Source organism: Rhodococcus sp. WS1 (assembly GCF_003797745.1).
Taxonomy (GTDB): domain Bacteria; phylum Actinomycetota; class Actinomycetes; order Mycobacteriales; family Mycobacteriaceae; genus Rhodococcus_F; species Rhodococcus_F erythropolis.
In genome coordinates this window covers 2,304,964-2,362,446 of sequence record NZ_RKLZ01000002.1, presented here as the reverse complement: position 1 = coordinate 2,362,446, position 57,483 = coordinate 2,304,964, and the positions used below count along the sequence as shown (strand labels likewise).

The 57,483-nt window shown below is 63.0% G+C and carries 54 protein-coding genes (2 of these 54 cut by a window edge); 22 read left to right on the top strand and 32 right to left on the bottom strand.

The features are described from left to right. A protein-coding gene (locus EEB12_RS23860) for an FAD-dependent oxidoreductase (RefSeq protein WP_029255897.1) crosses the window boundary here: on the top strand, positions 1–1,364 show its 3' portion. Its footprint begins 97 nt before the window's first position; only the last 1,364 of its 1,461 coding nucleotides appear in the window; the start codon falls outside the window, past its left edge; its stop codon occupies positions 1,362–1,364. On the opposite strand, the gene EEB12_RS23855 is transcribed toward EEB12_RS23860, so the two are convergent. After that, positions 1,361–2,566 (bottom strand): GAF domain-containing protein, encoded by a 1,206-nt coding sequence (locus EEB12_RS23855; protein WP_019744666.1) that lies wholly within the window; start codon positions 2,564–2,566, stop codon positions 1,361–1,363. The genes EEB12_RS23860 and EEB12_RS23855 overlap by 4 nt on opposite strands. A gap of 290 nt (positions 2,567–2,856) precedes the next feature. Here EEB12_RS23855 and EEB12_RS23845 point away from each other — a divergent pair, with 290 nt between their 5' ends. Continuing rightward, positions 2,857–3,465 carry a 50S ribosomal protein L25/general stress protein Ctc gene (locus EEB12_RS23845; RefSeq protein ID WP_020908579.1) on the top strand — a complete coding sequence of 203 codons (609 nt, stop codon included), beginning with the start codon at positions 2,857–2,859 and terminating at the stop codon, positions 3,463–3,465. 105 nt (positions 3,466–3,570) lie between these two features. Beyond that, complete coding sequence (pth, locus tag EEB12_RS23840; RefSeq protein WP_003946229.1) at positions 3,571–4,143, top strand: aminoacyl-tRNA hydrolase; 573 nt, start codon at positions 3,571–3,573, stop codon at positions 4,141–4,143. Positions 4,144–4,146: 3 nt separating this feature from the next. Here pth and EEB12_RS23835 read toward each other — a convergent pair whose 3' ends face one another. Continuing rightward, positions 4,147–5,781 carry a fatty acyl-AMP ligase gene (locus tag EEB12_RS23835; protein WP_031331014.1) on the bottom strand — a complete coding sequence of 545 codons (1,635 nt, stop codon included), beginning with the start codon at positions 5,779–5,781 and terminating at the stop codon, positions 4,147–4,149. 353 nt (positions 5,782–6,134) lie between these two features. Between EEB12_RS23835 and EEB12_RS23830 the strand changes: the two genes are divergently transcribed. Together EEB12_RS23830 and pnuC are read left to right on the top strand one after the other, a co-directional pair. Continuing rightward, positions 6,135–7,739 (top strand): peptide chain release factor 3, encoded by a 1,605-nt coding sequence (locus EEB12_RS23830; RefSeq protein ID WP_135000451.1) that lies wholly within the window; start codon positions 6,135–6,137, stop codon positions 7,737–7,739. Next, positions 7,739–8,389 (top strand): nicotinamide riboside transporter PnuC, encoded by a 651-nt coding sequence (gene pnuC / locus EEB12_RS23825; protein ID WP_141488610.1) that lies wholly within the window; start codon positions 7,739–7,741, stop codon positions 8,387–8,389. Before EEB12_RS23830 ends, pnuC begins: the two co-directional genes overlap by 1 nt. Positions 8,390–8,481: 92 nt before the next feature. On the opposite strand, the gene EEB12_RS31075 is transcribed toward pnuC, so the two are convergent. After that, positions 8,482–8,673: a hypothetical protein gene (locus tag EEB12_RS31075; RefSeq protein WP_306294056.1), complete on the bottom strand. Its 192-nt coding sequence runs from the start codon at positions 8,671–8,673 to the stop codon at positions 8,482–8,484. Positions 8,674–8,728: 55 nt separating this feature from the next. Between EEB12_RS31075 and EEB12_RS31070 the strand changes: the two genes are divergently transcribed. After that, positions 8,729–9,037: a hypothetical protein gene (locus EEB12_RS31070; RefSeq protein ID WP_283301934.1), complete on the top strand. Its 309-nt coding sequence runs from the start codon at positions 8,729–8,731 to the stop codon at positions 9,035–9,037. Between the two features lie 15 nt (positions 9,038–9,052). On the opposite strand, the gene EEB12_RS23815 is transcribed toward EEB12_RS31070, so the two are convergent. The 7 genes from EEB12_RS23815 to EEB12_RS23785 form a co-directional block, all read right to left on the bottom strand. After that, positions 9,053–9,727, bottom strand: a complete 675-nt coding sequence (locus EEB12_RS23815) for a pyridoxal 5'-phosphate synthase (RefSeq protein WP_046378961.1) — start codon at positions 9,725–9,727, stop codon at positions 9,053–9,055. Positions 9,728–9,752: 25 nt separating this feature from the next. Continuing rightward, positions 9,753–10,253, bottom strand: a complete 501-nt coding sequence (locus tag EEB12_RS23810; RefSeq protein WP_020970307.1) for a nuclear transport factor 2 family protein — start codon at positions 10,251–10,253, stop codon at positions 9,753–9,755. Between the two features lie 97 nt (positions 10,254–10,350). Beyond that, entirely contained in the window at positions 10,351–10,992 is a 642-nt protein-coding gene (locus EEB12_RS23805) for a TetR/AcrR family transcriptional regulator (RefSeq protein WP_020908585.1), read from the bottom strand. Positions 10,993–11,013: 21 nt separating this feature from the next. Further along, a complete protein-coding gene (locus EEB12_RS23800) occupies positions 11,014–12,750 on the bottom strand; it encodes an ABC transporter ATP-binding protein (protein ID WP_141488609.1) in 1,737 nt (578 codons plus the stop codon). Next, positions 12,747–14,612 carry an ABC transporter ATP-binding protein gene (locus EEB12_RS23795; protein ID WP_258537191.1) on the bottom strand — a complete coding sequence of 622 codons (1,866 nt, stop codon included), beginning with the start codon at positions 14,610–14,612 and terminating at the stop codon, positions 12,747–12,749. Before EEB12_RS23795 ends, EEB12_RS23800 begins: the two co-directional genes overlap by 4 nt. Then, positions 14,609–15,478: an ABC transporter substrate-binding protein gene (locus EEB12_RS23790; protein ID WP_258537190.1), complete on the bottom strand. Its 870-nt coding sequence runs from the start codon at positions 15,476–15,478 to the stop codon at positions 14,609–14,611. The genes EEB12_RS23795 and EEB12_RS23790 overlap by 4 nt, the downstream gene beginning before the upstream one ends. 55 nt (positions 15,479–15,533) lie before the next feature. Next, positions 15,534–16,916, bottom strand: coding sequence for an MFS transporter (locus EEB12_RS23785; RefSeq protein ID WP_141488607.1), 1,383 nt, complete (start codon positions 16,914–16,916; stop codon positions 15,534–15,536). An 84-nt stretch (positions 16,917–17,000) separates the two neighbouring features. Between EEB12_RS23785 and EEB12_RS23780 the strand changes: the two genes are divergently transcribed. Both EEB12_RS23780 and EEB12_RS23775 read left to right on the top strand, forming a co-directional pair. Then, complete coding sequence (locus tag EEB12_RS23780) at positions 17,001–17,639, top strand: TetR/AcrR family transcriptional regulator (RefSeq protein ID WP_141488606.1); 639 nt, start codon at positions 17,001–17,003, stop codon at positions 17,637–17,639. Between the two features lie 71 nt (positions 17,640–17,710). After that, on the top strand, positions 17,711–18,685 hold the full coding sequence (locus EEB12_RS23775; RefSeq protein WP_141488605.1) for an ABC transporter substrate-binding protein: 975 nt from the start codon (positions 17,711–17,713) through the stop codon (positions 18,683–18,685). 1 nt (position 18,686) lies between these two features. Here the strand turns inward: EEB12_RS23775 and EEB12_RS23770 are convergent, their stop codons facing one another. From EEB12_RS23770 to EEB12_RS23750, 5 genes are read right to left on the bottom strand one after another with little or no spacing between them, the layout of a single operon-like run. Continuing rightward, positions 18,687–19,727, bottom strand: a complete 1,041-nt coding sequence (locus EEB12_RS23770) for an ABC transporter substrate-binding protein (protein ID WP_141488604.1) — start codon at positions 19,725–19,727, stop codon at positions 18,687–18,689. Continuing rightward, positions 19,724–20,575: an ABC transporter ATP-binding protein gene (locus tag EEB12_RS23765; RefSeq protein ID WP_044479581.1), complete on the bottom strand. Its 852-nt coding sequence runs from the start codon at positions 20,573–20,575 to the stop codon at positions 19,724–19,726. Before EEB12_RS23765 ends, EEB12_RS23770 begins: the two co-directional genes overlap by 4 nt. A 23-nt stretch (positions 20,576–20,598) precedes the next feature. Further along, positions 20,599–21,648, bottom strand: coding sequence for an iron-enterobactin ABC transporter permease (gene fepG, locus EEB12_RS23760; RefSeq protein WP_019744683.1), 1,050 nt, complete (start codon positions 21,646–21,648; stop codon positions 20,599–20,601). Continuing rightward, on the bottom strand, positions 21,645–22,772 hold the full coding sequence (locus EEB12_RS23755) for a Fe(3+)-siderophore ABC transporter permease (RefSeq protein WP_020970315.1): 1,128 nt from the start codon (positions 22,770–22,772) through the stop codon (positions 21,645–21,647). The genes fepG and EEB12_RS23755 overlap by 4 nt, the downstream gene beginning before the upstream one ends. After that, positions 22,769–23,656, bottom strand: coding sequence for a siderophore-interacting protein (locus EEB12_RS23750; protein WP_020970316.1), 888 nt, complete (start codon positions 23,654–23,656; stop codon positions 22,769–22,771). The genes EEB12_RS23755 and EEB12_RS23750 overlap by 4 nt, the downstream gene beginning before the upstream one ends. Positions 23,657–23,914: 258 nt before the next feature. On the opposite strand from EEB12_RS23750, the gene EEB12_RS23745 reads away from it, so the two are divergent. Continuing rightward, complete coding sequence (locus tag EEB12_RS23745; RefSeq protein WP_258537189.1) at positions 23,915–25,573, top strand: ABC transporter ATP-binding protein; 1,659 nt, start codon at positions 23,915–23,917, stop codon at positions 25,571–25,573. Beyond that, positions 25,570–27,327 (top strand): ABC transporter ATP-binding protein, encoded by a 1,758-nt coding sequence (locus tag EEB12_RS23740; RefSeq protein ID WP_141488602.1) that lies wholly within the window; start codon positions 25,570–25,572, stop codon positions 27,325–27,327. Before EEB12_RS23745 ends, EEB12_RS23740 begins: the two co-directional genes overlap by 4 nt. Positions 27,328–27,370: 43 nt before the next feature. On the opposite strand, the gene EEB12_RS23735 is transcribed toward EEB12_RS23740, so the two are convergent. Next, positions 27,371–28,195, bottom strand: a complete 825-nt coding sequence (locus tag EEB12_RS23735) for a helix-turn-helix domain-containing protein (RefSeq protein ID WP_181447531.1) — start codon at positions 28,193–28,195, stop codon at positions 27,371–27,373. A 139-nt stretch (positions 28,196–28,334) separates the two neighbouring features. Between EEB12_RS23735 and EEB12_RS23730 the strand changes: the two genes are divergently transcribed. Next, entirely contained in the window at positions 28,335–29,825 is a 1,491-nt protein-coding gene (locus EEB12_RS23730) for an acetyl-CoA acetyltransferase (protein WP_141488600.1), read from the top strand. 66 nt (positions 29,826–29,891) lie between these two features. Here EEB12_RS23730 and EEB12_RS23725 read toward each other — a convergent pair whose 3' ends face one another. Further along, complete coding sequence (locus EEB12_RS23725) at positions 29,892–31,130, bottom strand: HNH endonuclease signature motif containing protein (protein WP_141488599.1); 1,239 nt, start codon at positions 31,128–31,130, stop codon at positions 29,892–29,894. 218 nt (positions 31,131–31,348) lie between these two features. Here EEB12_RS23725 and EEB12_RS23720 point away from each other — a divergent pair, with 218 nt between their 5' ends. Further along, the gene (locus tag EEB12_RS23720) at positions 31,349–31,768 is read left to right on the top strand and encodes a TetR/AcrR family transcriptional regulator (protein ID WP_060939749.1); all 420 of its coding nucleotides are present in this window, start codon (positions 31,349–31,351) and stop codon (positions 31,766–31,768) included. Here EEB12_RS23720 and EEB12_RS23715 read toward each other — a convergent pair. The 4 genes from EEB12_RS23715 to EEB12_RS23700 all read right to left on the bottom strand — a co-directional run bounded on the left by EEB12_RS23715 (position 31,765) and on the right by EEB12_RS23700 (position 36,399). After that, a complete protein-coding gene (locus EEB12_RS23715; RefSeq protein ID WP_003946255.1) occupies positions 31,765–33,573 on the bottom strand; it encodes an ABC-F family ATP-binding cassette domain-containing protein in 1,809 nt (602 codons plus the stop codon). The genes EEB12_RS23720 and EEB12_RS23715 overlap by 4 nt on opposite strands. Continuing rightward, entirely contained in the window at positions 33,573–34,508 is a 936-nt protein-coding gene (locus EEB12_RS23710; protein WP_024487798.1) for a 4-(cytidine 5'-diphospho)-2-C-methyl-D-erythritol kinase, read from the bottom strand. Before EEB12_RS23710 ends, EEB12_RS23715 begins: the two co-directional genes overlap by 1 nt. Positions 34,509–34,589: 81 nt before the next feature. Next, positions 34,590–35,366 (bottom strand): ABC transporter permease, encoded by a 777-nt coding sequence (locus EEB12_RS23705; protein WP_019744694.1) that lies wholly within the window; start codon positions 35,364–35,366, stop codon positions 34,590–34,592. A gap of 37 nt (positions 35,367–35,403) precedes the next feature. Then, positions 35,404–36,399: an ABC transporter ATP-binding protein gene (locus EEB12_RS23700; RefSeq protein ID WP_081329010.1), complete on the bottom strand. Its 996-nt coding sequence runs from the start codon at positions 36,397–36,399 to the stop codon at positions 35,404–35,406. Between the two features lie 96 nt (positions 36,400–36,495). Here EEB12_RS23700 and EEB12_RS23695 point away from each other — a divergent pair, with 96 nt between their 5' ends. Further along, on the top strand, positions 36,496–37,464 hold the full coding sequence (locus EEB12_RS23695; protein WP_019744696.1) for a helix-turn-helix transcriptional regulator: 969 nt from the start codon (positions 36,496–36,498) through the stop codon (positions 37,462–37,464). Between the two features lie 97 nt (positions 37,465–37,561). Here the strand turns inward: EEB12_RS23695 and EEB12_RS23690 are convergent, their stop codons facing one another. Beyond that, on the bottom strand, positions 37,562–37,765 hold the full coding sequence (locus tag EEB12_RS23690) for a cold-shock protein (protein WP_003946232.1): 204 nt from the start codon (positions 37,763–37,765) through the stop codon (positions 37,562–37,564). A 314-nt stretch (positions 37,766–38,079) separates the two neighbouring features. On the opposite strand from EEB12_RS23690, the gene EEB12_RS23685 reads away from it, so the two are divergent. Genes EEB12_RS23685 through EEB12_RS23675 form a run of 3 tightly spaced genes read left to right on the top strand, consistent with a single transcriptional unit; the run spans position 38,080 to position 41,472 of the window. Further along, on the top strand, positions 38,080–38,289 hold the full coding sequence (locus tag EEB12_RS23685; RefSeq protein WP_003946267.1) for a heavy-metal-associated domain-containing protein: 210 nt from the start codon (positions 38,080–38,082) through the stop codon (positions 38,287–38,289). Between the two features lie 7 nt (positions 38,290–38,296). Next, the gene (locus EEB12_RS23680; RefSeq protein ID WP_019744697.1) at positions 38,297–39,211 is read left to right on the top strand and encodes a hypothetical protein; all 915 of its coding nucleotides are present in this window, start codon (positions 38,297–38,299) and stop codon (positions 39,209–39,211) included. Then, positions 39,211–41,472, top strand: a complete 2,262-nt coding sequence (locus EEB12_RS23675) for a heavy metal translocating P-type ATPase (RefSeq protein ID WP_019744698.1) — start codon at positions 39,211–39,213, stop codon at positions 41,470–41,472. The genes EEB12_RS23680 and EEB12_RS23675 overlap by 1 nt, the downstream gene beginning before the upstream one ends. 58 nt (positions 41,473–41,530) lie before the next feature. Here the strand turns inward: EEB12_RS23675 and rsmA are convergent, their stop codons facing one another. Genes rsmA through EEB12_RS23660 form a run of 3 tightly spaced genes read right to left on the bottom strand, consistent with a single transcriptional unit; the run spans position 41,531 to position 44,725 of the window. Next, positions 41,531–42,430, bottom strand: coding sequence for a 16S rRNA (adenine(1518)-N(6)/adenine(1519)-N(6))-dimethyltransferase RsmA (gene rsmA, locus EEB12_RS23670; protein ID WP_003946263.1), 900 nt, complete (start codon positions 42,428–42,430; stop codon positions 41,531–41,533). Positions 42,431–42,439: 9 nt separating this feature from the next. Next, positions 42,440–43,567 (bottom strand): resuscitation-promoting factor, encoded by a 1,128-nt coding sequence (locus tag EEB12_RS23665; RefSeq protein WP_019744699.1) that lies wholly within the window; start codon positions 43,565–43,567, stop codon positions 42,440–42,442. A 33-nt stretch (positions 43,568–43,600) separates the two neighbouring features. Then, entirely contained in the window at positions 43,601–44,725 is a 1,125-nt protein-coding gene (locus EEB12_RS23660; protein ID WP_019744700.1) for a resuscitation-promoting factor, read from the bottom strand. Positions 44,726–44,961: 236 nt separating this feature from the next. On the opposite strand from EEB12_RS23660, the gene EEB12_RS23655 reads away from it, so the two are divergent. Together EEB12_RS23655 and EEB12_RS23650 are read left to right on the top strand one after the other, a co-directional pair. After that, positions 44,962–46,410, top strand: a complete 1,449-nt coding sequence (locus EEB12_RS23655; RefSeq protein ID WP_019744701.1) for an amino acid ABC transporter substrate-binding protein/permease — start codon at positions 44,962–44,964, stop codon at positions 46,408–46,410. Beyond that, positions 46,407–47,174 (top strand): amino acid ABC transporter ATP-binding protein, encoded by a 768-nt coding sequence (locus EEB12_RS23650; protein WP_397510396.1) that lies wholly within the window; start codon positions 46,407–46,409, stop codon positions 47,172–47,174. The genes EEB12_RS23655 and EEB12_RS23650 overlap by 4 nt, the downstream gene beginning before the upstream one ends. 36 nt (positions 47,175–47,210) lie before the next feature. Here the strand turns inward: EEB12_RS23650 and EEB12_RS23645 are convergent, their stop codons facing one another. Together EEB12_RS23645 and EEB12_RS23640 are read right to left on the bottom strand one after the other, a co-directional pair. Beyond that, complete coding sequence (locus tag EEB12_RS23645; RefSeq protein WP_021345137.1) at positions 47,211–47,636, bottom strand: DUF6578 domain-containing protein; 426 nt, start codon at positions 47,634–47,636, stop codon at positions 47,211–47,213. A gap of 190 nt (positions 47,637–47,826) precedes the next feature. Next, positions 47,827–48,654 (bottom strand): TatD family hydrolase, encoded by an 828-nt coding sequence (locus tag EEB12_RS23640; RefSeq protein ID WP_141488598.1) that lies wholly within the window; start codon positions 48,652–48,654, stop codon positions 47,827–47,829. A 21-nt stretch (positions 48,655–48,675) separates the two neighbouring features. On the opposite strand from EEB12_RS23640, the gene metG reads away from it, so the two are divergent. Both metG and EEB12_RS23630 read left to right on the top strand, forming a co-directional pair. After that, a complete protein-coding gene (gene metG / locus EEB12_RS23635) occupies positions 48,676–50,274 on the top strand; it encodes a methionine--tRNA ligase (protein WP_141488597.1) in 1,599 nt (532 codons plus the stop codon). 81 nt (positions 50,275–50,355) lie between these two features. Continuing rightward, entirely contained in the window at positions 50,356–51,603 is a 1,248-nt protein-coding gene (locus EEB12_RS23630; RefSeq protein ID WP_258537188.1) for a DUF2786 domain-containing protein, read from the top strand. Here EEB12_RS23630 and rsmI read toward each other — a convergent pair. Further along, entirely contained in the window at positions 51,600–52,430 is an 831-nt protein-coding gene (gene rsmI, locus EEB12_RS23625) for a 16S rRNA (cytidine(1402)-2'-O)-methyltransferase (RefSeq protein WP_021332320.1), read from the bottom strand. The two genes, EEB12_RS23630 and rsmI, sit on opposite strands and share 4 nt — an antisense overlap. A 74-nt stretch (positions 52,431–52,504) precedes the next feature. On the opposite strand from rsmI, the gene EEB12_RS23620 reads away from it, so the two are divergent. Then, the gene (locus EEB12_RS23620) at positions 52,505–54,013 is read left to right on the top strand and encodes a dolichyl-phosphate-mannose--protein mannosyltransferase (RefSeq protein WP_020908615.1); all 1,509 of its coding nucleotides are present in this window, start codon (positions 52,505–52,507) and stop codon (positions 54,011–54,013) included. Between the two features lie 54 nt (positions 54,014–54,067). On the opposite strand, the gene EEB12_RS23615 is transcribed toward EEB12_RS23620, so the two are convergent. The 4 genes from EEB12_RS23615 to EEB12_RS23600 all read right to left on the bottom strand — a co-directional run bounded on the left by EEB12_RS23615 (position 54,068) and on the right by EEB12_RS23600 (position 57,335). Next, positions 54,068–55,702: a BCCT family transporter gene (locus EEB12_RS23615; protein WP_019744709.1), complete on the bottom strand. Its 1,635-nt coding sequence runs from the start codon at positions 55,700–55,702 to the stop codon at positions 54,068–54,070. 84 nt (positions 55,703–55,786) lie between these two features. Beyond that, a complete protein-coding gene (locus EEB12_RS23610) occupies positions 55,787–56,218 on the bottom strand; it encodes a DoxX family protein (protein ID WP_141488596.1) in 432 nt (143 codons plus the stop codon). Positions 56,219–56,266: 48 nt separating this feature from the next. Continuing rightward, the gene (locus tag EEB12_RS23605; RefSeq protein WP_020970329.1) at positions 56,267–56,626 is read right to left on the bottom strand and encodes a GntR family transcriptional regulator; all 360 of its coding nucleotides are present in this window, start codon (positions 56,624–56,626) and stop codon (positions 56,267–56,269) included. 25 nt (positions 56,627–56,651) lie between these two features. Then, complete coding sequence (locus tag EEB12_RS23600) at positions 56,652–57,335, bottom strand: SDR family oxidoreductase (protein WP_141488595.1); 684 nt, start codon at positions 57,333–57,335, stop codon at positions 56,652–56,654. Between the two features lie 94 nt (positions 57,336–57,429). On the opposite strand from EEB12_RS23600, the gene arsC reads away from it, so the two are divergent. After that, positions 57,430–57,483: the beginning of an arsenate reductase (glutaredoxin) gene (gene arsC / locus EEB12_RS23595; RefSeq protein WP_141488594.1), read on the top strand. It continues 300 nt past the right edge of the window; 54 of the gene's 354 nt are visible here — the first part of the coding sequence; its start codon is at positions 57,430–57,432; its stop codon lies beyond the right edge, outside the window.

The window sequence follows — 57,483 nt, the reverse complement described above, 5'->3', positions numbered from 1 at the left end:
TCACCGCTGCGATCGAAGCAGCGCGTGCGGGCGCCGAGGTGCTCGTCCTGGAGCGGACGGGCGGTTGGGGCGGAGCCGCGTCACTGGCTGGTGGATTCATCTACCTGGGCGGTGGAACGCCGTTGCAGAAGGCGTGCGGGTTCGAGGACTCGGTCGAGAACATGAAGACGTTCATGAAGGCAGCGCTCGGCCCCGGAACCGACGACACGAAGATCGACGCGTACTGCGAGGGCAGCGTCGATCACTACAACTGGCTCGTCGACGCCGGGGTCCCGTTCAAGGAATCGTTCTGGGGTCAGCCCGGCTGGGAACCGCCGTACGACGACGGCCTCATGTACTCGGGCGGCGAAAACGCCGCACCGTTCAACGCGCTCGTCGATCCCGCGCCTCGCGGACACGTCCCGCAGATGAGCGAGAAGAAGACCGGCGAGCAGGGCGGCGGCTACATGCTGATGAAGCCACTCGTCGAGACGGCCGAAAAGCTCGGTGTCCGTGCAGAATACGATCTGCGTGTCCAGACTTTGGTGGTCGACGGCGATCGGGTCGTGGGAGTTGTCGCCAAGCGCTACGGCAAGGACGTCGCGATTCGTGCCCGCAAAGGCGTCGTGCTTGCGATGGGCAGTTTCGCGTACAACAACGAGATGGTGCGCTCGAACGCACCGCGTATCTTCGGCCACCCGGCGGCCTCGATCGAAGCGCACGACGGCCGCGCAATCCAGATCGGTCAGGCTCTGGGCGCCGACACCGCACACATGGACGCCACCGAGGTCGCGTTCTTCTGCGACCCACAGTTGATGGTGCGCGGCATTCTTGTCAACGGCCGTGGTCAGCGATACATCCCCGAAGACACCTACCCGGGCCGCATCGGACAGGCAACACTGTTCCAGCAGGACAACCAGGCATTCCTCGTGATCGACGAAGCTGCGTACGAGGAAGGCATGAATGCCGAATCGTCCAGTGCGCAGTTGCGGGCGCAGCCGACCTGGGTGGCGGAAACCGTCGAGGAACTCGAAGCCGAGATGGGGCTTCCCGCCGGATCGCTGCAATCGACCGTCGACCTCTACAACCGTCACGCGGCTGAAGGGTCCGACCCGGTGCTCGGCAAGAAGTCCGAGTGGGTCAAGCCGATCGTCGGCCCGTTCGCGGCAATCGATCTACGTGGCCGCACAGGCGGATTCACGCTGGGAGGATTGAAGACAACCGTCGATTCCGAGGTTCTGCACGTCTCGGGTGCGCCGATCCCCGGACTGTTCGCAGCGGGGCGCTGCACGTCCGGTGTCTGCGCAGGTGGTTACGCCAGCGGAACCAGTCTCGGCGACGGCAGCTTCTTCGGACGTCGTGCCGGAATCAGCGCAGCGCGCTAGGTCACCACAACCCGCACGCCGTCGGCAAAGCGGTACGGCTGAGTCTGCAGAACCGCGCCGAGGTGTTTCCTCAATCTGGACACCTCGGCGCGCACTGCCACCACATGCTCGCGATCACCGAAGAGCACTTCGCTCAGGCCTGCGGCATCCACGCCAGCCGATCCCACAGCTGCCAGCGCACGCAAGATCTGAGCGTGACGCGGCGAAAGCGCGCGCGTCCAGTTTGCATCACCACGCACCGTCACCTGCGGCGATGCACCGAGGGACAGCTCGAGCTCGATCACCGGCCCGCCGACGCCGGTGCGCAACAGCCAGCCGTCACCGAGCGGCTCAGGCAGACACATCCCAAGACCTGGCACGATGACGGGCTTTCCCGCACTGGGTGCCGCCACCCGGTCAGGCGCGGCAATCCCGCTGGCGCCGGCCACCCAGCCGAACTCGTCGACCACCAATGCCGGACCCGTGCCCGCCGCGAACAATGGCGCCGCCCGCGAGCGCAGGCGATCGAGCTGAGCTGCATGCTCGCGCCACAGCGTCGCCTCCGCGAGGCGAACCGCGGTGCGAACCAGCGCGACAGTGGTGGGATGCACCGAGGCTGCGGACCCGCTGATGTCCACCACGCCCAGGATCTCGCCTGTCCGGGGGTCGTGCACAGGCGAGCCGGTACATGACCAATTGTGATGCGTCGGCGCATAGTGCTCGGCCGAGAAGAGTTGCACCGCAGAATCTTCGATCAGCGCGGTACCGATCGCGTTGGTACCCACCGACTGCTCCGACCAGCGCGCGCCTTCGGCGAACCCGAGTGCGTCCGCCGCACGTTTGACGGTCTTCGCCCCTTCGCGCCAGAGCAGGACACCGTCGGCGTCGGCAACGACCACGATGAAGCCCGCGTCCTCGGCGACCTCGGTGAGCGTGGTTCTCAGTTCGGGCAGAACGCTGCGCAGCGCGGTACGCGAACGCCTCGACTCCAACTCGGAGAAATCGGCGACAGCGGACGCGCCGCAATGATCGGGCGCGAGCCCACCCGCAGCCACCCGCGACCACGACCGCGCCACGACGGTCCGCGGCTGCGCCGGTGGTTCCTGCCCCGAGAGAACTGCGTCGTGCACCCGGCTCAGTAGGCGCGCATGCTGCGACAGGTCGGTACCCGGCACGACGGCACCGAGCCGACTGCCTTCGGGAGCGCTCCCCACGGTGGTCACTCCGTCAGGCTACCGCTTTCGATGTGACGCGAACCACGTCCACACGGCCAGGTCCCCACCACCTGCGATTAGCGGCGGGGAGCAAACTCCGGTAACGTATCCAAAGTTGTCTCGGCGAGGGTGAATCGCAGCAGTTCCACACGTTGCAGGTTTACCGTGATCGACGCGGCTACGGCTCAGCTCGAGCGTTTCGCTCCTGGCCGTGTGCGCGCCTGTCCGCCTTGCCGCAGGCAAAACCACACGTCAGTAAACCGAGCACGAACCCCGTGAGTTGTAGGAGCCGTTTCATCATGTCTGAAGAAAACAACCTCGTCGCCGTCGTCCGCACCGAATTCGGCAAGGGCGCAGCTCGCCGCGCACGTCGCGACGGCCAGGTCCCCACGGTTCTGTACGGCCACGGCGAAGATCCCCGCCACCTCAACGTGCCGGCTCGCGACTTCGCTCGCATCCTCCGCGCACAGGGCACCAACGCCATCCTCACCCTCGACATCGAGGGCACGGAGCAGGTTGCACTGACCAAGTCGGTCGTCGTGCACCCCATCCGCAGCTACATCGAGCACGCTGACCTCCTCGTCATCAAGAAGGGCGAGAAGGTCACCATCGACGTTCACGTCGTAGTCGTCGGTGACGCTGCTGCAGGCACCATGGTCGCGCAGGATGCATCGACCATCTCCATCGAGGCAGACGCCCTCCACATCCCCGAGCAGATCGAGGTCTCGGTCGAGGGCCTCGAAATCGGCACCCAGATCCTGGCAAGCCAGCTCGAACTGCCCGCCGGCTCCGTCCTGCAGGCTGACGCCGACACCCTGATCGTCAACGTCGTTGCTGCACCGACCGAGGCTGACCTCGAAGAGGGCGCAGAAGCTCCCGCCGCCGACGAGGCTGCAGAAGAGGCCTGATCCTCTCGGTTCCAACAGAACTCACTGCGCGCGGCGCGTCATTCCGATTCGGAGTGACGCGCCGTTCGTGCGTAGCAGGAAAAACAAGCCAGAAAGTAGCGTCCGTTGAGCACAGATACCGCCCTCGTCATCGGCCTGGGTAATCCCGGCCCGCAGTACGAGAAGACCCGGCACAACGTCGGCTTCATGGTCGCCGGCACCCTTGCCGGGCGCATGGGCGGAAAGTTCAACGTACACAAGAAGAGTGGCGCCGAAATCGTCGAAGGTCGCCTCGCCGGCCGACGCGTGATTCTCGGGAAACCACGCTCGTACATGAATCTCTCGGGTGGCGCGGTCGCCGGTCTCGCGCGATTCTTCTCGGTCGATGCCGCGAACATCATCGTCGTCCACGACGAACTGGATCTCGATTTCGGGACCATCAGACTCAAACTCGGCGGCGGCGAAGGCGGACACAACGGTCTGCGGTCCATTTCGAGTTCGTTGACCACCAAGGACTACCTGCGCACGCGCGTCGGGATCGGTCGCCCGCCGGGCCGAATGGACCCGGCGGACTACGTTCTCAAGCCGTTCTCGTCCACGGAGCGAAAAGAACTCGATCTCGTGTGCGAAGAAGCTGCGGATGCAGTGGAGCTACTGCTCGAACTCGGGCTCGAAGCCGCACAGAACCGCTTGCACTGACAGTCAGTTACCCAGCAGGGCAGCCGAATTGGCGCGGCGGAGCTTTCCCGACGACGTCTTCGGAATACTGCCGGGGCCCAGAACCGCAACGGCGCGAGGTCGGACACCGACGTCGGCAACCACGGCGTGGACCACTTCGCGCTCGATGCGCTTGACCTCTTCCGGATCTTCGAAAGCGTTGGTCTCGACGGCGACCGCAAAGCTCTCACGCTTCTGGCCGGCATCGAGACGGATTGCGACGGCATTTCCCGGGCGCACACCGGCAACGCTTCCGGCCGCCCGTTCGATGTCTGTGGGGTACACGTTCCGGCCGCCCATGATGATGACGTCTTTGACTCGCCCGCACACCACGACCAGTCCTTCTTCGGTGAAGTACCCGACGTCACCGGTGTCGAGCCAACCGTCGGAGTCCTGCGCCGGCTTGTGACCTTCCACGGTGACGTAACCAGGGGTCACTGCCTTGCCGCGAACCTCGATGATTCCGACGCCGCGAGCCGGAAGTACCTGGCCGTCGCGGTCGACGATGCGTCCCTCGAGGTCAGGCACCATCTTTCCGAGTGTGGCGAGGGCACGAGCGTTGGGGCGATTGGACGGCACCGCCCGAGACATCGACTCGAGGAAGTCGGGATCGACGTAGTCGAGGACCTGACCTTGATCGGGATCCGGAATCGACACGGCGAGCGTGGTTTCCGCCATTCCGTACACGGGAGCGAGCGCGGTCGGGTTCAAACCGAAACGCGCACCCGCCTCGGCGAGTGCATCCATCGTGTCGGGATCCACCGGCTCGGCGCCGTTCCACATGTATCGGACGCTGGACAGGTCGACTGCCCCGTCTTCTGCCTGTGCGAGTCGACGAGCCAAGAGCGAGTACGCGAAGTTCGGTGCGGCGGTGACAGTTCCGCCGTACTTGCCCATGAGTTCCGCCCACAGCACCGGGGTGCGCAGGAAATCCATCGGCGTGATGCTGATGACCTCGGCGCCCACCTGCATCGGAACCGTCAGGAAGCCGACCATGCCCATGTCGTGGAAGAGCGGAAGCCAGCTCACCATCACGTCGTCCTCGATGGAGAACTTGATGCGGTTGATCATCGCGTACGCATTTGTGTAGAAGTTCTCGTGCGTGATCTGCACGGCCTTGGGCGAACCGGTGGAACCTGACGTCAACTGTTGGAGTGCGATATCCGATTCGGCCGTCTCCACGGGATCGATCGACGTTCCGCTACGAAGCTCGTCCACCGTCACGACGGTGATGCCACGCTCTTCGAGGAGCGGCTTGGCCGCGTCGAATGGTGCACCCAGAATGACGGCTTTTGCGGAGATCATGTCGATCACCGTCTCGGTGTCCTGAGCCCAGACGCCCAGATCCGTTCGGGGGGTCGGCTGATGCAGCATCGTCACCGACGCACCGCGCATCCACGTCGCCTGGCAGGCAGGCGCGATGTCGACGGGCTGTCCGGCGAGAATGCCGATCGCGACGCCGCGATCGATGCCGACCTCGGCCAGGCCACCGGCCATGCGCCGAGCTTCCTGGTGGATGTCGCCCCAGGTCTGACGGAAAGCGTTGTCGGGCTCTCCCGTCACCAGGCCGCGGTCGGTGACTGCGGCGGTCGCGTACATCTCTTCGGTGAACTTGCTCAACGCAACTCCTCGGTCAGTGTCACTCTTCGATTCAGTGCAACTCTTCGCAGGACACAAATGGCTGTGTGTTCGAACACACACATACATTGATAATCAGCGATCGTTCGCCGAGTGTTACGCCGCAGTGGCTACTGCCTCGTGGTCTGCGAGTATCCTTTCTCTGTTGTGCTGCCGCACTCTCCACCTGTCCGCGCACCGGCACGTCGCCGGCACCGACGCCCACTTCGAGAGGTTCTTCGTTGACTACCCCGTCCGACTCGACCGTCCCTTCCGACTCGACTGTCCAGTCCGACACCGAAGGCCCCGATTCAACCGAGAGCGGGTCGGTCGCGGTCACGACGACGACCAAGGGCTTGTCCGCCGAGGCGGAGCGTCGCCGCACCTTCGCCGTCATCTCGCATCCTGACGCCGGTAAGTCGACACTCACCGAAGCGCTGGCACTGCACGCGAAGAAGATCTCCGAGGCTGGTGCCGTCCACGGCAAGGCCGGCCGCAAGTCGACGGTCTCGGACTGGATGGAGATGGAGAAGGCCCGCGGCATTTCCGTCAGTTCCACCGCACTGCAGTTCAACTACCACTCGTCCGAGACCCCGGACGAGCAGATCAACGTCATCAACCTGGTCGACACCCCCGGTCACTCCGACTTCTCCGAGGACACGTACCGCGTCCTGACCGCCGTCGACGCAGCCGTCATGCTCATCGACGCTGCCAAGGGCCTCGAACCGCAGACGCTCAAGTTGTTCCAGGTGTGCCGTCACCGCGGCATTCCGGTCATCACGGTCATCAACAAGTGGGACCGTCCCGGCCAGACTCCTCTCGAACTGCTCGACGAGATCAGCGAACGCATCGGCCTCACGCCCACTCCCCTGTACTGGCCCGTCGGCATCGCCGGCGACTTCCGAGGACTGTTGCGGCGCGGCGAAGACGGTGAGGCTCGCGAGTACGTCCGCTTCACCCGTACCGCAGGCGGCGCGAAGATCGCCCCCGAAGAGGTCATGGACGCCGACGCGGCGCTCGCCAAGGAAGGCTCCGAGTGGGAGACCGCGGCCGAGGAGAGTGAACTGCTCTCCGCTACCGGCCAGGACCACGATCAGGAGATGTTCCTCGCCGGTCAGACGTCCCCGGTGATCTTCGCGTCCGCGATGCTCAACTTCGGTGTCCGCCAGATCCTCGACACTCTCGTCGAATTGGCGCCGCCGCCGCGGGGCCGCGAAGACCTCAGCGGCAAGCCGCGCGAGGTCACCGATCCGTTCAGCGCGGTCGTCTTCAAGGTGCAGGCCGGTATGGACACCGCGCACCGTGACCGTCTGGCGTTCATGCGCATCGTCTCCGGCGTGTTCGAGCGCGGCATGGTTGTCACACATGCTCAAACCGGCAAGCCCTTCACGACCAAGTACGCGCAGACGGTATTCGGCCGTGAACGTTCCACCGTCGAATCCGCGTTCCCCGGCGACGTCGTCGGCCTCGTCAACGCCACCGCACTCGCACCCGGCCACACGCTGTACACCGAGAAGAAGGTGGAGTTCCCGCCGATCCCGTCGTTCGCGCCGGAACACTTCTCGATCCTGCGCGCCGAAAGCGCCGGCAAGTACAAGCAGTTCCGCCGTGCAGTCGATCAACTCGATTCCGAGGGCGTCGTCCAGATTCTCCGCAACGACATCCGCGGCGACGCCTCCCCCGTCATGGCTGCTGTCGGCCCGATGCAGTTCGAGGTCGTCGCAGCGCGCATGAAGGCCGAGTTCAACGTCGAGGCCAAGATGGAACCACTCGGCTACGCATTGGCCCGCCGTACCGACGCCGCGTCCGAGGTCGAACTGAACCGTCAGCGCGGTGTGGAGGTCTTCACCCGATCCGACGGTGTCCTGCTCGCCCTTGTCAGTGACAAGTGGCGCCTGCAGTACATCCAGAAGGAACTCCCGGATCTGACGCTCGAACCCCTCGTCGCTGCTGCGGACTGATGAGCCTGATCGAGGCGCTGTTCGACGCTGAACTGCACATCGGCAGCGCCACGATTCTCTGGCGAGAGATCATCGGAAACGCGTTCGGAATAGGCTCCGCGATCGCGGGCGCGCGACGCTCGGTATGGGCGTGGCCTGTCGGTATAGCCGGAAATGCCTTGTTGTTCACGGTCTTCATGGGCGCACTTTTCCACACGCCGCAAGAGCTCAATCTCTACGGCCAGGCCGGCCGTCAGTTGTTGTTCATCACCGTCAGCGTCTACGGGTGGACCCAGTGGCGACGTGGGGCACGTGACTCCGGTCGCGCAGTCTTGCCCCACTGGGCGACAACTCGCGAGCGAGTCGCCATGATCGCCGTCATGGCAAGCGGCACAATCGCTTTCGCCTGGATCTTTGACCTTCTCGGCTCGTACGGAGCGTGGGCGGAGGCCTGGATCTTCACCGGCTCGATCCTCGCGACGTACGGGATGGCACGCGGCTGGACCGAGTTCTGGCTCATCTGGATCGGCGTCGACGCTGTCGGCGTTCCCCTTCTATTCCGGGCCGGGTACTACCCGTCGGCGATCCTCTATCTGGTCTATGCATTCTTCGTTCTGTGGGGCTTCGCGATGTGGCTGCGCATTCAACGCCGAACTCCACAAGGGATGTAACAGTAAACAGACTCCTGGTATGTTTGCGTCGATTAAGCAAACCAGCGGTCTGTTTACGGGCATCAGGAGCGAACAATGGAAGACAAGAATTCTCACGGAATAACGGGCCCCAACGGTTCCGGCAACGGATCGAGAGCCAGTAGTTCCGCGAGTAATGGTTCTGCGAGCAACCTTCCCACGGGTAACGGTTCTGCGAGCAACCTTTCCACGAGCAACGGTTCCAGCAGTGCCACCGCCACAGCGGATTTTCTGTCGACCGCACCCAAGCAATCGGATGCATTCACGTTTCCGCTTCCTACCCGAACCACGGCCGCACACAGCAGCGGAGAGGACCTTTCAGTGCCAGCTTCAACACGCGAATCATCGAGGACACTCGAGACTCGGAGTCGCACCGTCGTACGGCGCGACGCGATGGGTGTAGCCGCCGTTCGAGTGGCCGGTCGACTCACCCACACCGAACTCATCGCGAATCAGGCCTCACCCTCGAGCACGCATTCCTCCGATCCCACGATGGATCTGGACGAGTTGCTCACGATGCTCGGCAGCTACCTGTTGTCCTCGGGGTTCGAACATCCCGAAATCCACGCCAAGCTCGGTGGACAGTCGATCGTCGTCAACCTCGTATCGCCGGAGATCAGCGCCAGCTGAGCTCGACCCAGCTGTTCAGGGCCACAGCACTGCTCGTGTCCATGCTCGGTCCGAGCCGCGCCGGTACAACCATCGCTGATGCCGACGCCCGGAGTCTGCCTGCCAGAACTCGACAGACTCCGGCTCGAGGCACCACGCACGCCAGTCCTTCGACACGAACCCTGGGTCGTCACTGATTCTTGCTTCCGCAGCCGCCACCGAGGCGTCGTACGCCCCTAAGTCTTCGAGCACCTCGCTCTGCTTACTTGCGGTCGCCACCGCTCTCGCAGTGACGGAGCGTTCGACGAAGTCTCGGCTTCGAAGTGCGTCGTCGCCCTCGCGAACCAACCCGCGAATCCGGACCTGCTGGCCCGTCTCACGCCAGTAGAAGGCGAGCGATGCTCGCGGATTTTCTTTCAGCTCAATGCCTTTCGGCGAAGCAGCTGAACCAGAAAACCAGAACCCGCCCTCGGTCACGTCCTTGAGGATGAGGAAGCGGGAATCGGGCATACCGTCACTGTCGACGGTCGCGAGCGCACATACGTGTGGCTCGACGACGCCGAAGGCCACGGCCGCACGGAGCCAGTCGAGGAACAGCTCTCCCGGCTTTTCCGGAAAATGTTCAGGCGCGGGCGGCGGAGTTCCGGTCAGTGCGGGGATACCACGAATCCACGTCCGTACGTCAGGCAGCGAAAAATCTGCATCAACCATGAGCCGACTCTAATCGCGGGCGGCCTCAGGAGACGTTGCGAACTACCGAGTCGCCGAACGACGGTTGCTGCAGCAGTGCCCACTTGTTGGACGTCAATCGGAAACTCGGCATGTCGGCTAGTGCCACCACCGATTCCCAGGTCCGCTCGTAGCTCGTGTGGGAGATTCGCCATTCACCGTCGCTGCAGCGGGTGTATCTGTCGTGATAGAAGGCCGATCCGCGAAGAAGCATGCCGTCTTCGGGGATCACCACAGTGTCCGCGAGGCACCAGATCCCGGTTGCGGTGTCTCCGTCGACGTCGATCTCGGGTTGCCCGCACTGATGTTCAGTGATGACGTGCGATCCGAGGGTGTTCTCGAGGAAGGAGACAAACGAATCTCGGGAATCGAAACTGAGTTGTTCTCCGTAGATCGCGGTGGCGTCGACGGTCAGAGTGTCGGCAAATTCGACCCACGATTTGGTGTCCAAGGCGCGTGCGTATCGGTACTTGAGTCTTTGGATGAGAACAATCGCTTCGAGATCCATGATCCCCGCCTCCCGGTGCAGCAACCACCCGTCCTATGTGTGCACATTAGCCTGTATCACGCCGAAACGGGCATTACTCTCAAAGCTAGTAGAAATGTCAGCCGATAACACGCTTTTCCAGGCCGTCGAGCATGATCGTGATCTTCTCGTCCAACCAGCCTCGCCCGTGCCACGTCGATTCGTCGCCGATCCCCTCGACCAACGACTCCGACGCATTCCAACTCTCCTGATACGCCTGGCGCGCAGAACGCGAATCCGCAGAGCTCACGGTCTTGTCCATCGCCGCCATCATTGCGAACTGCGTCATGGTCACCTCGGAGATGAAGTCCACCGCCAGGACCGCGTCGTGTGGTGTGAAACCCTGCGCAGTCAACGAACCGACCAGTTTCTCCACGATCTCGATTATCGCCGGTGGCGTGCCCGGAACTGCGAGACCGACCTGGGCTAAACCTGGATAGCGCTCGAACGAGGACCACAGAACGTCGCACAAATCCTTCAGAAACTCACGCCACGGACGATCCGTGTCCGGCCATACAGTCTGACGCACAACGTGATCCGCGCAAGCCCGCAGCAGCGCTTCACGGTCCGCGAAGTAGCGATAAAGTGCAGAATGACTGACGCCCAGACGTTTTGCCACACTAGGCATGGTCAATTCACTCAGATCACCAGCCAGGGCGGCCTCGACGATGTCCACTGTCGACAACGTCGGCGGCCGCCCCGTCTTCTTTCCGGTTTGCATTCTGCTCAGCCTGCCACCTGCTCAGCCCGCTACCAACCGCCATCCCGACGCACGGTGGCGCTGGTTCCAGAACGCGGCGTAGTTCCCACCGGCTGCGAGCAGAACTTCGTGGGTTCCCACTTCGACGATCGAGCCGTCGTCACCGAGCACGATGATCTGGTCTGCGGCCACGACGGTAGACAGTTTGTGAGCGATCACCAGCAGTGTGCTTTCACTGGCGAGTTCCTGCATCGCACGCTGTACATGGGCCTCGTTCTCGGGATCGAGCGCGGCCGTCGCCTCGTCGAGCAGAACGATAGGTGCGCGTTTGAGGAGTGCGCGCGCGATGGAGACCCGCTGCCGCTCTCCACCGGACAGTGCCGTCCCACCCTCACCGACACGGGTGTCCCAACCCCGCGGAAGTCGCTCGACGATTTCCGCGACGCCCGCGATCCGAGCCACGTCGAAGACGTCCTCGTCCGTGGCTTCGGGGCGACCGAGGCGGATGTTCGCGATCAACGTGTCGTCGAAGAGGTACACGTCCTGGAAAACCAAGGACAGTTGCGACATCAGATCGGCACTCGTGAGGTCCCGCACATCGACGCCGCCGACACGCACCACCCCCGAGTCGACGTCGTAGAAGCGCGAGATCAGCCGGGTGACGGTGGTTTTGCCAGACCCTGACGGACCGACCAACGCCGTCAGCGACTTCCGCGGCACCTCGAAGGCGATGTCCCGCAGCACCTGCCCACCGTCCGCGTAGCCGAAGTCGACGGCGTCGAACTGCACGGCCGTCTCCCCCGTCGGCTGCCCGCTGGTATCGGGTTCTACCAGTGGTTCCACTTCGAGGATCTCGGACATCCGACGGATTTCGTTGCGTGCCATTCTGATTGCACCGCCGAACTCGCCGATCTCACCCAGCGGTTGGATGAACCGTGCGGTCAGGCCGAGTAGCGCGATCAACGTGACAGGTTCGACGTCGCCGCCGAGCGCGAGGAATGCACCCAGGATGATCACGGCAGAGAAGACGAATTGCAGGGCGATCCCGTTGACCACGGACCCGATCACCACGAACCACAGTTGTGAACGACCCGCAGTGTGTTGCGCTTCGATCGCGTCGTCGAGCGGTTCGTACACCCCGTGTGTGCGTCCGAAAGCACGCAGGACCGGTTGGCAACGAGCGTATTCGAGCACTCGATTGTTCGATTCGACGGCTGCGGCATGTGCCCGATCGTCGGCCTTGGCAGTCATCGTCGAGGCAAATCTGGCTGCCGCGAACAGAATCGGAACGCTGACCATCAGTGCCAGCCCGAGCCGCCAGTCGAAGAACAGCATGCACACGACAATGGTTGCCGGGCTGGCAATTCCGGAGATGATCGGTGTCATCAGGTGCGCAGCCGCCCCCATCACCGAGATGGTGCCCTTGCTGGCAACCTGCGATACCTGGCCGAGTCGGCCGGCGCCGAACCAGCCGAGCGGCAGAGTGACGAGATGATCTCCCAGGCGCAGATGCATAGTCCTCAGCAGCGTGAGGGCCGACTCGAATCCCTTCATCGCCTGCAGGTAATGCGCAATCGAACTGATCCCAGCGCACACGGCCATAGCTGCGAGCCACCGAAGGAAACTGCCCCAGTCCTGATCGAACAGTGCCTGCACCGCCGGGACCAGTAGCGCCACTGCCAAACCTTGCATCACGCCGTACAACACTGCCCACACCAAGAACTCGCGATAGCGGCCGTGATTCTGCGGGCCGAGTATCCGGAAGAGGTCGCGAATCATGAGTTGGCCTTTCCTGCTGCGTCAGACATACCAGCGATGCTGTCGGCCCGACTGTGACTCGCCCACATCCGGGCATAGGTTGAACCACTCGCCACAAGCTGATCGTGCGTGCCCTTCTCCACGATCCGTCCGGCGTCGAGGACCACGATCTGATCGGCGCTCACGATCGATGCCAACCGGTGCGCGATCACCAGCACGGTGCGGCCGACCGTCAAGCGCGACAACGCCTCCTGGATATCGGCTTCGGACTCCGGATCGGCGAAAGCGGTTGCTTCGTCGAGCACGAGAACAGGAGTGTCCGCGAGAATCGCACGCGCTATGGAGACTCTTTGGGCTTCACCACCCGAGAATCTGGCGTCGACCCCGACTACGGAGTCGTAGCCTCTCGGGAGCGCTTCGATTCGGGTGTCGATCTGCGCGGCTGCGGCAGCGGCCTTCACCTCGGCCGAAGTCGCCTGCGGTCGGGCAAGCCGAATGTTGTCGAGCACGGTCGCTTCGACCAGCTGCACGTCCTGCAGAACGAATCCAACGTGGCGGTACAGCTCGTCGGTCGCCACGTCCCTGACGTCGGCACCACCGATGGCCACGGATCCGGCACGCACGTCGTGGAACCTCGGAACCAGCGTTGCCAGCGTCGACTTACCCGAACCCGAAGGTCCGACCAACGCCGTCACCGTGCCCTCCGGCAGCGTCAGATCGATGTCGGTCAGAACGTCGGCGCCGTCGTCGTAGGCGAAAGAAACTCCGGAGAATCGAACTTCGTTCCCCACGGGACTTTTCGGATGATCGGTTTCCGGCAGCGCCTCGGTCGAGAACAGCGCAATCAGTCGCGCCGCAGCGGCGGCTGCCTCTCGGCGAGCCTGCATACCGAAACCGATGGTCGTCACCGACACCGGAATCACCATCGCGACAAGAGAACTAGTCAGCACATCGATGGGTGACACCCATCCGGAGTGGACGAACCACGAGCCGAGGCCAAGGTTGACCACCAGCACTACCGGTGCGCTCAATGCAATCGAGGCCAGCGCCTCGGTCCGGAGCATCGGGCGAACCCAGCCCTCGTACGAGAGTGCAAATGCCTTGGCGGCGTCGCGGTACCGGGAGTGTGTCTGCTTGTCCTGACCGAAGGTCTTGACCACTGCGATACCGGTGACGAACTCGACGATGGTGTTGCTGATGGCCGCGATGCCCTCATTCATCCGGCTCATCTTGACGGCCATGTCCTTGGTCATCGTCGCGTAGGCGATCATGTAGATCGGGAGCGTGGCAATCGCGACCAATCCCAGACGCCAGTCGATCGAGATCACGTAGCCGAGTCCGACGAGCGGCACTGCGATGGCTCCGGTGGTCTCGACGGCGCTGTGCGCAACCAGGTAATGGAGATCGGAGATGTCGTTCTGCGCGGCTTTGCGCACGGTTCCGGACGAGTGGGAGGTGAACCAGCCCAGGGGAAGTCGACCGAGAGTCACTGCGATTCGACGCCGCAGCACCGCCTGCAGATTCACATCGGCGAAGTGCGTCACGATCAACGCACCGCCTCCGAAGAACGCACGCATACCCAGACCGAAGACGACCACCCACACGATCGTCCAGACACGGGACGAGTCGACGTCACCGCCCACGATCAGCGTCTTACCCAGTTCGGCGATGGCCACGTACGGCACGATGGCGGCGACCGCGGCGATCACCTGCATCACCATCGCGATGGTGGTCCGCGTGCGCACTGGAGCAAGGAGTTCGCGAAGCGCGCTCTTGTGCTCCGCCGCTTCAGCTTTGGCTTGCGAGGCTTCGGCCGCCGCTCCTTGTGATACGTCGGCCTCTTCAGATGAAATGTCTGCTTTCGTGGCCTGTGTCGTCGTCATTTCGAGAACGCCTTCCATCGGGTAACTGCGTCGGCGTCGGATGCGATGCGTCCTTGGAGCTCCGCGCCGGTGAGTGTGCGATCGGCAAGTGCCTCGAGGTCTTCGAGGATCCAGTAGACCGCGAAGGGATAACTGCCGAACCAGAGTTCGCCGCTGACGTCTGCCGCGCGCCCGGCCTGCACCGCAGGGATCTCGTTGAACAACGGATTTGCGTGTACCAGTGCGCCGTCGTAGATGTTTCCCGAGGTCACGACCATCGCGTCCGCCGCGTGCTGCCCGACCTCCTCGCCCGACACCGAAGACGTGGCAACACCTGTGTTCGGTCCGATCTTCGCGTCGAGTTCGGCTTGTGGACGCCTGAAACCGGCTTCCTCGATGATCGAGGACATCGGCGACTGTGGGATGACGGTGTAGATGCCGCCGGAGAATCCCACCAGCACGGACAACGCCTGCGGTTGCGCCTCGACCGTTCCGGATACTTCGGCAAATTTGGTCTCGAGCCTCGACACGATTTCGCGAGCTTCGGACTCTCGACCCAGAGCAGTCGCCGCGGTATTCAGAACTTCGCGCCACGGCGCCGCATAGGCGAGCACCGTCGTCGGGGCAATCTCGTTGGCCTGAGCCGTGATCGACGTCAGCGACCCGACGTCACTGAGCAGGATTCTGTCAGGATCGACTGCTGCGATCTGTTCGACATCGGGTGACTCGAAGAACGTCGGTTTGTCGACGACCTCTATGCCCTCGCTCTGCAAGATCTCCTTCGCCGCCTGTGATTGCAGGGTGGCAAAGACCGTATCGGGCTTGACCCCGAGCGTGAGCGCGTTGAGTGCTGCGAACTCGTCCAGTGCGCCCCACTGCTGCCGCATCCTTCTCTCCCTGCTTTAGTTACACGCTGTCTCGATTAGGGGAGCCTACAATAACTCAAGCCGTTTGTGCAGCCCTCGTCACCGGAAGTGCAAACGCCGGCAGACACGCGACAACGCTGATGACTGCGCCCATCACGAACGCCGCCCCGAACGAATCACCGGAAATGCCGATCGCCAGGACTGCTGTGGTCACCGGCGCACCCACCGCCGATCCCACGGTCCTGATCACGCTGTTGACACCACTGGCCGCTGCCATCTCCGATGGCGGGACGATCGAAGCAACCAACAGAGCACAGACCGCGAACCCCACGCCGTTCCCCAACCCGACGAGGGAGAAGAACAGCACGATCGCAACCACCGAACTCGGCCAGATTGCAAGTCCGATCGCGCCCGTCGCCATGAGTGCCAGCGCTGTCACCGCCGGTACTCGCGGCCCGTATCGCCGCGCGAGAGCCGGCGTCAAACGCCCGCCGAGAAAGACGAGTACAGCGGCAGGCAAGAGCGCCAACCCGGTCTGCACGACAGTGAATCCGCTTCCGTACGTGGACGTGTCCGGCGCCTGGAGGATCCGCGGCAGGCAGAGGTAGAAGATGTACGGCACGAATCCGAACACCATAGTGAGTGCGCTGGTGATCATCATCGGCTTGTCCCGAAAGACTCGCATGTCGACAATCGGCGCGTCGTGGCGGGAATCGACGGCAATCAGTGTCGCGAACGAAACGAACGCGATCACAACCAGACCCCAGAATCCGAGCGACAGAACTCCCCAGTCGGAGGCTTTGGTGATCGCCAGGAGCAGGCTCACCAACCCGAACGCCAGTGCTCCGGCACCGGCCCAGTCCGTCGGCATACCCGGCCGGCGATGCGAACCCGGAACCACGGCCACCACCGCGACCAATGCGAGCACGATCAAGATCCCGGTGATCACGAACAACCACTGCCAACTGAGATACTCGAGAATGACACCGCCGATCACCAGTGCACTTCCGGCACCGATTCCCAAAGTCCCAGCGAGCCAACCTATCCCCGAAGACAACTCGGGGCCCACTACCGTTCTCCGCAGTACTGCCATCGCGAGCGGGAAGCTCGCCATACTCACTCCCTGGACGGCCCGAACGACGAGCAGCACCCCGATGTTCGGCGCTGCCGCGGCGGCGAATGTGGCGATGGCAAAGATGATCAGAACGATCACCAGAACTCGCTTGTCGCCGAACCGGTCACCCATTGCCCCGACGATCGGAGCCATCACCGCGGCCGCCAACAGATAGGACGTAAGAATCCACCCGGTCACCGCCACGGACGTGTCGAAATGCTCACCCAACACCGGCAACGCCGGTACCAGCATGGTCTGCATGAGCGAGTAGACGAGTACCGCTCCAGCCAGGGCTGCGATCACCCGGCTCCCGGATCGCGTGGGCGCCTCTGCCAAGGTCGTCATCGACACCTTCCTCCAATCATGAATCGAATCGGAACGGAACACTCCGTTCCGATTGAGTAAACCATGCATTGCTAGCCTGTGGGAATGGCGAAAGAGAATGCGAGCCTCCCCGGACGCGCCCGAGAAGCCGCAGACAACGACGTCACCGTGCTGCGAGCAGCGCGCGAGATTTTTGCCGAACAGGGTTGGAATGCACCGGTATCGGCGATTGCCGCACGGGCCGGAGTGGGCGTCGGCAGCATCTATCGCCGATACCGAGGCAAGGAGGAACTGGCGCAATCCCTGCGCGTCTGGGCGATCGATCACCTCGCCACCCTTGCCCGAGAGTGCGTGAGCACCGCGAAAACCGATGAAGCCGTATTGAAGACGTTCTTCTCGCGATATCTCACCGAATCGGTGGGACCGCTCATTCCGGTCCTCGGCGGCAGGTTGCCTGAACACGCCGAAGTCACTCGTGCCGCCGAAGAATTGGAGGCCGCCTTGCAATCGATGGTCGACGTCTGCGTCGACGCTCACGAAGTCCCGCCGGACTTCACTGCTGCAGACGTCATGCTCATGACCGTGCATCTGCGGCCGACTCTGCCGATCGAGGGCGATCGAGCCACCGAAATACACACGCGTTATCTCGATTTCATGCTCGACGGACTTCGCGACGGAACACCTCAACCATCGATCACTCCCCCGTCCTGGAGCGAATGGCTTCAGATGTGGCAGGGCACCTGACCCGAAGAACACCCGAACGGAACATCAGGTTAGGCTTACCTAGCTTAGTTCGCCATGTTCGGAAGGTTTTCATGAAACTCACCCGCCGGTTCGCCGGATTCGCCGCACTACCCGCCGTCGCCGCACTCCTGCTCACCGGTTGCGGAAGTAGCGACGCATCACCTTCTACCGAGACCAGGTCCGCCGACCAGTCCTGGAGTTACACAACGGGATACGGAAACACGATCACCCTCGATCACGCCCCGGAGCGGATCGTCGTCGACGCGTATTCCGCAGCGGCGCTGTGGAACTACGGTATTCGGCCGGTCGGCATCTTCGGTTACGGCGTCGGCAATCCCGACGTCACCGATCATGCCGACGAGTCGACCATGACGGTCGTCGGCCGTGAAGGCGAACTCAGCGCGGAAGCACTTGCGGCACTGGACCCCGACCTCGTCATCGGGTACGGCAACAGTGACGACCCGACACGCTGGACTTGGTGGGACGAGCCGATGGGCAACACCGTCAACAATGTTGCACCGTTTGTCGGTGTCAAGTTCTCCGGAGCCTCGACACCGGACGTGTTGAGCGAATACGCCTCACTCGCCGAAGCTCTCGGCGGGAACACCGACACAGCCGCAGCACGCGAGGGCAAGGAAGCATTCGAATCCGGTGCAGAGCGCATCCGAACTGCCGCGGCCAAGGTCGACGACATCGAAGTCCTCGCCCTGAACGGTGACAGCTCCGAGTTGTACGCAGGCACAACGGCGCTCGCCCAGTTCGGTTATCTGAAGGAACTCGGTGTGAAGTTCACCGGACCGGGAGGCGACAAAGGCTGGGCCGATCTCAGCTGGGAGCAGGTCCCGGATTACCCGGCGGACATCGTGTTCCAGTTCGCGAAGTCGGCAGAAGCATTCGCAGCATCACCCGTGTTCGTCAAGCTGCCCGCGGTGACCGCGAACCAGGTGATCGACTTCGACGACAAGCGTCCCAACACCTACGCCAATTACGGCGCCTGGTTCGAGCAGGTTGCACAACTACTCGACCAGGCCCGCAACGTCGCCTGAATTACTGCCCAGCAGTGATTCGCCCGGCCGCTTCCTCGAGAACGTCGAGGAAGATGGCCGCGGTGAGCGCAAATCCTTGGTTGTATCGCGCGTCGCTGGTCAACACGTTGCCCGCTTGAACTGCAGGCAACCGCTGCCATGTCGGCTGCGTCTTGATCGCGTCGAGCGCTTCCTTATCGCGAGCTTGGGCGATGATCACATCCGCCGGAGCCAAGGTGTCGAGTTGCTCGAACGACAACTCGAACGAGTTCTCTGCATTGTCGTCGTCACGGAAAAGCACGTCCAGGCCGGCATCGATCGCAACACTGATCCGCAGATTCCGCTGATGCACAAGGAATCCGGTCGGCGTCTGAACGCCGAACACGATCTTCTTTCCGCCCAGCTTCTCCTGCAACATGGGTCGCAGTCTCGCGAGCTTGTCGTCGTACTCCGCGATGGAAGCCTCGGCGATTGCCACACGGTCGAGTTGGCTCGCCTGCGCCATCAGCGCACCTCGCCAGTCAACCGGGTGTCCGGCGATCGGTTCGACGTCGTCGCCGACGACCAACAGTGGCGCGATGGAAGACAAGCGCTCGGTGCCGTACCAGTCACTCGTGTAGCCGATCGCAGTGATGACGATCAGATCAGGCTCGAGAGCGAGCAGAGCCTCGAAATTGGTGGAGAAGTCGCCGGCTACGTTGACGAAGCTCGCGTCCTCGATGGTGCGGCCGGGAAACTGGAATCCTGCCTTGGCATCGGGGAACCAGAAGTTCCCCGAACCGACGATCGGGTAATCCATCATCATCGCGAATTCGAGGTCGACGCGTCCGTCCAGCACCACAACACGCTTGGGGTCGCGCGGAACGTCGCCTCTGAACTCGCCCCACGTGTACGGGAGAGTGTCACTGGCCGAGTCCGACTCGGCATCCGAAGTTCCACACGCACTCAGCGCCAGTGCTGCAGCCACACCGGCTGCGCCACCGAAGAATCGGCGCCGTGAAATGCGGTCGACGATCTGAGCCCACTCCGAATCGGTGACCTGCGTATCCAGGACGAGTGTCATACCTTTGCTCCTTCGATGTTTCGCTGACGCTCGCGTCCCAGCGGAATGACAAGTGGTGTGTGGGAAACCGGATCGTCGATGATGCGGCACGCCATGCCGAACACCTCCTGCACCAGTTCTTCGGTGATGATCTCCGCGGGCGGGCCTTCGGCGACCACGGCGCCGTCCTTCATCGCGATGATGTGAGTTCCGTAGCGGCACGCGTGATTGAGATCGTGAAGCACAGCCACCAGCGTGTGCCCGTCGTTCTCGTTCAGATCGCGGCACAGCTCCAACAGTTCGATCTGGTGCGCGATGTCGAGGAACGTCGTCGGCTCGTCCAGCAGCACCAACGGAGTCTGCTGCGCGAGAACCATCGCGACCCAGACACGTTGGCGCTGACCACCGGACAGTTCGTCGACCGGCCTGGCAGAGAGATCCGTGACCTTGGTTGCCTCCATCGCCTTGATGACGGCGGCCTCGTCCTCTCGCGACCACTGACGGATCAGCTTCTGATGCGGATAACGTCCTCGCGCAACCAGATCGGCGACCTTGATACCGTCCGGGGCGATCGACGTCTGCGGCAGAAGCCCGAGCCGCCTCGCAACTTCCTTGGCCGGGTACGACGTGATCGCTTTGCCGTCGAGAAGGACCTTGCCGGTGGTCGGCTTGAGCAACCGGGACAACGCACGCAGAAGTGTCGACTTGCCGCAGGCGTTGGGACCGACGATGACGGTGAAGCCACCGTCGGGGATCTCGACGTCGAGGTGCTCCGAGATGACGCGCTTGTCGTACCCGATCGTGACGTCCTCGGCGCGAAGCCGATTCGTCTTCTCAGCCACGACGCCCGCCGCACTTGCCTCGTTCACGCTGTTCCTCGTTCCTTCACCGATCACTGCTTACGGGCCTCTCGCGCGAGAAGCCATACAAAATAGATGCCACCGATGGAGACCGTGACGACGCCGACCGGCAACTGTGTCGGTGCAAAAGCTCGCTGCGCCACCCAGTCGCTGACCATCAACAACGCGCCACCCATTGCTGCCGACGGCAGCAGGGTCACTCCGGCACTACCGGTCAATCGCCTCACCAATTGCGGAGCCGCCAGCGAGACGAATCCGATCGGTCCGGCCGCTGCTGTCACCATGGCCGTCAGAGCGACTCCGAGAACAACCAGGGAAAGCCGCGTGGGTTCGGCCCGGACGCCGAGCGCCTTGGCGGCGTCGTCGCCCATCTCGAGCATCTGCATCCGCCTGCCCAACACCAGGATCAGCGGAACGAGGATGGCCAGCACGACGACCACCGGCCACACCTGAGTCCAGCCGAGACCGTTCAACGAACCGGCACCCCACACTGCGGCGGCCATGGCGTCGTCAAGTTTCGCCTTGAGAATCATCCAGGTGTTGACCGAGCCCAACATCGCACTGATGGCGATACCGACGATGATCAACCGGAATCCCTGCACACCACGCTTGTACGCAAGGAGATAAACCACTGCTGCGGTCGCGATTCCGCCCACCAGAGCACCGACTGCGATCTCGTAGTAAGTACCACCGATGAGGAGGATGACCACAAGGGCGCCCGTGTACGCACCGGAGTTGAAGCCGATGATGTCTGGGCTACCCAACGGGTTCCTGGTGAGCGATTGGAAGATCGCACCGCTCATGCCGAGTGCCGCACCGAGCATCAGCGCCAACAGAACTCGGGGCAGACGCCATTCCACGACAACCATGTGGATACGCGCGGGAGCCTCGCCGAACAGTGCGCCGAGGACGTCCCCGATCGGCACCTGGTAGTCACCACTACCGAGGGCGATGACGCCGATCGCCAGTGCAAGCGCAACGAGGATGAGACAGACCGTGACCGTGCGGACGTCGATCCGCGCGGACCACCCTTCTTTGGGTGAGCGCACCACCGTGGTGGGGCGCCCGAAATCGATGCTCACAGACCGCTCACCTTGCTTCGACGCACCAGCATGATCAGCACCGGAGCTCCGATGAATGCCGTGACGATGCCGACCTGAAGTTCACCCGGGCGCAGCACGATTCGGCCGACTACGTCGGAGAAGAGAAGAAGAATCGGCGAGCACACCAATGTGTACGGGAGAATCCATCGCTGATCCGGTCCGACGAACCATCTCGCGACGTGCGGAACCATCAAACCGACAAATCCGATCGGCCCGGCCGCCGCTGTCGCTGCGCCACACAGCAAGGTCACCGCGATGACACCGAGGATACGAGTACGAGTGATGTTGGCACCGAGCGAACGTGCCAGATCGTCACCCAAGGCCACCGCGTTGAGTTGGCGCGCCAACGCGAGCGCCAGGAAGAGTCCGATGAGAATGAAGGGGGCAACGGCCAGAACGATTTCCAACGAACGTCCGCTGAGTGAGCCGGCATTCCACTGGCGCATCTGGTCGAAGGCCGTCGGGTTGAGCAAGGTGATGCCGGACGAGATGCCGCCGAGCACGGAGCCGATGGCAACACCGGCCAGTGTCAGCCGAATGGGCGTCGCACCACCTCGACCGATCGAGCCCAGCGTATAGACGATCGCCGTGGCTATCACCGCTCCGAGGAACGCGAACCAGATGTACGACCAGATGCTGGTCAGGCCGAAGACCGCGACGGCAACAACCATCGCAAAGCCTGCTCCGGCATTGACACCGAGAATTCCGGGGTCAGCCAAGGGATTTCGTGTCATCGCCTGGATGAGGCCACCGGCCACGCCGAGCGCCATGCCGACGATCAGACCGAGCAGAGTACGCGGCAGCCGCAGGTCACGGATGATCACGTGATCGTTCGAGTCGTCGTAGTTCACCAGCGCGTCGATCACGGTCCCGAACGGAATGGTCTTCGATCCCACCGCAATGCTCAGAAGGAGCACGGCGGCAAGCACCACCAGGCACACCAGAAGACCCGCCATACGACGAGAGTTGGTCGATACCAGGCCGTCCGGTTGCTTCTGCTTCTCTTGCAGCGACTCGTCGATCAGTTCTTCGGTGTGTTTGTCGACGGCTCTCTCGTCAGCCGCACTCTGGTCGACGGCACTCTTGTCTAATCCAACGGTCACAAGCCGGCGCTCTCTAGAGTCTTCTCGACCTCGTCGCGGATCTCTTCCTCGTCGCGGTCCGATTCCCAGGCCGCATCGAGTGCCGCGCGGACACTCTCGTCGAGGGCCTCGTACTTCGCGTTCCAGACCTCTGCCTTGTAGGTCCAGTAGCCGATGACCTTGTACTGCTCACCCGGCAACTTGAGTTCGTGGCGAAGGTACTTGCGGATGTCACGGAGCATCGTGCTCTCGCCTGCCACCCACACGTATCCGAGTTCGGTGGGCAGGTTCATCGCGCGAACCGCGTCCGGCAGCTTCGACGGTGCAACACCGTTGCCACTGCCGACCAGCCAGATGAACTCGACGTCGGCGTCCGAGGTGATCTGCTGCTTGTGCGACTCGTCCACCACCTCGACGATCGCCTTGGCCGACATACCGGCCGGCAACTGTTCGATCAGACGACCGAGTGCGGGGAGTCCGGTTGCGTCGGCGACGAACACCTGCCAGCGTGCGTCGGCCGGCGGCTCGTAGAGGCCACGAGACTCGCCGATCGCCAACTTGTCACCGATCTCGGCTTTCTGCGCCCAGTCGCTGGCGATTCCGCCCTCGTGAACGACGAAGTCGATTGTCATTCGGCTGGTTTCGGCATCGAACCGTCGCACGGTGTACGGCTGGCACGGGGATGGTTCCTCGCCCTCCGGGTACCGCCAACCGCGCGGTGCGTCCGGATCTTCCGCCGGTAGAACGAACTCGCCTGTAGCCGGGACCGGGAAGTGGAGGCGCAGGTATTCGTCACCGGTACCGGTGGTTTCGAAGGCGGTCAGCTCCTCCCCTCCGAACACGATACGAACCATTCCCGGGGTCACGTACTCCTTGTGAAGTACCTCGCCGAACACAAGACTCACAACAATCTCCAACATCGATGGAACATGAACCGGACCCGAACACGAGGATCAAATCCGACTTCCGGACATAGTTAACCCGCGCTAAGTAAGGTAGACCTTAATTTATTGCAGTGTTGTCGATGAGTCGATGCCTTCTCCGCTGCAACGGGGCCAACTACTATCGCAATTCGGCCAACGCAATACATATGGCCTGTTCACGACAAGTATTGGCACCGGTGTGACTTCTGACTACCGCCCACGATCCCTAGCGTGGACCCAGTGCCTTCGACACCACTTCTTTCGGCCGAGACAAACGGTCCCCCAACCGGCCCGGCGATCACGCCGCGCCAGGTAATCACACGCGCGATCGCTTCCGAAGGTCGCGGAGCCACGCTGGCGGCGGCGTCCGTCGGCTTCACCGGCCACCAGGTCGCGGAAGCGTTGGTGCCGGTAGTGATCGGTGCGGTGATCGACCGCGCTGTGGCGACCAGCGATGCCGCCGCACTCGGAAAGTGGATCCTCGTACTCGGAATTCTCTTCACCGGCTTGTTGCTCAGTTGGCGCTTCGCGGCACGCATCTCCGATTCCGTCACCGAGCACGGTGCGCATCGCTTGCGGATGGACATCGCGCGCCGAGGCCTCGATCCGCACGGCATGTCGCCGCGGCGCATGCCTGGCGAGGTCTACTCGATTGCAACATCCGACGCGGGTTCGGTGGCCGGATTCACACACACGCTGAGCACAAAACTTGCGGCCGCCTGTGGAGTGCTGACCGCCGCGATTTCGCTTCTGGTGATCTCGGTGCCACTCGGCCTGCTCGTCATTCTCGGTACGCCCCCGGTGCTGGCTCTCATGCAGGTGGTCAGTCGACCGCTCGAACGCCGAGCCGAGACCGATCAATGGCAGGGCGCCAAGGCCGGTGCCCTGGCCGCAGATCTACTCTCCGGACTTCGAATCCTCTCCGGCATCGGCGCCGGAGATGCTGCAGCGCAGCGGTATCGGGGAGCCAGCCGGACTTCGCTGGAAGCAACCCTTCGCGCACAGCGATACCAAGCGATGTACTCCGCCGCCAATGTTGCGATCGCCGGTGCTTTCCTCGCCGTCATCGCGTACGTGGGTGGACGGATGGCAGCGTCCGGGAGCATCTCGGTCGGTGAATTCGTTGCCGTGGTTGGTCTGGCACAGTTCCTTCGCGGTCCGTTGATCGACATCATCTACTTCGGCGCCGGCCTGGCACGGGCGCGTGCTTCCGCCAACCGCGTCGCAGCACTTCTCGGGACCACCGAGGCTGTGACTCCCGCGGGTGAACCTGTGCCCCTGAATCACTCCGAGTTCCTGACGCTGCGCGACGTCGTGTTGGCCGGAGCGTCACCAGTCGATCTCGACGTCAAACGCGGCGAGATCATCGGCATCGTCACCGAGAATGCCGCATGGGCGGATGCGTTGGTCGACGCACTGGCGCGTCGAATCGAGCCTTCGAGCGGAACAATTCATCTCGGCGACAACGCCATTCACGAGCTGCACATCGACGAACTTCGCACTCACGTTCTGGCAGCACCGCACGACGCGGCACTGTTCATCGGCACAGTCGGCGACAATATCGACGCCCTCGCACCGATCGGTCGCCGCAACGACGAGGCCATCGCCGCGGCCGCCGCAGATCAAGTGATCTCTGCACTGCCGCTCGGCCTCGCCACCCGAGTCACCGAGCAAGGGAATTCTTTGTCCGGCGGACAGCGTCAGCGCATCGCGTTGGCGAGGGCACTGGCAAGCGAAGCGCCCGTCCTGGTGCTGCACGATCCCACCACTGCCGTCGACTCCGTCACCGAATCGCGCATTGCTCGCGGGATCGCCGAGGTACGCGGGGCGCACGCCACAATACTTCTGACCAGCAGCCCCGTGCTGCTCGATATCTGCGATCGGGTGATCGAGCTGTGAACGAACTACTCCCCACCGCAACACCGAAACAAGCGCGCCGCGCGGCACTTCGGTTGATGGGACCCCACCGGATCTCCGCGATCGCAGCAGTCGTCACCCTGACCGCCGCGACCGCGATCGGTCTGCTCACACCGCTGGTCCTCGGCGCCATGGTCGACGCCGTGACCGACGGAGACGGCGACGCTGTCTCTCGCATCGGCACACTGACTCTCGTGTTGGTCGGCATCGCAGTTGCCTCGTCACTTCTCGTCGGAGTGAGCAACTACCTACTCGCCGGCGTCGGCGAGCGCGTTGTCGCCGACCTTCGCGAAGAAGTTGTCGTCCGGGTTCTCGACCTTCCGCAGAGCGACGTCGAACGCGCCGGGCGCGGAGACCTGGTCTCCCGCATCACCGGCGACGTGCGGTTGGTGACTCGGGCCGTATCCGAAGCACTTCCGGTTTTTGCCACCGCGGCACTGACCATCGTGTTGACGCTGATCGGATTGGGTAGCCTCGATTGGCGATTCGCCGTCGCCGCGGTGATCGCCGCACCCATCCAGATCCAGGCGCTGCGCTGGTACCTCTCGAGGTCGGCACCGGTCTACCGCGAGGAGCGGGAGGCAGAAGGTGCACGTGCGCAACAACTCCTGGACTCGCTGAGCAACTCCGACACCGTCGGATCGCTTCGCCTGGCCCAGCCGCATCTCGAACAGATCGAATCTCGATCGATGGCCGCCGTCCGCCTGAGCTTGTTGACCACGCGTCTACGCACCAGGTTCTTCGGCCGGCTCAACATCGCGGAGTTCATCGGCCTGTCCGCTGTGCTGATCACCGGCTTCTGGCTGGTGAAGGACGGTCAGATCAGCATCGGTGCCGCCACCGCCGCAGCCCTGTTCTTCCACCGCCTCTTCGATCCGGTGGGCGCGGTTCTCAGCGTGTTCGACGAATTACAGGAAGGCACAATCGCGTTGGCTCGCCTGGTCGGAGTCACCCTTGCGCCCGTGCCATCCGCACCGACCGATCCGCAGGAACCTGTCGACAGCTCGGCGTCTTTGGAACGCGTCACATTCTCGTACCGAAGCGGCGACGCTCCTGTTCTGCGAGGCATCGACATCACCCTTCCGGCAGGAACCGTCACGGCACTCGTCGGCGCTACCGGAGCCGGAAAATCGACAGTCGCAAAACTGGTCGCGGGGACCTACGAACCGACCGAAGGCGTCGTGAAGATCGGGACGGTGCCCCGGAACGAACTGCCACCGTCGACCTCTCGGAGCGCGGTGGCCCTCGTGACTCAGGAGGTCCACGTCTTTGCCGGCACGTTGGCCGAGGATCTGCGGCTGGCTGACCCGTCGGCAACGGACAACGACATCATCGCAGCGCTCGATACCGTCGGCGCCTCCGATTGGTTGCGGGCACTCCCGGACGGACTCGAAACCGTCGTCGGAGACGGTGGACACCGGCTGACCGCAACACAGGCACAACAACTTGCATTGGCAAGAATCGAATTACTGGATCCGCCGCTGCTGATTCTCGACGAGGCGACCGCCGAAGCGGGCAGCGCCGGAGCCAAGGTCCTCGACGATGCCGCTCTGGCTCTGACCCGGGGTCGCACTGCTGTCACAGTGGCACACCGACTCTCACAGGCCGTCGACGCCGATCAGATCCTGGTGATGGACGACGGCCGCGTCGTCGAGCACGGCTCTCACGACGAGTTGGTCAACCTCGGGGGTCGGTACGCGGAACTGTGGGAAGCGTGGTCAGCGCCGCGGCGTTGACCGCGACGGTTGCACCGGGCACTTCCGCCCGGTGCAACCCAACTCAAGCGTGCAGGGGATACGGCACCGATTCGGGAGCCACACTCCCCTTGTTCATCATGCTGCCGGGTGTCCGGCCGGTGACCCGGCGGAACACTGCGACAAAAGCACTCGGAGTTTCGTATCCGACCCGCCTACTGACAACCGAAACCGGCACGCCAGCAGCCAGGTACGTCAGTGCTGCGCGGACTCGAACCTGAATTCGCCACTGCGCAAAGGTCATTCCCGTACCCTGAGCGAACACACGCGTCAGCGTACGGACGCTACCGCCGGCCGTCAGCGCCCATTCGGACAGCGACCGCTGGTCTGCCGGATTGGCGACCAACGCTTCGGCAACGAACAACGCTCGCGGATCGGTCGGCATCGGAACCTCCACCGCAGCAACTTCGAGCGGCTGCAACATGTCGAAGGCCACCCGCTCGGCGCGACTGCGCGCCTCGTCGGGCATGTTCCGCCGATGCATGTGCAGGAGTACCTCACGCAGGAGAGCGCTGACACCGAACAAGCCCGGAACACCCGACGGCGCGGCGTGCGCCTCAGGCCGGAAGTACGTGCAGAAGAACTCGGTACCTGGGCCCGCCTTCACGGCATGCAACGCCCCGGCAGGCAGCCACAGTCCGGCCGAAGGCGGCACCTCCCAGGTGATGCCGTCAGCGACAACCGTGAGCATTCCACCGGAGTTTCCCCAGATCAGCTCATGTTCAGGATGACGATGCGGGGCCCACTGCCGCTGATGAGAGAGCTTCAGAGTCACCGTTGTCATCGAGTAGGGGTGATCGATGGAACGCGGCCCCACGGGCACCGAAATTCTCTCTGCCACAGCTGTCATGAAGACGAGTATAGGACTTTCGTTAGGCATACCTAAATAGGAACCCGAAAATTGTTGACTGTGACCCCGGAGTTACACATACCGGGGTCCCCGATATCGTGACTGCAACTCCCGGCTACGGGTCGGCAACGAGAGGTACATGATGGTTGACGCATCACGAATCCCGGTCATCGTCGGCGTCGGCGATCTGCGCTGGAATCCTGCCGACGGGCACCGCGAACCTCTTGACTTGATTCACGACGCCACCGTCGCCGCGTTGAACGACAGTGGACACGCTGAACTGGGAACACAGATCGATTCCGTGTTCGCGATCAAGACGGTCAGCTGGTCGTACGACGATCTCCCCGGGCTGCTTGCCTCACGATTAGGCGCGACCCCCACTGTCACCTCTACCTCGCCGATCGGTGGCCACTGGCCGGCGGCACTCCTCGATCGGATCGGCGCGGCCATCGCTCGCGGTGAATCCTCGGCTGCTCTGCTCGTGGGCGGCGAATCGCACGCCAGCAGCACCGCGCTGCGAAAGTCCGGAGTCGCTCCCGACTCGATCGGGTGGACCGCTGCGCCCGGTGGGCCTCCCGGATTCGATCCGGCCGACCTGGGAAGCCCTGAAATGCAGCGCGCCGGTTTCATCGTGCCGACGCGCGTCTACCCGCTCTTCGAGAACTGTTTCAGTGCTTCCGAGGGCCACGGCGCCCGCGAATCGCTCGCCTGGTCCGCGAAGATGTACGCCGCATTCTCGGAACTGGCATCGAAGAATCCCGCCTCCTGGACGTCGGAGATCCGATCGGCAGACGAGATCGGCACCGTCGGACCTGGCAATCGGATGGTCTCCGAGCCATACCCGCTGATGCTCAACGCCATGCCATTCGTCAATCAGGCTGCGGCCGTTGTCGTCTGCTCGTTGTCGACCGCCCGCGAGTTCGGGATCGATGAAAGCAAACTGGTGTACCTCTGGGGCGGCGCTGGTGCGAGTGATCCGTTGGACATCCTCAGCCGCAACAGCTTCGACAGCTCGGCCGCGATGCATGACGCCGTACATCGCACACTCGATGGTGCCGGAGTCGGCGCCGACGCACTCGACATCGTCGATGCCTACAGCTGCTTCCCGATCGTGCCCAAGCTGTTGATCCGCGAACTCGGACTTCCCGATACCGCGATCCCAAGCGTCACCGGAGGTCACTCGTTCTTCGGCGGACCGCTCAACAGCTACACCCTGCATTCCGTCGCTGAAGTCACCAGGCGAATTCGCGACGGCGCGAACCTTGCCCTCGTCCACGCCAACGGTGGATTCCTCACATACCAGCACTGCGTACTGCTGTCGGCCGCCGCTCATGCCGACGGGTACGTCGGTGATCCCGACGCACGCGCTTTGACCGCGGAGGCTCCGGAACTGATCAACGATTACCAGGGCACTGCAGAAATCGTCACTGCCTCTGTCGAATACGGTCGCACCGGGGAGCCTGAGATCGGGTTCGTGATTGCAACAACGCCGGACGGCGGCCGCGTCGCCGGTCACACCGGTCCCGAGAATGCCGCCGAACTGACCCAGCTTCGCGGTGACAACCCGGCGGCGATCGGACGGACCGTTCATATCAGCGACGAGAACGGGAAGCTCACGCTCACGTTCTGACGGTCGACAGCCGTGAGCACCGGGGCATGTTTGTGCCCCGGTGCTCACGTCTTCAGTTGTCGCGATTCACGCCGCTGTGGGTGGGCTGTTCCCGCCGATCGGTTGCTGGTGCGGATCAACCGACATCGGCGGATAGAACACCGACTTCCGATCCGGGCCGATCTCGACACGCCACTCCGTATGATGCAGCGTCCGATGATGGTGACCACATAACAAGATCAGGTTGTCGAGATCTGTTGGGCCACCATCATTCCAGTGAACAATATGGTGAGCATCGCACCACCCCGAGGGTGTTCCGCACCCCGGAAATGCACACCCGCCATCACGAACCGCCAACGCCCGCCGCTGCGGCACCGTCGCCGTTCTCGCTTCCTTACCGCAGTCGAGCGGAACACCATTCTCATCCAACAAAATCCGCGTCACGGTGCAGTCGCAGGCGAGCATCCGGGCAGTATCGATACTGATCGGGCCCACCCAATCCGTCCACGCAAACCCGAGTTCCTCCGTGGACGGCAGGAGGTCTTTCAACGCTTGCACGTCCGTCATGTCTTTCGCCGACGCGGTGACCGTGATGTGCGGTTTCACCCCGCCCTCGATCGGACCCAACCCCGCCCGCTCATACCGGCGCAACAATTCACAAAACCCGTCCGCACGCCGTAGCGCCGGAGTACGCGTGTCCTTCACGCCGTCCTTCTCCGGCGTCGGCGCCGACAAACTCGACAACAACGTGATCAGACGGGCCCCGTTCACAGCATCCAAGTCGCCCTTCACCGTCACTCTGCCGTACAGGCCTTTAGAGGCGTAGAACTCGTTACGTTCGGAATCCTCGCCGACCGGGACGCCATCCTCGCGTTTTCCGTACTGCTTCTCGATCCTCCGGATCGCTGCCCGCACCGCATCACAATCCGCAATGTTCTTCGATGCCAGATCAAGCAGAATCCCGCGGGCCTTGTCCACATCCGCCAGGGTCATGTTCTTGGGCGGATGCTGACAAAACGACGCCACCTGACGGGCTTTCAACGCATCAACGTCACCACGATGAAACGCATCGCCCACAACGGGTTCGAGCATCAACAACCGCGCCAAACCGACCAGCAGACTGCACTCGCCAATCTCCAGATTCGTCGAACCGTGCAACCACTGCGCGATCGCCCGAAAACCCTTCCCACCGAGAACCTCCCGGGAAAACATCTCCACTATCAGCAACACCATCCGCGACTGCAACTCGTGCCGGACACGCACCAGATCCAGAACCTCACTCTTAAGGCCCTCGCCATCCAGCTGCCACGCATCCCGACTGTCCATGCCGAAAGTTTAATCGAACATACTTTCGATAGCCAGAGACAAAGCGGACAACTTCGGGAACATCAAGACTTGAGACCTGCTGAAGTACATCAACATTCACCTAGTCGTCCAATATCACGCGATAGAAGACATACCCCGCAAAACACACAATCGCAACAACACACAGCACGAGCAGGATGTCGAAGAAGACGGGCCGGATTGGGTTTCGGGCCTGGTCGATGAGAGGCGTCGAAGACGAGGCAGGCGTGCCACACGGCAGCGCACGGCACTACTTCGCAAATCAACGTGGACTGATAGTCGAGGTGGTGCGACACCTTCTGGACGGCGATCTTCCTCGCCCAGGCGAGACACCGAAGCAACAAGTGGCCCGGTGGCTGGGGCCTGAATCCGGCCGCACCCGGGCGCGTTACGAACTGATCATCGCGTCATTCCACGATCCCGACCTCGCAGTGGAACTGGTGCGTGGTCGGGATCGGTTTGTCGACATCTTGGCCGAACGCGGCATGACCTCGTCCGATGCAACGGAGTTGGTCGCAGCATTGGACGGGGTCGTTCTGGACGCACTGCTACGCGAGCAAGCACCGGAGGGCGTGGATCCAGAGCGAATCTTCAAGAAATTCGGAGCGAAGTTCCCCTAGCCGTCCAGCTCGGCGAACAGCTCCATCCACTGCTCCTCGGCGGCTTCCTTATCCGCGATGACCTGCTTGAGTTCAGCCCCGAGCTTCTGCAGCTTGTCCGGGTCGGTGGCTGCGTCGGCGAGGGAAGCGTGCAGCTTCTTCTCGCGGTCGTCGAACTTCGCAATGGACCGCTCGAGCTTCGAAAGTTCCTTGCGTGCAGCGCGATCCGCAGCACCGTCGCGGACCTGCTTGCTCTTCGACGCACCACTCGCGGTCGAGGCCACCGACGGGTTGTCGCCGTCCCCCATCGCTGCGCGTCGACGCAGGTAGTCCTCGATACCACCCGGCAGGTTGGTGAGCTTGCGATCACCGAAGAGAGCCCAGGTGGTGTCACAGATGCGCTCGATCAGGTACCGGTCGTGCGAGATGACCACCATGGTGCCCGCCCAGCCGTCGAGCAGATCCTCGAGTTGCTGAAGCGTGTCGATGTCGAGATCGTTGGTGGGCTCGTCGAGAAGCAGAACGTTGGGCTCGGCCATGAGGACACGCGTCAACTGCAGACGGCGGCGCTCACCACCGGACAGATCACCGACGGGGGTGCGCTGACGCGCCGGTGTGAAGCCCAGCCGCTCAGCCAGCTGACCGGCTGACACTTCCTTGTCCCCCAGCGTGATTCGCTCGGCTACGTCCTTCACCGCGTCGAGTACACGCATGTCGGTCGGCAGATCGTCAAGTTCCTGCTTGAGCCAACCGATGTGGACGGTCTGCCCCTGAATGCGCTTGCCTGCTGCCGGCTCGAGTTCACCGGCCAGCGTCCGCAGCAGAGTCGTCTTGCCCGAGCCGTTGACACCGACCAGGCCTACACGCTCCCCCGGAGCGAGCCGCCAGGTCAGATCCTCGACGAGTACGCGGCCGTCCGGGGTCTCCAGACGCGCGTCTTCGAGTTCGATGACAACCTTGCCGAGTCGACGCTGGGCGAAGGACGCAAGTGCCACCGCGTCACGAGGTGCCGGAACGTCGGCGATCAAGGCCTCCGCGGCCTCGATGCGGTACTTCGGCTTCGATGTACGGGCCGGCGCACCGCGGCGCAGCCATGCGAGTTCCTTGCGCGCAAGGTTGCGTCGACGCTCTTCGGAAGCGTCGGCCTGACGCGAACGCTCTGCGCGGGCGAACACCCAGTCGTTGTAGCCACCCTCGTAGCTTTCGACGCCGCCACCGACAACCTCCCAGGTTCGGGTGGCGACGGTGTCGAGGAACCAGCGATCGTGGGTCACGACGACAAGCGCGCTGCGACGCGAGACAAGGTGCTCGGCCAACCACTGAACACCTTCGACGTCTAGGTGGTTGGTCGGCTCGTCGAGCACGAGCAGGTCGAGGTCTTGAACCAGAGCCGCAGCGAGAGCCACGCGGCGACGCTCACCGCCGGACAGGCCGTCGACCTTGGCGTCCAATGCGGACCTCTCGCCGCCGGCGCCCAAGTTGTCGATACCGATACCCGAGAGCACCGAACGAATGCGCGCGTCGCCGGCCCACTCGTGCTGAGCCACTCCGAGCGGCCCCAGGACTACTTCACCGACCGTGGAGCCGGGAGGCAACACACCGCGCTGCGTCACGACTGCCATGCGCAATCCGCCGACGCGGCTCACGCGTCCCGAATCCGGCTGCTCCACACCCGCGAGGACTTCGAGCATGGTCGTCTTGCCGCCGCCGTTGAGGCCGACGACACCGATGCGCTCGCCTTCCTCCACGCCCAGGGAGACCCCGTCGAGCAACGGCTTGACGCCGAAAGACTTCGACACGTTTTCCAGATTGATCAGATTCGCCATCAGTGCTGTCCCTTTGCCGCATTGTCGAGTATTCGTGCTCCGGGAACGGGTCCGCTCGCCACGCGAACGGTGCGGCACACCCCCGCTCCCGCAAGTTCTGCGCTCACTTCCACCGCGGACTGTGCGTCGGCGCAGAGAAAGGCGCATGTCGGTCCGGAGCCGGAGACGATGCCCGCCAAAGCTCCGGCTTCGACACCCGCTCGCAGCGTCCGTCGTAGATCCGGGTTGAGTGAGAGTGCTGCCGCCTGCAGATCGTTTCCGAGCAGCGGGGCGAGCACATGAGGGTCACCGGTGGTGAGCGCGTGAATCAACTCGTCAGCGGTACCCAATCGATTCGGTGTGCCTTCGGCGCGAAGCTTGTCGAGTTCCCGGAAGACAACCGGCGTGCTCAAGCCTCCCTTGGCCAGCGCCAACACCCAGTGAAAGGTGCGGCGCGTCAAGACGGGGACAAGTTGTTCACCGCGACCGGTCCCGAGGGCAGTGCCACCGTGCAGCGAGAACGGAACGTCACTCCCGAGACGTGCCGCGAAGGCGTCGAGATCAGGCCGCGAGAAGTCGAGTTTCCACAACGAATTGAGCGCAACCAACGCGGCTGCCGCGTCGGCGCTCCCGCCGGCCATACCGCCTGCGACGGGAATGCCCTTCTCGATGACGATCTCGACATTCGGGGCCACGCCACCCTCGGCCGCCAGCATCTCGGCGGCACGCCACACGAGATTGGTGCGATCGGTCGGTACGGCCGCGGCGTCGTCGCCGATCACCCGCACGGTCAAGGTGTCCGCAGGCGCCACCGTGACGGTGTCTGCCAGCGACAATGCCTGAAAAACGGTCGTCAGTTCGTGATAGCCGTCGTCTCGCAGGTCCCCGACGGCAAGGTGGAGATTCACCTTGGACGGGGCCCGGACAACTACGGGGCGAGGAACGACGGAGAGCACAAGGAACAACAATAGGCGCTGCGAACACCTGGGCGAAAACCTGCGACCGCCGCATCCCATCCGACAGCAAGCACACCCACGCTATTTCACCGCGCGCACGCCTATCCCCAGGCCGACCACAGCCACGCTGACGGCAGCGAAGATTCCTGCCAGAACGCTGCCCGACGCGAAGTCACCGGCAAAGAGAGCCCGCTCGGCATCTACGACGTAGCCCAGCGGATTGATGTTCACGAGGACCTTCATCCAACCTGGTGCGTCATCGAGTGGAAGCATGGTTCCCGACAGGATCAGAAGCGGGAACATCAGCGTCTGCTGAACGACCCAGAACATCCAATCCTGCTCCCGCACAGCCAGAGCGAGAGCGTACGAGAGCGCACCGAGTCCGACGCCGAACACTCCCAGCAGGACGATTCCGAGCGCAGCGCCCGCTGCATTGACGTCCAATCCGAGCGGTAGCGCAACAAGGATGATCAGAATCGCCTGCGCGGCAAGCGGAACCATCTCCTTGCATGCTCTCCCGATCAACAACGACGAGCGTCTGAGCGGAGTCACCAACATTCGCTCGTGGGATCCCTGCTGCATCTCCATCAAAAGGTTGGAACCGGTCATCGTCGTGCCGAAGATCGCGATCATCACCAATACACCGGGGATGAACCAATTCCATACGCCGTCACCGGTACCCGGGACCCCTTTGAGCAGAGGCCCGAACAGGGCCAACAGGATCAGCGGCTGGATGAGGCTGAAGATGACGCTGACCGGGTCACGCAACATCGGTCGCAGTTCACGGCCCATCACGATCGCGCTGTCTCGAACAATGTTGCCGTGCGCGCTACGTGGGGTATCGAGTGTGATTGTCATGGCGGATTCCTGTTCGTCGTAGTTCTTCGTCGTAGTTCTAGGAAGCAACCGCGGCGGCGCTCTCGCGCAGGCTGCGGCCGGTGAGAGTGAGGAAAACGTCGTCGAGAGTCGGCCTGGTGATGTCGGCAGTGACTGCGCGGGCGCCGCGGGCATCGGCTTCACGCAGCAATACCGGAAGCGTCGAATCACCCTCGCCGGCACGGATACTCACCGAGCTTGCCTCGACCGTGACGTCACGCACAGTGACAAGTTGCTCGGCCACCGACGCCGCGATGGCGGCCGCTTCGGCGTTGTCGAACGTGAGCAACAAATGATCTCCGGCAAGATCGGCCTTGAGTGCGGCAGCGGTGTTGTCCGCGATGACAGTGCCTTCGTCGATGACGATGACCCGCTCTGCCATCGAATCCGCTTCTTCGAGGTAGTGCGTGGTCAGCACGATCGTGGTGCCCATCTCGCGCCGCAACCGCAGGATGTGGTCCCAGAGGTTGGCTCGACTTTGCGGGTCCATGCCCGTGGTCGGCTCGTCGAGGAACAGGAGCGGTGGGCGATGGACCAGGCCCAGAGCGATATCGAGCCGCCGTCGCTGCCCGCCGGACAGCGTACTGACCTTTCGAGTACCCAACTCGGTGAGTTCGAGATCACGCAGCAATTCGTCGGCCCGGACCTGCGAGTCGCCCTTGGGCATTCCGTAGCACAACCCCTGCGTCACCAACTCGTCGCGAACCCGCTGGTTGTGGCCGGCTCCGTTCCCCTGTCCGACGTATCCGAGGCTGGAGCGCACCTCGTTTCGTGCCGCAGCGATGTCGAATCCTGCGATCCGCGCAGTACCGGAAGTGGGCTCGAGCAAGGTGGTCAGCATGCGCAACGTCGTCGATTTTCCGGCACCGTTCGGCCCAAGCAAGGCGACCAACTCGCCCTCCGCTACGTCAAGAGTGACTCCCTTGACTGCTTCCACGAGTTTCTTGCCCTGGGCGAAGTGCTTGGTGAGCGCCTCCGTCTCGATCATCGGTCTGCCGTTGTTGATGCGACTCATGATGTGCCCCAATTTCTTCTCGACTGGTCGGATGAGGACCAACCTAAATTCAATTGAGGACGCATTGGGTCCTAAATGTTTGGCAGACTTCTTGCCATGAAGGAGACATCGGCTCGCCTACTGCGGTTGCTGTCACTGCTCCAGACACGTCGAGACTGGTCCGGTGCCGAACTCGCAGACAAGCTCGCGATCACCCCGCGCACAGTCAGACGCGACGTGGACCGCCTCCGCGATCTCGGCTACCCGGTCGACGCGACGGTCGGCGTCGGCGGTGGATATCGCCTGGGAGCGGGCGCGGAGATGCCCCCGCTACAGCTCGATGACGAAGAAGTGCTCGCGGTGGCGCTCTCTTTGCAGTCCGGAGCGACCGGCTCTGTGGTCGGCATCGGCGAGGCTTCGATGCGCGCGCTGGCGAAGCTGCGGCAGATCATGCCGTCGAGGCTGCGACACCGTCTGGAGTCGCTGTCGATCGACGTCGTGCCACGCGAGCCCGCCGCGAGCGCAGTCGATGCGTCGGTACTGTCCGCCATCGCGTCCGTATGCCACAACCACGAGCGTTTGAGATTCGACTACCGCACTCACGACGGCACCCAGAGCCGACGCGAGGTGGAACCGTACAGGCTCGTACGGTCGGGTGTTCGGTGGTATCTGGTGGCTTGGGATCTATCTCGCGAAGACTGGCGGTCGTTCCGCGTCGACCGGATGGAACCCAAGATTCCCACCGGTCCGCGGTTCACGCCGCGGGAACTACCGGCCGGTGGCGCGGCAGACTTCGTTTCGCGCGGCGTCGCCCGGGCTTATTCCTCCACGCGCGCAACAGTTCTACTGCATGCACCCATCGAGCAGATAGCACCAATGGTCAATGAGCAGTGGGGATCAGTGGAGTCCACCGACGAAGGGCGTTGCGTCATAGTGCTTTCGGGCACTTCCCTACGGTCGATCGCAATGTGGCTCAGGGCTTTCGACGTCGATTTCACCGTTGTGAATCCACCCGAACTCCGCGAGGAATGCCGCGCGATCGCAGCAGAAACCGCAGTGGCCGCTCAGCGTTATCTCGATGCGTGAGAGCACTTTTCACCCAAAATGCAACAAGACCCCAACTCCGAAGAGTTGGGGTCTTGTCAGTACGTCATGCGTCGGTTGCCCGACTCACATGGACGTCTTAGACGATGGTAACGCCGGTGGCCTGCGGGCCCTTGTTGCCCTGACCGATCTCGAACGCCACGCGCTGGTTCTCCTCGAGAGTGCGGAAGCCGCCACTCTGGATCTCGGAGTAGTGAACGAAGACGTCAGCACTGCCGTCTTCGGGAGCGATGAAGCCGAACCCCTTCTCGGAGTTGAACCACTTCACGATGCCCTCTGCCATGTAAATCTCCTCTAACACAGTGTCAACAGGCAGTCGCTTCGACCGCCCGGGTCACTTACTACGACCGTTCTGAGACAAATCCGTGGAGGATGTCCAAACGCTCGCAACCTAACCATTTGCGAGCGTGGAAACACAAACACAAACACTTACGACCAACACAAGTAGACCACACATCCGCCCTGTTGTCTTCCCTGAGGCCTTCGTCACTGCCCAACCCGTTGACAGTCATACCCCCTGGGGGTACCTTCAGTCCCAGGGAGATACCTACACCGGGTATCCGTAAAATGAGTTTTACACAAGCGAAGGGATCTGCGATGACCACCGCCGAATACACCGTTTCCGGAATGACCTGCGGACACTGCGTCGGATCCGTCAAGGAAGAGATCGGCAACATCGCGGGCGTAACCGCGGTGGATGTCGAATTGGCGAGCGGACGCGTCGTTGTCACCAGCGATGCCCCCGTCTCCGCAGCCGACGTCGTCGCAGCAGTCGACGAAGCCGGCTACGCAGTCGTACCAAGCTGAGTCAGCCGTGCGCACCTCGACAACACTTGCCACCTACGCCGTCGGGTTGGTCGCCGTCTTCGGCGCCGCCCTCGGCGTGGGGGCCGCAATCGGAAGCCCGATAGACATGTCCACTACCCAGCACAGCACTCACGAATCAACCGCTGAATCGATGCCAGGCATGGATTCGGCGACACCCGCAGGGCTCGAAGTCTCTTCCGGCGGATACACACTCACCGACATGACCGCACCCGGTCGAGCTGGGGAGCCGGGAACCTTGACCTTCCGGATTCTCGACAGCACCAACAAGCCCGTCGTCGATTTCGACCTCCTGCACGAGAAGAAGCTCCACCTCATCGTCGTCCGAAACGACACCAGCGAATTCCGCCACGTACATCCTTCTCTCGCCGCAGACGGCACCTGGTCGATCGACTGGACCTGGCCCGTCGCCGGCACCTACCGAGTCTTCGCGGACTTCGATCCCACCGACGGCACCCAACTGACACTCGGCCGAAACTTCGACGTGGCAGGCGAATTCACTCCTGCGCCGCTGCCCGCGAAGAGCGCGACCGCAACCGTCGACGGATACACCGTGACTCTCGACGGTGATCTGACCACTGCCGGCGGCCCGATCACGCTGAGCGTTGCTCGCGACGGAGCCCCGGTCACCGATCTCGATCCGTACCTCGGTGCCTACGGTCATCTTGTTGCGCTTCGCACCGGCGACCTCGCCTACCTGCACGTTCACCCCGAGGGTGAACCGGGCGACGGCGTCACTTCTCCCGGTCCTGACGTTTCCTTCCACGCACAGGCGCCGAGCGAAGGCACATACCGACTGTTCCTCGACTTCCAGCACGAGGGCGTGGTTCGCACCGCCGAATTCACTGTTGATGCAGGCATTTCCGCAGCTTCAGTTCCAGACAATCACGAGGGAGGGCACTGATGACGTCACCGACTGCGGTCGACAATGCTGCCAACTCGAGCAGCGTCGAACTCGCGATCACCGGAATGACCTGCGCCTCCTGCGCGTCACGAATCGAGAAGAAGCTCAACAAGATCGACGGCGTCACAGCCACGGTCAACTACGCGACGGAAAAAGCCAAGGTCACCTTCCCGGACGGAGTACCCGTCGAAGATTTGGTCACCGCCGTCGAGAATGCCGGTTACGCTGCCGCGCTCCCGAAACCGCCCAGCGCGCCAGACACCGTCGACCCGGATGCGGAAACCCCGCAGGATCGTGATCTGCGCGAGCTTCGTACCCGCCTGATCATCTCGACTCTGCTCTCCGTGCCGGTCATCGCGATGGCGATGATTCCTGCGTTGCAGTTCGACAACTGGCAGTGGCTCTCCCTCACGCTGGCCGCACCGGTCATCGTGTGGGCGGCCCTTCCCTTCCACCGGGCTGCCTGGGTCAACCTGCGTCACGGCGCCGCAACGATGGACACGCTCATCTCGCTGGGCACCATCGCAGCGTTCGTCTGGTCGCTGTATGCACTGTTCTTCGGCACCGCGGGCGAAGCGGGAATGAAACACGCGTTCAGACTGACGGTCGACCGGATGGACGGCAGCGCCAACATCTACCTCGAGGTTGCCGCGGGCGTCATCACGTTCGTGCTCGCCGGACGCTACTTCGAGCACAAGTCCAAGCGCACGTCCGGCGCCGCACTACGCGCGCTCATGGAACTCGGTGCAAAAGACGTCGCGGTACTGCGAAACGGCGTCGAAGTACGAATCCCCGCCGAAGAACTGGCAGCGGGCGACTCCTTCATCGTTCGGCCCGGCGAGAAGATCGCCACCGACGGCATCATCACCGAAGGCCGCTCAGCCGTCGACATGAGCATGTTGACCGGCGAATCCGTGCCGGAGGAAGTCGGTGTCGGAGACACCGTCGTCGGGGCCACCGTCAACGTCGGTGGAACATTGACCGTCGAGGCCACCCGCGTCGGGAGCGACACCCAACTCGCCCAGATGGCGGCACTGGTCGAAGACGCCCAGAACGGCAAGGCCGAAGTTCAGCGCCTCGCCGATCGAATCGCCGGCATCTTCGTACCGGTCGTCATCGCGATTGCCGTTGCGACACTGGGCTACTGGCTCGGTACCGGCAACCCCATCGAGATGGCATTCACCGCTGCGGTCGCCGTCCTGATCATCGCGTGCCCCTGTGCTCTCGGATTGGCAACGCCCACAGCTCTGTTGGTGGGCACCGGCCGCGGAGCCCAGATGGGAATCCTCATCAAGGGACCCGAGGTGCTCGAATCGACGCGCGCAGTCGACACCGTCGTGCTCGACAAGACGGGAACCGTCACCACCGGTCAGATGACATTGCTGGACACCGTGGTGGGCGAAGGAACAACCGTCGACGAGGTCCTTCGGCTGGCCGGCGCCCTCGAACATCGCTCCGAGCACCCCATCGCCGCTGCGATCGCGAAGGGTGCGACCGAAGCCGTGGGCGAATTGCCTGCGGTCGAGGATTTCGTGAACGTCGCCGGTCGCGGCGTGCAGGGAATGGTCGAGGGTCATGCCGTTGTTGCCGGCCGAGACGCGCTGCTCGCCGACTGGTCGATGCCGTTGCCGGAAAATCTCCGTGACGCGAAAGCTGAAGCAGAGAAGGCCGGGCGCACCGCAATCGCGGTGGGCTGGGACGGCAAGGCGCACGGCATCCTCGTAATCGCCGACGCGGTCAAGGACACGAGCGCCGAAGCAATCGCGCAGTTGAAGGCACTCGGCCTCGAACCGGTTCTGCTGACCGGTGACAACGCCACCGTCGCCCGCACTGTGGCGGATCAGGTCGGGATCAGCACCGTCTTCGCCGAGGTCATGCCGGCGGACAAGGTCGACGCCGTCAAGAAGCTGCAGGCGGAAGGACGCGTCGTAGCCATGGTCGGCGACGGCGTGAACGACGCGGCGGCCCTGGCTCAGGCCGATCTCGGTCTGGCGATGGGCACGGGTACCGACGTTGCGATCGAGGCCAGCGACATCACCCTGGTGCGAGGTGACCTGCGGTCGGCAGCCGATGCAATTCGACTGTCCCGCAAGACGCTCAAGACCATCAAGGGCAACCTGTTCTGGGCATTCGCATACAACACGGCTGCGATCCCGCTGGCTGCGGCCGGCCTGCTCAACCCGATGCTCGCTGGTGCCGCAATGGCATTCAGCAGTGTGTTCGTGGTGAGCAACAGCCTGAGGTTGCGGCGGTTCAAGTAAGGGGGCAAGCCCCTGTGCGCGGTTAGGGAGTCCCTGCACTCCTTAACCGCGCACGGGGCTATTCGCCTCCAGCCAGCCGAACGAAGGCTGCTGCGTCGAGCATCTCGCCACGCGTCTGTGGCTCGATGCCGGCAGCGAGGAGCCGTCGCTCGGCCTCGGCAGGCGAACCTGCCCAACCACTGAGCGCGGCACGCAAAGTCTTGCGGCGCTGCGCGAATGCGGCGTCGATGGCAGCAAAAACCTGCTTGCGGTGTTTCTCGTCCATCGGCCACGGCGGCTCCGCGTACCGGTCGATACGAACCAGACCTGATTCCACCTTCGGCACCGGCCAGAACACGTTGCGTCCGACGGCACCGGCGCGGCGAACCTCGCCGAAGAAGTTGGCCTTGACGCTGGGAACGCCGTAGATCTTGCTTCCCGGATCAGCCGCCAGGCGATCGGCAACCTCGGCTTGCACCATCACGAGTGCGGTCCGCAGACTCGGGAGCGATGCGAACAGATGCAACAGCACCGGCACCGCGACGTTGTACGGCAGGTTCGCAACCAGTGCGGTCGGCTCGCCGGGTATCTGTGAAGGCAGCACACGCATCGCGTCCGCTTCGACGACGGTCAGTCGATCGGCCAACTCCGGCGCTCGCTCGGCCACCGTCTTCGGGAGGCGAGCCGCGAGGTTGGGATCGATCTCGACCGCGATCACACGATCGACGACGTCCATCAGCGCCATCGTCAGCGAACCGAGACCCGGCCCCACCTCGAGAACGACATCGTCACGAGTGACGCCTGCCGTGGTGACGATGCGTCGCACGGTATTGGCGTCGTGAACGAAGTTCTGCCCCAACTGTTTCGTGGGCCGGACACCGAATTCCTCGGCAAGAGCGCGCACCTCGACCGGACCGAGCAGGGCTGCCTGCCCGCGCGGAGTAGCGATGGGTTCGTTCGATTGTTCGGCGTCTGACACCAGTAGAACTTATCCCAGTCCGAGGCGACCCGAGCACGACGGCCATGCGCCCCAGCCCTGAGTGCGCTGCGTTTGCGTCGCGATCGCGATCTGCTCTTCACGGGTTGCGAGGTCGGCGCGAGGCGCATACTTCAACCCGCCCTGCCGTTCCCACGTGTTCTGGTCGAACTGCACGCCGCCGTAGAAACCGTTGCCGGTGTTGATAGCCCAGTTGCCGGTGGCCTCGCACTGTGCGAGCGCGTCCCACGTCGAACCGTTCTCCACGGGCGGCACCTCGGTGCCCGGCTTCGTTCCCACGCGCACGACCTTCGGCTGCGCCGGTGTGGTGATCGTCTCCGATACCTGTGTACGTCCGGCCTCGGCACCGTTGACGAGATTCACGGCGAACGTCACGTCACGCACGCCGGGAACGCCCGGATTCTCGACGATCGTGCGACTCTGGTTCATCGTCGGATCCTCGATGCGCTGATCCGGCGGATCGAGCGGCAAGGTCTCGACTTTGTTCTCGGTGCGGTTGCGCGTCACCGTGACCTCGAGGCCCTCGGTCAGCGGAGCGTCGGCGGCGGGAACCACCGTGTCCGACTGCTCGAGCGGAGTGCCGTTGGCCGTAAGGAACTCGCCCACCGTCGGTGCCGCGATACGCACGTCGGCCGCCGCGTTTGCGCCGTCGACCAGTTTTGCGACGACAGGTGTCAAGACGTCGAGCGCGGCGCCGTCGAGCGGGAGACGCTGCGAGCGCGACGCCGACACGTGCACATCCGCTGAGACATCCAACTGCTTGAGCGCGTCGTCGACGGTCAAGGCGGTGGTCCAGAGCTTCTGTGGCTGACCGTCGACCGTCAGCGTGATCTCACGAGCACGACGGAGCACCACGGTGTCGCCGTCGGACAGCGACGCGTCGGCCGCGGGAGCAACCGCGTCCTTGTCACCGATCGGGTAACCCGCGTCCTCGAGAGCGCCGTCGACGTTGGTCGACATGGTGCTCAGGTGAATCTGCTCACCGTCGACGTCGATGGTGATGGTCTTGTGCCGGACGACGGCCAGAACGCCACCCACGAGAACCGTCAGGAGAAGAGCGGCGATCGCCGAGTACAACAACGGCGACCTGGTCGAGTTGATCTTGGCGAACGGTGACATGGGTTCCTGAGTTCTGTGTGGAGTGTGGGCGCGTCAGCGCAGGCCCAATTTGCTGGTGCAGGACGGCCACGCACCCCAGCCCTGACCGGCGCGGACCTTCTCGCCGATCGCGATCTGCTGTTCACGTGATGCGAGGTCGGCGCGCGCTGCGTACTGACCGCCGCCGAATGCTTCCCAGGTGCTCTGGGTGAACTGAAGTCCTCCGTAGAAACCGTTGCCGGTGTTGATGGCCCAGTTTCCGGTCGCTTCGCACTGAGCAATGGAGTCCCACGTCGACGCGTTGGACACAGCGGGCGCGGAAGTCTGCTTGGTTCCGACCTTCACCACTGCTGCGACCGGTTCCTTGATCACGGTCGCGGACAGTTCGGTTCGTCCGGCCTCCACGCCGTTGACGGTCTTGACCTCGACGGTGGCCGTGCGCTCGCCGGCAACACCCGGGTTTTCGACGACGGTCTTGTCCTTCTCGAGCTCGGGATCTTCGACCTTGTTCTCGGGCGGCGCGATCGGCTGCGTCTCGACGCGAGTGTCCGTGCGGTCGCGGGTGACCTGGATGGTCAGGCCGTTGGTAACGGGTGTGTCAGCGGTGGGAACCACCGAGTCGGCCTGCTCGAGCGGCGCATTCTTGGCCGCGAGAAGATCACCGACGGTCACGGCGGCGAGCTTGATCTCGGCCGCCGGAGCACCACCGTCGCTGACGCTGACGGTCTTCGGGCTGACGACGTCGAGCTCGGTGCGTTCGAGGGGCAGACGATGCGAGCGCGAAGCCGAGACTGCGAAGTCGTCGGAAACATCTACCTGCTTCAGTGCCTCGTCGACCGTCAATGCCGTGGTCCAGATGGTCGTCGGCTGACCGTCCACGGTCAGCGCCAACTCACGGGCACGTCGCAGTACGACGGTATCGCCGTCGGACAGTGAGGAATCGGCGCTGGGAGCGAGCGCGTCCTTGGGATCGACCGGGTATCCGGCGTCCTCGAGAGCGGTACCGACGCTGCTCGACATCGTGGACAGCGAAATCATGTCGCCGTCGACGTCGAGGGTGATCGTCTTGTGCCGAACCACGGCGAGCGCACCTCCGACGATGAGCGTCAGAAGCAACGCACCCACCACTGAATAGAGAAGTGGTGACTTCGTGGAGTTGATCTTGGCAAAAGGCGACACAGGAAATCCCAAGGCAGACGACGTTCGATCACAATACGGTAACGACCGAGCGTTGTATCGGCAACCAAATCACAACGAAATGCGACTTTTGTCACGGAACGGCAACGGCGTGTCGTGTGTTCTGCACTTTCCGGCTCCGATACCCGTGTATCGATTCAGCTCTGGGCGCAGTATGTTCTCGTCTGGTTCAAAGCAGTCCGGCGATCCCGGGCGCGACAGAAGAAAGCTGGGCGATAGTGCGAAGAAGATTCGACAGACCACGTAATGCCAGGTGGCCGATCCTGGCCATCCTGCTGGCGCTGATCGCAGCGCTGTTCGCCCCCGGAATCGCGAGCGCGCAACCCGGTCGCACCTACACGATCGCCACCGATCTGACATTCGCCCCGTTCGAATTCGAGAACGAAGACGGCAAACTCGTCGGCATCGACATCGATCTCCTCAACGCGATCGCCGAGGACCAAGGTTTCAAGGTCGACATCAAGCAGCTCGGCTTCGACGCTGCGCTTCAGGCCGTGCAGGCCGGGCAGGCCGACGGCGTCATCGCCGGCATGTCCATCACCGACGCCCGCAAGCAGGTTTTCGACTTCTCCGACCCGTACTTCGAGTCGGGCGTGCAGATGGCGGTCCTCGAGACCGACAACGACGTGAAGGCGTACGAGGATCTGAAGGGCAAGCGCGTCGCCGTCAAGAACGGCACCGAGGGCGCCAGCTTCGCCGAGTCCATCAAGGACCAATACGGCTTCACGACAGTCTATTTCGCCGACTCCGCCAGCATGTACGACGAGGTCCGCACCGGAAACTCCGTCGCAGTCTTCGACGACTACCCCGTCCTCGCCTACGGCATCACACAGGGCAACGGCCTCAAGACGGTCACCGAAAAAGAGGTGGGCGCGAGCTACGGCTTCGCAGTCAACAAGGGCCAGAACGCCGAACTGCTCCAGATGTTCAACGCTGGACTGCAGAACCTGCGCGACGACGGCCAGTACGACGAAATCGTCTCGACCTACCTCGGTCAGGGCGCGTCGACGTCGGACAACTCCATCATCGGCTTGATCAAGAGCACCTATCCCCAGCTCCTCAAGGGCCTGTGGTTGACGATCGTTCTCTCGGTCGTCTCGATCGCGATCGCTCTGGTCCTGGGTGCGATCTTCGGTCTCTGCCGCGTGTCCACCAACATGTTCGTCCGAGGTATAGGCACGACCTACGTCGACATCTTCCGCGGCACACCGCTGTTGGTGCAGGCGTTCTTCATCTACTTCGGCATCCCGGCAGCCCTGCATTTCCAGATGTCCGCCTTCACCGCAGGCATCATCACGCTCTCGCTCAACGCCGGCGCGTACATGGCTGAAATCGTCCGCGGCGGCATCTTGTCCGTCGACAAGGGACAGATGGAGGCGTCACGAAGCCTGGGCATCAGCTACATGAAGTCGATGCGAAAAGTCATCATGCCGCAGGCAATTCGCACGATGATCCCGTCGTACATCAACCAGTTCGTCATCACCCTCAAGGACACGTCGATCCTGTCGGTCATCGGACTCGCCGAGCTCACTCAGACAGGGCGCATCATCATCGCGCGCAACTTCCAGTCGTTCAACATGTGGCTGATCATCGGCGTCATGTACTTCATCATCATCATGGCGCTCACCAAGCTGTCGAACCGCCTCGAGAAGAGGATCAACAAGTGACCGAAACAGCCGTCAACATGGGCAAGTCCAACACCGAGGTCAAGATTTCGGTCAAGGGACTGAAGAAGTCGTTCGGCGACAACGAGGTCCTCAAAGGCCTCGACGTCGACATCAAGAGCGGTGAAGTGGTCTGCGTCATCGGGCCTTCCGGTTCGGGTAAGTCCACCTTCCTGCGCTGCCTCAACCGCCTCGAAGACATCACCGCCGGCTCCGTGCGCGTCGACCAGTTCGACCTCACGAACAAGGACGTCGACATCGACAAGGTGCGCCAGCACATCGGGATGGTGTTCCAGCACTTCAACCTGTTCCCACACATGAGCGTCGTCGAAAACGTGATGCTCGCCCCGGTGCAGACCGGGCGATCGACCAAGGATCAGGCTCGCGAGATCGCCGTCAAACTGCTCGGCCAGGTCGGTCTCGCGGAGAAGGCAGATGCCAAGCCCGCCAGCCTGTCCGGTGGGCAGAAGCAACGCGTGGCCATTGCCCGCGCACTGGCGATGAGCCCGGACATCATGCTCTTCGACGAGGCCACCAGCGCCCTCGACCCGGAGATGGTGGGAGAGGTTCTACAGGTGCTTCGTGACCTCGCCAAGCAGGGCATGACCATGGTCGTCGTAACCCACGAAATGGGCTTCGCCCGTGAGGTTTCCGATCGAGTCATCTTCATGGCCGACGGATACATCGTCGAAGAAGGCAAGCCGGAGAACCTGTTCGGCAACCCCCAGCAGCAGCGCACCCAGGACTTCCTGGCGAAGGTCCTGTAGGGGCAAGCCCCCTGTGCGCCTTTTTGGTAGTGGGGACTACCGGAAAGGCGCACGGGTGGTGGCCAATTCGACGACCAGCCCGGTCTCGATCCGATTCTGCGGCTCGAAGTCGAAGTCGCCGAACCTTCGGAACCACCGAGGACTGGCCTCGACCCTTCGATAGGTCTCGCTACCTTCGACGGGCAACCACATGCGTGGACTTCCGACTTCCTCGTACGTCGTCGTGACCACGAGAATCCCGAGCACCACACCCGTGGTCACGACTCCCGACGCCGGCATCCCGCCGTGAACCCAACCGTCGAACGCGTCGTTCTGCGATCGCGGTGTCAATGTCCACGAGCATGGTTCACCGACTACAGGAAACGGTCCGCAGCACTCGACTTCGACCGCGTCGACATGAACGCTGACGATCTGGACCGAAGAGTCGACCGGCGTCGGCTCAGTGAAGCTGTGCGCCTTCATTCCCTCCCGGGATTCGAGAAATTCGCCGCGCTCGAGCCGGATCGAGAGGACTGTTCGGCTGTGTGTTCGACGTCGTCGGGATACACGTCGGAGGGATAGATGGAGTCATTCATCTGAAATACCCCGCGCAGTAGACGGACCGGGACACGACGATCCCGGGCGCGGAGTTACCTGTCGAACCAGAATAGCGTCAGAGCTTGTAAACGCGCTCCGCTGTCGCCGTGGACGCTGCTGCCAGCGCCTGCGGATCCTCGCCGCGTATGTCTGCGAGTGCACGCACTGTGTATGGCAGGCAGTACGACTCGTTGGGCGCACCGCGGAACGGGTGCGGCGTCAAGAACGGCGCATCCGTCTCGACGATCAGCTGATCCGACGGCACCAACAACGCGGCCTCACGCAGCGCCTTCGCATTCTTGAAACTCACGGTTCCCGAAAAACTGAGCACATACCCGGCGTCGATGCATGCCCGCGCCATCTCCGAATCCGAGGAGAAGCAGTGGAACACCACTGTCTCCGGCGCGCCTTCCTCGTGCAGCACCCGCAGCAGATCCTGATCGGCTTCGCGATTGTGAATCATCAGCGTCTTACCGAGACGCTTCGCCAGGTCGATGTGCCACCGGAAACCGTCGACCTGCTCCTCGATCGTGGCGCACCCTTCGAGCTTGCCTGGCCAGTAGAGATCCAGCCCGGTCTCCCCCACCGCGACGACCCGCGGATCGGACGCCAACCGTTCGATCTCGGCCCTGGTGTCGGCATCCAGGACGTTCGCCCTGGTCGGATGGATTGCGACGGCTGCGTAAACCCTCGAATCCCAGTTCGCAGCGTCGACGGCAAAGCGTGCAGCATCGAGGTCGTCGGCCACCGTGACGACCCGTCCGACGCCGACGGCCTCGGCTCGATCGACTATTTCGGCCACGGTCGCAGCGTCGTGTGCGCCACACGCGTCGAGGTGCGTATGGGCGTCGATCAAAGGCGACAAGGGCTCAGGGGCATCGGGGGCGGGACGGTCTTTGCTCACGCCCGATAGAGTAAGCCCACCATGACTGTGCCTGCCTCACCCTCCCAGACCCCGCGCCCGGACTCCGCCGCCCCGGAAGGCGCGGAACGATCGCCGTTCTACATCACGACAGCGATCGCGTATCCCAACGGCGCTCCGCACATCGGCCACGCGTACGAGTACATCTCCTCGGACGCGCTCGCCCGCTTCAAGCGTTTGGACGGTCATGAAGTGTTCTTCATGACCGGTACCGACGAGCACGGTCTGAAGATGCAGCAGACAGCGATCAAAGAGGGCATCGACGTACGCGAACTCGCGGCTCGAAACTCCGACGTGTTCCAGAACCTCGACAAGGTCCTGAACATCTCGTACGACCGGTTCATCCGCACCACGGACGCTGATCACCAGGTCGCCAGCAAGGCGATCTGGGAGAAGATGGCCGCATCGGGCGACATCTACCTCGACACGTACTCGGGTTGGTACTCGGTTCGGGACGAGGCCTTCTACACCGAAGCCGAGACCACGCTTCTGGAGGACGGCACCCGTCAGTCCACCGAGACCGGCACCCCGGTGGAGTGGACCGAGGAGTCGAACTACACCTTCCGTCTCTCGGCGTACGGGGAGCGTCTCCTCGCGCTGTACGAAGAGCACCCCGAATTCATCGCCCCCACAACACGCCGCAACGAGATCGTCAGCTTCGTCAAGGGCGGCCTCAAGGACATCTCGATCTCGCGCACCACGTTCGACTGGGGCGTCAAGGTCCCGGGCGACCCGGACCACGTCATGTACGTCTGGGTAGACGCCCTCACCAACTATCTGACCGGTGTGGGTTACCCGAACGTCGATTCGGAGGAGTTCAAGAAGTTCTGGCCCGCGAGCCTGCACATCATCGGCAAGGACATCACGCGGTTCCACACCGTGTACTGGCCGGCATTCCTCATGTCTGCCGGCATCGAACTGCCGGAGCGGGTATTCGTCCACGGCTTCTTGTACAACAAGGGCGAGAAGATGTCGAAGTCCGTCGGCAACGTCGTCGACCCCATCGCGATGGTCGATCAGTACGGCCTCGACGCCGTCCGTTTCTTCTTGCTCCGCGAGATCTCGTACGGTCAGGATGGCAGCTACAGCCACGAAGCGATCGTGACGCGCATGAATGCTGATCTCTCGAACGAACTCGGCAATCTCGCGCAGCGTTCGCTGACGATGGTCGCGAAGAACTGCGACGCCCAGGTACCCACCCCCGGCGAGTTCACCGAGGACGACCTGGCGATGCTGGCATCGGCGGATGCCCTGCTCGCCAAGTGCCGCAGCGAGTTCGACGCGCAGGCTCTGCATCTCGCACTGGAAGCCATCTGGGGCGTTCTCGGCGAGACCAACCGGTACTTCTCCAAGCAGGAACCGTGGGTTCTGCGTAAGACCGATCCGGCACGCATGGCGACGGTTCTGTACGTGACGCTCGAAGTGGTCCGTATCGTCGGGCTTCTCGTTCAGCCGGTGATGCCCGACGCGGCGTCACGCATCCTCGATCTGCTCGGCCAGAGCGAAGAGAACCGGCAGTTCGCCGACATCGCGGTTCGCATCGACGCCAACCGGAAACTGCCTGCTCCGGCGCCAGTTTTCCCCCGCTTCGTCGAGGAATGAGCTAAGCGAGAGTGCCGCACGTGGGGTCCGAGATATCCGGTTACAGGCGGATGTGTCGGACCCCACGTGCACACTCCAGCCATGACGACGAATAGAACATACATTCGAACCAGCGCTTCGGCGCAGACACTGCCATGGAACGGAGCGCGGGTGTCCACTCAGGAGGTCAGCCCTCAATCCGTTTCCGCGGTGCGAGATCTCGTTTCCGAACTGTCCGCAGCGTACGACCGCGGATGGCAGCCGGCGGATCTGATTCATCTGGCGCGTCGAAGCAAAGAAGCGTCCGACGCCGATCTCGCCGCCACCACCATCCTGTTCGATGCGAAAGCGTCGCGCGCCTCCGATCGCGCACCGCTCGAATGGGTGGGGCAGTTGCAGACGATCGGCGAGCAGTATGGAAAGTCTCGACGCATCGCTTCTCGAATCACCGTGGACGACGACGTTTTTCGCTCCCTCGCGGCCGGCCTTCTGTTCCAGGATCCCTACTTCCTTGTTTCGCAGATCGTCGACGTTGCGCGATCGTGGATGCGCCTACCTCAGTGGACGGTGTTGCTCGCGCCACCATCCACCTGGCCGTCGCAACGGACCGACACCAGCTATGCCGGCGTCGGCGATACCGAGGTCGACGCCAAGGTACTCAAGCGAATTCGTGGATTACTCGCCAAAGCGGAAGCCACCAACTTCGCGGAAGAAGCCGAGATTTTCACCGCGAAGGCTCAGGAGTTGATGACCCGGTACGCCATCGATTCCGCGCTGCTCCACTCTCGCGCCGGGGTCACCGACACATCCGTGAATGCCCGACGCATTCACATCGAGAACCCGTACGTGAAGGAAAAGGTTCACCTCCTGACCGAGATCGGCGAATCGAATCGAGTCAGGACTGTCTGGTTCAGCGACATCGCACTCGCGACCGTCGTCGGCACTCCGGTCGACCTTCAGCAAGTCGACATGCTGTTCACTTCCTTGCTCGTACAGGCAACCCGTGCAATGCAATTCGCCGACTCGAGCAATCGTGGCGGCTCACGCACCACCTCGTTCCGCAAGGGATTCCTGGCCGGGTTCGCCAGCCGCATCGGACACCGTCTGCGAGACGCCGGCACCAAAGCCACCGCCGAAGCGGCCGACGCGGCATCGATGGACGTCGCGGATCTTCTGCCGATCCTGGCCACCACTTCCGAGGCCGTCGACGCCGAATTCGATCGATTGTTCCCGACAACCCGCAAAACTCGCGGACGGTCCGTCGACGCCGAAGGCTGGCACGCCGGCCAGGCTGCAGCCGACGACGCCAACCTGCGTCCCGGCGCACCCGCCGTGAACCGCTCCCGCTAGTCCTTTCGAGCGGCCAGGACCGTCTCGTACAACTCACGCTTGGAGACTCCGGCCGTTGCGACCAGAGCACACGCGTCCTTCAATCGTGCTCCCCCCTCAACCAGCCTTTCCACCTCGTCGACCAGATCGGCAGGATCAGATGCCACCAGCACTGCGCCTTCGAGCACCACCGTGATCTCTCCGCGAACGCCCTCGGCCGCCCAAGTAGCTAACTCTCCGAGAGTGCCGCGCTTCACTTCCTCGTAGGTCTTGGTCAATTCCCGGCACACGGCCGCGCGGCGATCGGGCCCGAGAACTTCCACCGCATCTGCGAGGCAGTCGGCAAGGCGATGGGGTGCTTCGAAGAACACACACGCTCGCTGCTCGGTTGCCAGGGCCGAAAGCCAGGTCTTGCGCTGCCCCTGCTTTCGCGGTGGGAACCCGTCGAAGCAGAACCGCTCCACCGGCAAACCCGAGAGTGCCAGCGCCGTCGTGACCGCCGACGGGCCCGGGAGACACGTGACGGCGAGGTTCTCGGCTACGCAGGCGGCAACGAGGCGATATCCGGGGTCACTGACCGACGGCATGCCTGCATCGGTGACCAGCAGGACGGTCTTGCCTTCGGCCACGTCGGCGACCAACGCGGGCAGCCGCGAAATCTCGACCTGATCGTAGAAACTGACGATCTTCCCGGTGATGGTTACCTCGAGCGCGGACGCCAGAGACTTGGTGCGTCGTGTGTCCTCCGCAGCGACGACGTCGGCGGTTGCGAGAGCAGACCGAAGACGCGGGGATGCGTCACCGACATCTCCCATGGGTGTTGCGGCGAGTACCAAACGACCAGTCATACCTGACAGCCTACGATTGCCAGGTGACTGTGCAGACGGACGAGCGGCCAACGCCCGCCACGAGCGATCGGGTAGTGCGTAGTCCCGGCCCGCTGGTACCGGATCCTGATTTCGGCCCGACCGACAGATTGCGCGGCTGGATCGTCACCGCTTTCATCACCGCCATCGCGGCGATCACCCGCTTCACGATGCTCGCCTACCCGACCGACGCCGGCACACCTGTATTCGACGAGAAGCACTACGTTCCGCAGGGCTGGCAAGTTCTGACCGGCGGTGGCATCGAAGACAATCCCGGTTACGGATTGGTGGTGCACCCGCCGATCGGTAAGCAGATGATCGCGATCGGCGAAGCACTCTTCGGTTACAACGGTTGGGGGTGGCGATTCTCGTCAGCCCTGGTCGGAACGCTGATGGTCCTGCTGATCATCCGGATCGTCCGCCGCATGACGCGGTCCACGCTGATCGGCGCGATTGCCGGAATCCTGCTCATCGTGGACGGCGTCACCTTCGTCTCCTCACGCCTGGGGATGCTTGACATCTTCCTGGCCTTCTTCGTCCTCGCCGCCCTCGGATGTCTGGTGGTCGATCGCGATCAAGTCCGCGAACGAATGGCGAAGGTGTACGAGGAAGGTCGAATCGGCGATTCCGCCTGGGGTCCACGGCTGGGTTTCCGGTGGTGGAGGTTCGGCGCCGGCATCCTGCTCGGTCTGGCATGCGGAACCAAGTGGTCCGGCATGTACTTCATTCTGTTCTTCGGATTGCTCAGTGTTGCCTTCGACCTGTCAGCGCGCCGCGCATACCGCGTGCAGCACCCCTGGGTCGGCACCGCGGTTCGCGACATCGGTCCAGCTCTGTATGCGCTGGTGGTCATTCCGCTCGGTGTGTACCTCGCGAGCTACTGGGCCTGGTTCACCAGCGAGACCGGCGTGGACCGTCACGCCGTCGGTAACGAGATCGGTGAGGGCGGCACGTGGAGCTTCATTCCCTCCGCACTGCGTTCACTCTGGTACTACAGCGGAAACGTTCTCCAGTTCCATGCCGGTCTGACCAACTCCGCCGGAAACCACCACCCGTGGGAGTCGAAACCGTGGACGTGGCCGATGGGGCTACGACCGATGCTCTACTACTACGCCGACGGCGAGCAGGTCACCGGTTGCGGGGCCGCCAGCTGCGTCAAGGCCGTGATGCTGATCGGCACACCGGCGATGTGGTGGCTGGCACTACCGATGTTGGCGTGGGCGATCTGGCAGACGTTCGTGCGCAGGGACTGGCGATACGCCGTGGTCCTGACGGGCTACGGCGCCGCTTACCTTCCGTGGTTCGCGACGCTCGACCGCCAGATGTACTACTTCTACGCAGTTGCACTCGCCCCGTTCATGGTCATGGGATTTGCGCTGGTCCTCGGCGATGTTCTGGGCAAGGCGAGCGCGTCCGTCGAGCGTCGTACCACCGGACTTCTTGCGGTCAGTCTGTACATCGGTCTGGTCGTGGCCAACTTCGTCTACCTCTGGCCGATACTCACCGCCATGCCGATCACGCCGGAATCGTGGCAGAACCATCTGTGGCTGCCTAGCTGGAAATAGTGGGACAGACGAAGGAGGCACCGAACCTGGTTCGGTGCCTCCTTCGCTTCACGATTACTCTGTCGGCTTACCGACGCGACGTCCCCGCCTCGGGCGTAGGAGAGCACGTTTCTGCTCCTTCGCCGCAATGATGATCGGGTCGTGCGAAAGGTCCTTGTACAGCGAGAAGCACAGTCCGATCATGACCAGCACGAACGGCGCCGCAGCGATGATCGTCATGGTCTGCAAGCCGTCGAGCGCTTCGGAGCCACCGGTCCACAGCAGAAGCGCCGCGACGCCACCGGTCAACATGCCCCAGAAGACCACGACCCAGCGACTCGGTTCGAGCGTTCCGCGCTGCGAGAGCGTCCCCATCACCATCGACGCAGCGTCTGCGCCGGAAACGAAGAACACTGCCACGAGCAGCATGACGAGGACAGTCGTCACTCCGGCCAACGGCAGATTGTCGAGCATGCCGAACAGTTGAGCCTCTTCCGAGCCTCGGCCGGACAAGCCGATTCCGTCACGTTCCTCGCCGATGCCCGCGCCGCCGAAGATCGCGAACCAGAGCAAGCTGACAGTCGTGGGAACGGCGATGACGCCGACGATGAACTGGCGGATCGTGCGGCCGCGGCTGATGCGTGCCAGGAACATGCCGACGAACGGCGTCCAAGACACCCACCATGCCCAGTAGAAGATCGTCCACGACGAAAGCCACGCGCCCGTTTCAGGATTCGATGATGCACCCGTGCGGGCGGACATCTGGGCGAGGTCGGAAACGTATGCGCCAATGGTCGTCGGGAGCAGATTGAGAATCAGCACGGTCGGCCCGAGAACGAACACGAACAGGGCCAAGATCAGCGCGAGCACCATGTTGATGTTGGAGAGCCACTGAATTCCCTTGGCCACACCGGAAACTGCCGAAGCGACGAATGCCAGGGTCAGCACCGCAACGATGGCCACGAGCAGGAAAACGCCGGCTTCTTCCATCCAGCCGACTACCTCGAAACCGGAGCCGATCTGAAGTGCGCCGAGCCCCAAAGATGCTGCGGTACCAAAAAGTGTGGCAAAGATCGCCAGGATGTCGATGACCTTGCCGATCGGCCCTTCGGCCTTGCGACCGAGCAACGGAATGAAGGCCGAACTGAACAGTTGCTTGCGTCCTCGGCGATACGACCCGTATGCAATGGCAAGGCCCACAACGGCATACATCGCCCAAGGATGAAGACCCCAGTGAAACATGGTGGTGGCCATGGCAGTTCCGACGCCACCGTCGGTGCCGGGAGGCGGAGTCACGTAGTGCGCAAGCGGTTCCGCGACACCGAAGAACATCAGGCCGATCCCCATGCCGGCGCTGAACATCATCGCGATCCAGCTGACGGTTCGGAACTCGGGCTTCTCACCGTCCTTGCCCAGCGGAATGTCGCCGAATCGACTGACCGCGAGGTAGATGGAAAACAGCACGAAAGCCGAAGCTGCGAGTACGAAGAGCCAGCCGATGTTCGTCACCAACCAGCCGAGAACACTTCCGGTTACCGAATCGAGGTTGTCGGGAGCTACGAGGCCCCACACGACAATAGCCAGCACCGCGGCAGCCGCCACGGAAAACACCACGTAGTCGGTCCGAACGCCTACTCGAGTAAAGCCCGTCTCCGGGCGCTCTTCGTTGGCCCCGGAATCTTGTTCGGATCGATCAGATTTCGTCACCATAGATGACTACGTTCGTCACTTTATGGGCCAAAAGCAAGCCGGAAGGCGGGCTCAACGTCCGTTGAACCCGCCTTCTCACCCCGATCAAGCTGGGGTTTTAACCCAACCGTTGCCCTTGCCGATCAATCCGTCGATACTGATGCGTCCTGCGCCGATCACAGCGATCAAGAGCGATCCGACACCGAGTGCGATGACGAGTTCGTAGCCACCGTTGTCGATGAAGACACCCTTGTCCGCGTGCACGATGAAGAACGCGCCAACCATGTCGAGGAACAGCAGCGCGCCGACGAGCGGGGTCAACAGACCCGCGATGAGCAGGATTCCGCCGCCGAGTTCGATGGATGCAGCCACAACCGCAGAAATCTTGGGGAGCGGGGCGCCCATCCCTTCAAACGCGGCCTGCGTTCCGGCGATCTTGTAGGTGAAGAACTTCTGCCAACCGTGGGCGATGAAGATGATCCCGAGGCCGACACGGGCGATGAGGAGTCCGAGGTCACGAGCAATCGACGAATTCATGAGCCAAGACTGACAGCTTTAAGTTGAAGCGTCAACTTAAACATTGTGTCATGCACCTCTCAATGCCGACTCCACCATGGCGACGATCTCACTGTCGGAGTACCCGAGCGAGCGGACCCTATGCGCAAACGCGGTCGCCGCCTGCTCGGCCTGCGCCTGCACCGGATCGGTCCCCGAAGCGATGAATGTCCCTTGCTTTCCCCTCGTTTCGATTACGCCCTGATCGCTGAGCGCGCGATAAGCCTTCGCGACGGTGTTGGCCGCCAATCCCAGCTCCGAGGCCAACGCTCGCACCGTCGGGATCTTGGTTCCCGCGATCAATCCGCCACCGTGAACCTGCTCGATAATCTGTTGCCGCAGTTGGTCGTACGGAGCTGTGGAGGAATCGTGTTCGATTGCGATCTTCATCGTCACCCTCGTCGTATCTTCTCGGTCACAAGCCCTCGATCGCCTCGCGGATCGTATGCGGGCCGGAGGTCAGAACCAATGTCTTGCCGACGCTGGACGGCGCATCGATGAGCGCTTCGACGACCGCGGCGACATCGGCTCGAGGCACAGAGCCTCGATCGACTGGCGGCTGCGCAAGCAATACTTCACCGGTCGGGTCGTCGTCCGTCAGAAGGCCTGGCCGAAGAATCGTCCAATCCAGCGAAGACCTTGTCTTCAGGTCTTCCTCCGATGCCGTCTTCGCCCGCAGGTAGGCGGCAAAAACCTCGTCGGTGTTCTCCGGTATTTCGTCACCAGCACCCATGGCGCTGATCTGAATGAACCGACGTACTCCCGCTTTCTCGGCGGCATCGGCCAACAGCACCGCCGCAGCTCGATCGACGGAGTCCTTGCGCTCGATCGAGCTACCAGGTCCGGCGCCCGCGGCGAAGACCGCGACGTCGGCACCGTCGAGTACCTTCGCAACTTCCTCGACCGTGGAGGATTCCAGATCGATCACCACGGGGAACGCGCCGAGTGTGCGGACCGCACCCTCGTGCGCGGAGTTGCGGATCAGCGCTACCGGCCGATCACCATGTCCTGCCAGCAGGTACGTCAGGTGCTGCGCGATCTTGCCGTGCCCGCCGGCAATGACCACGCGTCGTTCGTCCACACTTCGATGTTCCGTCATCGTTTTCTCCTCACACGTCGGTACTTCAGGTGCAGCACTCCGGAGCGGCCCGTTGTTCCCCTGTTTGTCCCACGAGTTCGGACGCAGAGGCAGAATGACGAACATGGCATCTGCAACCATCTTCCACAATCAACGGTGCAACACCTCG

Excerpts from the sequence above, each read along its gene's own strand:
- EEB12_RS23845 (WP_020908579.1), top strand. The coding sequence starts at position 2,857 with ATGTCTGAAGAAAACAACCTCGTCGCCGTCGTCCGCACCGAATTCGGC.
- pnuC (WP_141488610.1), top strand. The coding sequence starts at position 7,739 with ATGAGCCTGATCGAGGCGCTGTTCGACGCTGAACTGCACATCGGCAGC.
- EEB12_RS23815 (WP_046378961.1), bottom strand. The coding sequence starts at position 9,727 with ATGGTTGATGCAGATTTTTCGCTGCCTGACGTACGGACGTGGATTCGT.
- EEB12_RS23810 (WP_020970307.1), bottom strand. The coding sequence starts at position 10,253 with ATGGATCTCGAAGCGATTGTTCTCATCCAAAGACTCAAGTACCGATAC.
- EEB12_RS23805 (WP_020908585.1), bottom strand. The coding sequence starts at position 10,992 with ATGCAAACCGGAAAGAAGACGGGGCGGCCGCCGACGTTGTCGACAGTG.
- EEB12_RS23800 (WP_141488609.1), bottom strand. The coding sequence starts at position 12,750 with ATGATTCGCGACCTCTTCCGGATACTCGGCCCGCAGAATCACGGCCGC.
- EEB12_RS23795 (WP_258537191.1), bottom strand. The coding sequence starts at position 14,612 with ATGACGACGACACAGGCCACGAAAGCAGACATTTCATCTGAAGAGGCC.
- EEB12_RS23790 (WP_258537190.1), bottom strand. The coding sequence starts at position 15,478 with ATGCGGCAGCAGTGGGGCGCACTGGACGAGTTCGCAGCACTCAACGCG.
- EEB12_RS23785 (WP_141488607.1), bottom strand. The coding sequence starts at position 16,916 with ATGACGACCTTGGCAGAGGCGCCCACGCGATCCGGGAGCCGGGTGATC.
- EEB12_RS23780 (WP_141488606.1), top strand. The coding sequence starts at position 17,001 with ATGGCGAAAGAGAATGCGAGCCTCCCCGGACGCGCCCGAGAAGCCGCA.
- EEB12_RS23775 (WP_141488605.1), top strand. The coding sequence starts at position 17,711 with ATGAAACTCACCCGCCGGTTCGCCGGATTCGCCGCACTACCCGCCGTC.
- EEB12_RS23770 (WP_141488604.1), bottom strand. The coding sequence starts at position 19,727 with ATGACACTCGTCCTGGATACGCAGGTCACCGATTCGGAGTGGGCTCAG.
- EEB12_RS23735 (WP_181447531.1), bottom strand. The coding sequence starts at position 28,195 with ATGACAGCTGTGGCAGAGAGAATTTCGGTGCCCGTGGGGCCGCGTTCC.
- EEB12_RS23730 (WP_141488600.1), top strand. The coding sequence starts at position 28,335 with ATGATGGTTGACGCATCACGAATCCCGGTCATCGTCGGCGTCGGCGAT.
- EEB12_RS23725 (WP_141488599.1), bottom strand. The coding sequence starts at position 31,130 with ATGGACAGTCGGGATGCGTGGCAGCTGGATGGCGAGGGCCTTAAGAGT.
- EEB12_RS23720 (WP_060939749.1), top strand. The coding sequence starts at position 31,349 with ATGAGAGGCGTCGAAGACGAGGCAGGCGTGCCACACGGCAGCGCACGG.
- EEB12_RS23715 (WP_003946255.1), bottom strand. The coding sequence starts at position 33,573 with ATGGCGAATCTGATCAATCTGGAAAACGTGTCGAAGTCTTTCGGCGTC.
- EEB12_RS23705 (WP_019744694.1), bottom strand. The coding sequence starts at position 35,366 with ATGACAATCACACTCGATACCCCACGTAGCGCGCACGGCAACATTGTT.
- EEB12_RS23700 (WP_081329010.1), bottom strand. The coding sequence starts at position 36,399 with ATGAGTCGCATCAACAACGGCAGACCGATGATCGAGACGGAGGCGCTC.
- EEB12_RS23695 (WP_019744696.1), top strand. The coding sequence starts at position 36,496 with ATGAAGGAGACATCGGCTCGCCTACTGCGGTTGCTGTCACTGCTCCAG.
- EEB12_RS23690 (WP_003946232.1), bottom strand. The coding sequence starts at position 37,765 with ATGGCAGAGGGCATCGTGAAGTGGTTCAACTCCGAGAAGGGGTTCGGC.
- EEB12_RS23685 (WP_003946267.1), top strand. The coding sequence starts at position 38,080 with ATGACCACCGCCGAATACACCGTTTCCGGAATGACCTGCGGACACTGC.
- EEB12_RS23675 (WP_019744698.1), top strand. The coding sequence starts at position 39,211 with ATGACGTCACCGACTGCGGTCGACAATGCTGCCAACTCGAGCAGCGTC.
- EEB12_RS23665 (WP_019744699.1), bottom strand. The coding sequence starts at position 43,567 with ATGTCACCGTTCGCCAAGATCAACTCGACCAGGTCGCCGTTGTTGTAC.
- EEB12_RS23645 (WP_021345137.1), bottom strand. The coding sequence starts at position 47,636 with ATGAAGGCGCACAGCTTCACTGAGCCGACGCCGGTCGACTCTTCGGTC.
- metG (WP_141488597.1), top strand. The coding sequence starts at position 48,676 with ATGACTGTGCCTGCCTCACCCTCCCAGACCCCGCGCCCGGACTCCGCC.
- EEB12_RS23630 (WP_258537188.1), top strand. The coding sequence starts at position 50,356 with ATGACGACGAATAGAACATACATTCGAACCAGCGCTTCGGCGCAGACA.
- rsmI (WP_021332320.1), bottom strand. The coding sequence starts at position 52,430 with ATGACTGGTCGTTTGGTACTCGCCGCAACACCCATGGGAGATGTCGGT.
- EEB12_RS23615 (WP_019744709.1), bottom strand. The coding sequence starts at position 55,702 with ATGGTGACGAAATCTGATCGATCCGAACAAGATTCCGGGGCCAACGAA.
- EEB12_RS23610 (WP_141488596.1), bottom strand. The coding sequence starts at position 56,218 with ATGAATTCGTCGATTGCTCGTGACCTCGGACTCCTCATCGCCCGTGTC.
- EEB12_RS23605 (WP_020970329.1), bottom strand. The coding sequence starts at position 56,626 with ATGAAGATCGCAATCGAACACGATTCCTCCACAGCTCCGTACGACCAA.
- EEB12_RS23600 (WP_141488595.1), bottom strand. The coding sequence starts at position 57,335 with ATGACGGAACATCGAAGTGTGGACGAACGACGCGTGGTCATTGCCGGC.